Origin of the sequence: Ruegeria profundi (assembly GCF_049800715.1) — a bacterium.
GTDB lineage: Bacteria > Pseudomonadota > Alphaproteobacteria > Rhodobacterales > Rhodobacteraceae > Ruegeria > Ruegeria profundi_A.
The window spans coordinates 113,033-169,520 of record NZ_JBNAFO010000004.1 but is presented as its reverse complement, the minus strand read 5'-3'; the positions used below and the strand labels follow the sequence as shown (position 1 = coordinate 169,520).

The window sequence follows — 56,488 nt, the reverse complement described above, 5'->3', positions numbered from 1 at the left end:
TGTTCAACCTGTTCAGCGGACCGGGCGGGACACTTCAGGGCAATGAACGCACCTATTCCGACTTTGTCAGCGCCGTTCAAAGCGGTGAGGTCAAGAATGTCACGCTGGATGGTGAGCAAATTCGCTACACCACACAAAGCGGCGCGAATTACACCACGATCAAACCCGGTGACGCCGAGGTCACGAAGCTACTGATCGATGAACAGATCCCGGTCGAAGCGGTCAAGCAGCAGCAATCAGGCTTCCAATCGTTCCTGATCACTCTGCTGCCCTTCCTGCTGCTAATCGGCGTTTGGGTCTACTTCATGAACCGGATGCAGGGCGGCGGCAAAGGCGGCGCGATGGGCTTTGGCAAGTCCAAGGCCAAGATGCTGACCGAAAAGCACGGCCGCGTGACCTTTGATGACGTTGCTGGCATCGACGAAGCCAAGGAAGAGCTGGAAGAGATCGTTGAGTTCCTGCGTAACCCGCAGAAATTCTCGCGCCTTGGCGGCAAGATTCCGAAAGGTGCTCTGCTCGTTGGCCCTCCGGGTACCGGTAAGACGCTGCTGGCCCGCGCGATTGCGGGTGAAGCGGGTGTGCCGTTCTTCACCATCTCGGGTTCTGACTTCGTTGAAATGTTCGTCGGCGTCGGTGCGAGCCGTGTTCGTGACATGTTCGAGCAGGCCAAGAAGAACGCGCCTTGTATTGTCTTCATCGACGAAATCGACGCCGTGGGTCGCCATCGTGGTGCCGGCTATGGCGGTGGCAATGATGAACGCGAACAGACCCTCAACCAATTGCTGGTCGAGATGGACGGGTTCGAGGCCAACGAAGGTGTGATCATTCTGGCCGCGACCAACCGTAAAGACGTGCTGGACCCGGCTTTGCTGCGTCCCGGCCGTTTCGACCGGAACGTGACTGTTGGGAACCCCGACATCAAAGGCCGTGAGAAGATCTTGGGCGTTCACGCACGTAAGACGCCTCTGGGCCCTGACGTTGACCTGCGCATCATCGCGCGCGGTACTCCGGGCTTTTCGGGTGCGGATCTGGCAAACCTCGTGAACGAGGCCGCGCTGATGGCCGCGCGTGTAGGCCGTCGCTTTGTCACCATGGAAGACTTCGAGAACGCCAAGGACAAGGTGATGATGGGGGCCGAGCGCCGCTCGATGGTGTTGACCCAGGATCAAAAGGAAAAGACCGCGTATCACGAGGCTGGCCATGCTGTTGTTGGTCTGGAACTGCCGATGTGCGATCCGGTCTACAAGGCGACGATTATCCCGCGCGGCGGCGCGCTGGGTATGGTTGTCTCACTGCCGGAAATGGATCGTCTGAACTATCACCGTGATGAGTGTGAGCAAAAGCTGGCCATGACCATGGCGGGCAAAGCGGCCGAAGTCATCAAATATGGCGAAGACCATGTCTCGAACGGCCCGGCGGGTGACATCATGCAGGCCAGCCAACTGGCGCGCGCCATGGTGATGCGCTGGGGTATGTCGGACAAGGTCGGCAATATCGACTATGCCGAAGCCCATGAGGGGTATTCGGGCAACACCGCCGGGTTCTCGGTCTCGGCCCATACCAAAGAGCTGATCGAGGAAGAGGTGAAGCGCCTGATCCAGCAGGGCTATGAGCGCGCCCACCAGATTCTGACAGACAAGAATGAGGAATGGGAGCGTCTGGCGCAGGGCCTGTTGGAATACGAAACCCTCACCGGTGACGAGATCAAGCGCGTCATGAATGGCGATGCGCCGACCGAAGGCGATGACGAAGGTGACAGCCCGGATCAGGGCAGCGCGCCGAGCGTTACGGCCATTCCCAAGACCAAACCCAAGAAATCTCCGCCCGAAGGTGGGATGGAGCCGGAACCAACCGCATAAAAACGAAAAACCCGAGGTCCAGACCTCGGGTTTTTTCTTTTCATCCGCCGACTGCTGGTCATTATGCGGGCAAATGGATGAAGAAGGAAAACCCCATGCCGTTCCTGCGTGAAACTGAATACTCTGCCGAGGTCGTCTGGTTGGGGCGCGTCCCGGCTGGTCAGTCGCTGCGCGCTCAGCCGGTTGAGGCGTTGGAGTTTGGCTTTGACGGGGTGCAGGGCGAACGGCACGAGGGGCTCAACCGTGCCTCTTGCGTGCGTGTCAGCAATGTCTACCCGAAAGGCACCGAGATTCGGAATGTCCGACAGGTATCGATTCTGTCAGCCGAGGAACTGTCCGAGATCGCCGCCGCGATGGAGATGGACAAGCTTGATCCGTCCTATCTGGGGGCCTCGATCGTGCTGAAGGGCATCCCTGATTTTTCTCATATCCCGCCGTCTTCGCGCCTTCGGTCCGAGGCGGGTTTGACGATCACAGTCGATATGGAAAACGCACCTTGTGTCCTGCCCGGACGTGAGATCGAGGCGGATCACAGCGGCTACGGTGCCGCCTTCAAACCGGCCGCGCAGGGGCGGCGGGGGGTCACTGGCTGGGTCGAACGGCCCGGAGCCCTGCAAATCGGCGATCGTTTGAAGCTGTTTGTTCCCGATCAGCCGCTCTGGCAGCCATAGCGCTCATTCGTTTCCGATTGGAAACGCTTGAAATTGAGCGACGCCGTTTCGCGGCACGAATATGTCGGAATCCTTAGCCACTGCTTGGGTATGCAACTGTATGGGTTTGACAGCACCGACGCGCCGCGTCGGTTTTGCACGGCATTCAATCAGGGACCCTGCCCAATGAGCTACAAATCTGACATCGAAATCGCTCGCGAAGCGAACAAGAAGCCGATTCAGGAAATCGGCGCAAAGATCGGTATCGAATCTGCCGATCTGCTGCCTTACGGCCACGACAAAGCGAAGGTCAGCCAGGACTTCATCAACTCGGTCCAGGACCGCGAAGATGGCAAGCTGATCCTGGTCACCGCGATCAACCCGACCCCTGCGGGTGAAGGCAAGACCACCACCACCGTGGGTCTGGGCGATGGCCTGAACCGCATCGGCAAAAACGCGATGATCTGTATCCGTGAAGCTTCGCTTGGCCCGAACTTCGGCATGAAGGGCGGCGCTGCAGGTGGCGGTTACGCTCAGGTTGTTCCGATGGAAGAAATGAACCTGCACTTCACAGGTGACTTCCACGCGATCACTTCGGCGCACTCGCTGCTGTCGGCGATGATCGACAACCACATCTACTGGGGCAATGAAGCTGAGATCGACGTCCGCCGCGTTGCATGGCGTCGTGTGGTCGACATGAACGATCGTGCTCTGCGTCAGATCACTGCCTCGCTGGGTGGCGTGTCGAACGGCTTCCCGCGTGAAGCAGGCTTTGACATCACCGTTGCGTCCGAGGTTATGGCGATCCTGTGCCTTGCAAACGACCTGAAAGACCTAGAAAAGCGTCTGGGCGACATCATCGTTGCGTACCGCCGTGACAAGACCCCGGTTTACTGCCGCGACATCAAGGCAGAAGGCGCAATGACCGTTCTGCTGAAGGACGCAATGCAGCCGAACCTGGTGCAGACGCTGGAAAACAACCCGGCCTTCGTCCACGGTGGCCCGTTCGCGAATATCGCGCACGGCTGTAACTCGGTCATCGCGACCAAAACCGCGCTGAAAGTTGCTGACTATGTCGTGACCGAAGCGGGCTTTGGTGCCGACCTGGGTGCCGAGAAGTTCATGAACATTAAGTGCCGCAAAGCCGGCATCGCGCCGTCGGCCGTTGTTCTGGTTGCCACCGTGCGCGCCATGAAGATGAATGGCGGCGTTGCCAAAGCCGATCTGGGTGCCGAAAACGTCGACGCGGTTCAGTCTGGCTGTGCCAACCTCGGCCGCCACATCGAGAACGTGAAGTCCTTTGGTGTTCCTGTTGTTGTCGCCATCAACCACTTCGTCACCGACACCGACGCCGAAGTGGAAGCGGTCAAGAGCTACTGCGCCGATCACGGTGTTGAGGCGGTTCTGTCGCGTCACTGGGAACTGGGCTCGGAAGGCTCGGCGCCTCTGGCTGAAAAAGTTGTTGAAATCGTTGAAGGTGGCACCGCGAACTTCGCGCCGATCTACCCTGACGATATGCCTCTGTTCGAGAAAGTCGAAACCATCGCCAAGCGCATCTACCGCGCGGACGAGGTTCTGGCAGACAACAAGATCCGCAACCAGCTGAAGGAATGGGAAGCCGCCGGATATGGCAACCTGCCGGTCTGCATGGCGAAAACCCAGTACTCGTTCTCGACCGACCCGACCCTGCGCGGCGCGCCCACCGGCCACTCTGTTCCGGTACGTGAAGTTCGCCTGTCTGCAGGTGCTGGCTTCATCGTGGTTGTCTGCGGTGAGATCATGACCATGCCGGGTCTGCCGCGCAAACCTGCCGCTGAGACAATCCGTCTCAACGAAGAAGGTCAGATTGAGGGCTTGTTCTAAGCCGATTTTTGAACCATCTCGTGGTCCGGGGATTACACCCCGGGCCATGAGGAGATCACGATGCCCACTCTGACACCGCCGCAAGACTGTGAGACGATGCAGGACTTGCGCGTTCAGATCGACAAGCTGGACCGCCAACTGATCGCGATGTTGGTGACGCGCGCGGGATATATTGATCGCGCCTCGCAGTTGAAGCCAGGCGAGGGCCTTCCGGCCCGAATCCCGGACCGTGTCGAAGAGGTAGTGCAACGTGTGCGCGCAAGCTCGGATCAGTTGGGGATGGACCCGGATCTGGCCGAAAAGCTCTGGCGCATTTTGATTGACTGGTCGATTGCCCGCGAAGAGCGCGTGATTGGCCCTGACTGAACACCCGGGCGCACTGCGCCCGATCCGTTTTTGGAAAGAAGGGATCACAGGATGGTAGCCCAGGTTATCGACGGCAAAGCCTTTGCGGCCAAAGTGCGCGCGCAAGTGGCCGATCAGGTTGCAAAGCTGAAAGAAGAAAACGGCTTCACGCCCGGTCTGGCCGTGGTTCTGGTGGGCGAAGACCCTGCAAGCCAGGTCTATGTGCGCTCAAAGGGTAAGCAGACCGTTGAGGTCGGCATGAACTCCTATGAGCACAAGCTGGACGCCGACACCTCAGAAGAGGACCTTCTGGCGCTGATCGACAAGCTGAACAACGATCCTGCGGTTCACGGTATTCTGGTGCAGCTGCCTCTGCCCAAGCATCTGAACGAAGACCTGGTGATCAACTCGATCGATCCGGCTAAAGACGTTGATGGCTTCCACATATCGAATGTGGGCCTGCTGGGTACCGGTCAGAAGTCGATGGTTCCCTGCACGCCTCTGGGCTGCCTGATGATGCTGCGCGACTACCACGGCTCGTTGTCGGGTATGGATGCGGTTGTGATTGGCCGCTCGAACATCGTGGGCAAGCCTATGGCGCAACTGCTGCTAGGTGACAGCTGTACCGTGACCATCGCACATTCTCGCACCAAGGACCTGCCGGACGTCGTGCGCCGCGCCGACATCGTTGTCGCTGCTGTAGGCCGCCCTGAGATGGTTCCGGGCGATTGGATCAAAGAAGGCGCGACCGTGATCGACGTGGGCATCAACCGCATCGAGCGCGACGGCAAGAACAAGCTGGTCGGAGACGTCGACTACGCCAGCGCCGCTGAGCGTGCGGGCGCGATCACTCCGGTTCCGGGTGGCGTGGGTCCGATGACCATCGCCTGCCTACTGGCCAACACTCTGACTGCGTGCTGCCGCGCCAACGGCCTGCCAGAGCCCGAAGGCCTTACAGCCTGATCCACGACTTCGTCGGACCGCGCTGTGCGGTCCGACCCTGGCGAGACGCGGGCCGGATCAGCGGCCTGCACCTTAACCTATGCATGAATTGTGTTTTACAGGACCTCAATTCATGATATCCGTTATTTCCCAGTCAGTTGCCGAGTAAACATCGTGACCGTCCAAGATGTCCTGACTGGGTCTTGGGCCGCTGTTCTGTAAGTATGAAGTTAAACCTCGCGCTATTGCGTTCTCATTGCACCCCACAGCGGGTGGTCGCAGGCGTTGTTTTCTTACCTTTGCTGGCCTACGTATTTCCCCCTTTTTTGGCTGCGGATTTGCCTTTTTCCCTGCGTTTGCTGTTCTGGGTCGGCGTTATGGTGTTGGCTTTGGCCGCCATTTGGGCCGCGCGGAATGTGATTGAACGACATCAGATATTGGAGCAGCTGCCCGCGCGCGATCTGGCCTATGCGGTTGTGATTCTTGCGATGTTCACTCCGACCCTCTGGCTTTTGGCTTGGTTGCTGTTCACCTGGGGTGGTCATATGGCGCCTGAGATGGCTACTGTTGCCAGTTACGGCATATTGTTTGCCACAGGCCTGTTGCTGGTGCGTCGGGCCGAATGGCACGATGGCAAGGTCGAAGCCGAACCTGAGCTAAAGCCGATGCCACGGCTTGCGCGCCGTTTGCCCGAGAGTTTTCAGGGTGAGTTCTACCGCCTGACCGTGCGCGACCACAATGTGGACGTCGTAACGTCTGAGGGGACCTTTACGATCCGCTCACGCTTTACCGATGCCATAGACGAGATGGAGCCTGTTGCGGGCCATTGCTCGCACCGGTCGCATTGGGTGTGCGATGAGGCTGTAGCGGGTGTTGAACGGTCCGAGGGCAAGATCTTCCTGCGTCTCGTCAATGGCGATCTTGTTCCGGTCAGCCGTAAGTACCGGCCGATGCTGGAAGAGGACGGCCTGATCTGAGGCGCTGCACGACGTCCTTCCGTCTCAGCGAGGCATTGGGATCATCTGCGGTTTAGGGCCCGTTAGGATTGCCAATGCCTTCGGTCCCATCAGACCAGTCAAAACCTGATCCGAGCTGCGCAACCCGCCTGTGTAGGTGCCAAAGGCGGGCAGGATCAGACGATTTGAATCGAACAGAAAAGCCGGGCGTGTAATGCTGCGGCCACGCGCGCGCAGCGTGGCCTTTGGGTGATAGTGACCCGAAATCTCACCTTTTGCCCCGGACTGCGCGATATGGCGAAAGGTGAGCGCGTCGCAGGTCCACTCGGCCAAATGCGCGCCGCCGAGCTCTACCGGGCCGGGGTCGTGATTGCCCTCGATCCAGATCCAGCGACGCCCGGCTTGCAGGGTTGCAATACGCAGCCTCTCGGGGCCGGGCAGCGACAGGCAGGCATCCAGATCATCAAAGCTGTCCCCCAAGCAGATCACGGTCGCGGCGCCCGTACGCTCCAGGTCGTTGGCCAACCTGTCCAACGTGTCCTGACTGTCGTAGGGCGGCAGGATCGCGCCACCGCGCCGGGCCATGCGTTCGGACTTGCCAAGATGTAGGTCGGATACGCACAGCAATTGCCGCTCGGGCCACCACAACGCGCCCGAGGGTAGGGCGCTCAGGTTCTGCCCAGCAAAGGAAAACGCAACCTTGTTCATGGAACGTTCTTCGCGCGTTTTGCGCGCCCGCGCAAGGTGGATCAGAGCGTATCCAGCCCGGCCGCCTGCAGCAGTCGCGCACTTTCCTCCGCCAGCAAGCGTTCTTCGGCGGCCCCTGTGACCGGAACTTTGCCAACTTCAAGGAACAAGGGCGCAGCTAGAGGCGATACGCGGTCCAGCCGAACCAGATCAATGCGGTCGCCAATCCGATCGACCATCGCCTCGATCCGGCCGAAATCGACAAGGCCGCGCATGGCTTCTTCTCGTGTGATCTGCATCAAAAGGTGGTCGGGGTCGTATTTCAGCAGCGTGTCGTAGAGGATATCTGAAGAAAACGTGGCCTGCCGTCCGCTCTTGCGTTGCCCGCCTGTGTTGCGCTCGATCAATCCTGCAATGGTGGCCGAGGCACGAAAGGTGCGCTTCATGACAGCATTCCCAGCCAGCCATGTGTCCAACCCGTCGCGCAGCGCATCGATCCGAAACAGAGGCGTCGGATCGGTCACTGCGTCCAATCCCCAGATCAGGGTCGCGTAGTCGGTCGCAACAAAGCCAAGAGGGGCGAGGCCTGTTTCCTCCATGCGTTTGGTGAGGAGTAGGCCCAAGGTTTGTTGCGCATTGCGTCCGGCGAAGCCGTAGACACAAATATGCTCACGCCCGTCGCTGGGAAAGCTCTCGACCAGCAGGCGGTTGCGTTGGGGCAGGCGAGAGACATGCCGCTGTAACTTCAACCAGTCGGCTGTGTGCTGCGGCAACTGGGGCCAATCGGACTGCGCGAACATGCGCAGGATACGGTCGCTCAACTGCGTTGAGGTGGCGAACTTGGTCCCTGCAAACGTGGCGATCTTGGGTTTCTTGTCGGCACGGCGGCTGACTTCGACCACAAGCTCGCGCAGGCCCTCGTAGCGCACGATTTGACCGCCGATCAGGAAGGTGTCGCCGGGGGTCAAAGTGGCTGCAAAAGCCTCCTCCACCTCGCCCAGTGGCTTACCGCCCCGGCTGCGTCTAAGGCGGACTTTCAGGGTGTCGGTGTCCTGAATTGTGCCCAGGTTCATCCGAATGCGGGCCGCAGCGCGGGGGTCACGTAGCTGCCACAAACCATCGGCGCGTTGCTGTAACCGTTGCCATCGATCATAGGCCCGCAGGGCATAGCCGCCGGTCGCGCAGAATTCGAGACAGTCGTCAAACTCGGGTCGCGTCAATTGTGCAAACGGCCCGGCCGAGGTCATCTCGGCAAACAGTGCATCTGCATTGAATGGCCCCGCAGAGGCTGCGATCAAGATATGTTGGCACAGCACGTCTCGGGGGCCTGCACCGCGCGGCTCTCCGTCCAGATCATGGGCTTTTGCGGCCTCAAGGGCGGCCACGCATTCGACCACCTCAAACCTATTGGCAGGGACCAGCAAGGCTTTGGACGGCGCGTTGTAGCGGTGATTTGCCCGTCCGATTCGCTGCACCAGCCGCTTGACGTTCTTGGGCGCGCCGATCTGGATGACCAGATCAACGTCACCCCAGTCGATGCCTAGGTCGAGAGAGCCGGTGCAGACGATGGCGCGCAGATCACCCCGGACCATCGCTGCTTCGACCCTCTCGCGTTGCTGGCGATCCAGACTGCCGTGATGGATGCCGATGGGCAGGCTGTCCGCGTTTGCAAGCCATAGATTATGAAAGAAAATTTCGGCCTGGGCGCGGGTGTTGTGGAAGATCAGAGTTGTCTTGTGTTGGCGGATTTGGTCCAGCACTGCCAGGATCGCATAGGCCGCGCCTCCGCCCGACCATGGCGGCATCTCGGCAGTTTCCAGCATCGCGATGTCGGGATCAGGGCCGGGATCGGCTTGAATGATCTGACACGGGTCGGGGTGACGGGCCAGAAAGCGGGCAATGGCCTGAGGGTCCTCGACCGTGGCCGACAAGCCCACACGGCGCATGTTCGGGCACAGAGTCTGAAGCCGCGCCAGCGCCAGCATAAGTTGATCCCCGCGCTTGCTTTCGGCCAAAGCGTGGATTTCATCGACGATCACACGCTGCACCCCATCAAACATGCGCGGAGCGTCCTCATATGATGTCAGAAGAGCCAGACTCTCGGGCGTGGTGAGTAGGATATGCGGCGGGTCGGCGCGTTGGCGTTTTTTCCGCGTGGCCGAGGTATCGCCGGTGCGGTCCTCGATGCGGATGGGCAATCCAATCTCGTCCACCGGCGTGCGCAGGTTCCGTTTGATATCTGCTGCAAGGGCCTTGAGGGGCGAGACGTATATAGTATGCAACCCGGCACGTGTACCGTCCGCCAACTCGGCCAATGAGGGCAGAAACCCCGCCATCGTTTTGCCGCCGCCCGTTGGCGCAATCAGTAAAGTGGCCGGGTCTTGCGCCCGATCGAACATGTCCTGCTGATGAGGGTGGATGGTCCAGCCCTTGGTGTTGAACCAAGTGCCGATCCGGGCGGGAATCTGCGTCATGTGCGCAGACTACCCCTGTCACTCCGGAAATGGCACGGCGTTATTTGACGATTTTCTCGTCTTTGACGAACATGTTGGCCCAGGCACGGTCGATCAGGTCGGGGCTCATCTGATAAGGAATGCCCTCGAACTCACAGATCGAGATCATCTGGTCGATCAGGAAGATTGGCTGGTAGTTCGCATAGATGTTGTCGATGGTCGGGTATTTCACCTTCAAAAGATGCACCAACGCGGCCTCATCCAGCGGCATGCCGCGTTTGCGGGCGACCATTGCGAAGATCTTCAGGAAGTTCTCTTGGTTCGGACCATCAATCTTGATCTTGAAGAAGATCCGGCGCAGGGCCGCTTGGTCGAAGATCTCATTCGGGTGGAAGTTGGTCGAGAAGATGACCAGCGTGTCGAAGGGAACCTCGAACTTTTCACCCGATTGCAGGCCGAGGATATCCTTGTTCTCTTCCAGTGGAACAATCCAGCGGTTGACGAGGGCTTGAGGGGGTTCGGCCTGTCGTCCAAGGTCGTCCACGATAAAGATACCGCCGGTCGATTTCAGCTGCAGTGGGGCCTGATAGGTCCGCGCGGTGGGGTTGTAGACCAAGTCCAGCATGCTCAGCGACAATTCACCACCGGTCACAACGGTTGGGCGTTCGCACTGAACATAGCGCGAATCGAACCGCTTGCGGCGGCGCAGGCTGTTGGGGTCGTCAGGCTCCTGCTCAATCGCGGTATGTACGATCGGGTCATAAACGGTGATCACCTGACCGGCATATTCGATAGCGTAGGGGACATAGACATTGTCACCCAATGCATCCCGAATACCGTTCGAGATCGAGGACTTACCATTCCCCGGCGGGCCATACATCAGGATCGAACGGCCTGCGCTGACCGCGGGGCCGAGGTGATCCAGCAGGCTGTCGGGCAAAACCAGATGGCCCATCGCATTGGTCAGTTGGTCTCGCGTGACCTGAATATTGCGGATCGACTGGCGTTTGACCTGCTCGCGATACACATCCAGTGGTACGGGCATCGCACCGAAATACTCCGACTGGCTGAGCGCGTCCAACGCACGGGCCTTGCCGGCGTCGGTCAGCTGATATCCCATCTCATTGCCGCTATTGGCGTTCAGGGTGCCTGTGGCTTCAAGCAATTTTTGGTCACGCGCAATGTCGATCAGTTCCTGCGTGACTGAGCCGGGCAGGCAGATAGCCTCGGCCACTTCGGTCACGGTGCTGGCATTCTTGCGAAAGATCGTCTTCAGCAAAATGTCCCGCATCATCACAAGCGGGAGCTGCATTTCACCCAGGCCCTTCGGGGCAGGGGGCGCCATAACTGCTGAGGTCTGCATATTCATGAGCGGGACTCGTCTGTTCTGATGTCACACCAAAAGCCCCAAAGCGGGCCAGTTGTGTGAAATCTGGCGCAGCTTTGTGGCGGGACCAAGGCAGCGACAAGGCGCGCAGATGATAGTTTACGATCCGAGAACAGTCCCAAGAATCAGATACATGGCAAGCGAACCGGACAGGGCCAGCCCCATCGGGAACTTTTTGCCTTTGTCCCAACTATCCCAATGTGGGGCAATTGTGCGCAGCCTTGTGTGCTTGGCCAAACGGTGGGTCGCTACCGCCCCCAAAGTACAGGCCATCAAAATAGCCATGAGCAGAACCATATCTGCGAACCAGATGAACGGAGCGGCTGCGGCCAGAAATTTGGCATCGCCGGCGCCCATCGCTCCGGCGGCGTTCAGGATGATACCGGCAAGCAGAACCACGAAGATATGCAGGAATTGCCAGACATAGATAGGCAACGCGATATCAAGAGGGCCGATCTGCCCTCCCATCAGCCCCGTCGACCACGGAGGCAGCACAAACAGCCCAACGACGATATAGACCAGAACCAACGCCGCTACGGCGTGGTTCTTGATCTTCATTTCACGCATATCCGTGAACGCGACGTAAAAGCAGATCGGCAGCACAAAGGGCAGAAACCATGCTGCCGCATAGGCCGGTATCGCCATGTGTCAGCTTTCCTCGAGCGCGCGAAGCGAGCGGACGGCTTCATCGAAATGCTGGGGATGTGTCGCAATCGCTTCGCGGAGGAGGTTCTTGCCGGTCGCCGTATCCCCTTGTTTCACAGCGGAAATTGCCATCGTGTTCAACAGCCGGGCGCGCTCAACCTGTGTCATGGGCACCACTGGCAGGCTGTAATTCCCCTGCGCCGACCGGGCCAGAACCAGATTGTTCTTGGCTGTAAACAAGCTCTTGTCCTGGCGGACGGCTTCGGTGAACAGGCGTTCGGCCTCGGCATATTGCCCGCGCGTCAGCTTGGAATAGCCCCAGTTGTTCATCACCCCACCCGGGCGGGTGGTCAGGCCCACAGCCGTTTCATAGAAGTGATCAGCGCGTTTCCATTCTTTGCGAGAATCCGCGACGACGGCTTCAAGCCGGTAGCGCTTGAACGACTCATGAGTCGGTGGGACCGAGTTCAAAACGGTGTGGGCTGTGTTCCAATCCCCATTGCGCACCAGCGCATCCGCGTATTCGACCCGGTCGGCCGCATTGGCACCGTTCATGGTCGTCACGCGTTTCCACGCAGCGGCCGCCTCGGTCGAGCGTTTGGCGCGACCCAGCGAGATCGCAAGCCCGCGCTGCAGGTCGATCCGGTCCGGGTTTTTGGCGGCGGCATTATGGAAATAAGTGACTGCCTCGTTGGGGTCGGCGGCGGTCAGAAGCACGTCGTTCAGGTTGGTTTCGTCAATGACGTTCACTTCCTGAAATGTACGTTCAACCTTTTCCTCTTCGGTTTCTTTTGCACAGGCGGACAGGATCAACCCAGTGACCACGAGTGACGGAATCAAGAATTGTTGGCGCATTTTTGCGTCCTTTTACTGCTCTTGCCTCGGTTACTGGATTTTGCGTAGCGAAAATTGCCCGTCGCCTAGCTGCTCCAGCGTATATTCTTGTTCTTGGTCAGTATTATTAACAGGATTTTCCATTTTTGCGATAGCTAAGCGAAGATTGTCGCGGATTGCGTCACTTTCGCCATTGTCCAAGGCAAACGCCCGTCGAAACACCTGTTCCGCTTCGGGGTATTGTCGCGTTTCCATCAGCAGGACACCCAAATTGTTCCAAGCGATGGGCCAGTCCGTGTCATCCTCGACCGCGCGGCGCAGAAGGGTTTCGGCCTGCCCCAAACGACGCAGCCCCAGATTTGCGGTCCCCAATGAGGTCAGAACCTGCGGCGTCATCCCTTGTTCCAGCGCGGCGCGGGTAAAGCTGTCGAGGGCCAGCTCGTATTCTCCCGCAGCCATCAGGCGGTTTCCAACGGTGATGTTGTCTGCGGCCTGTCCCGTCGGATCTATACCCGGCGCATCGAGGTCATCCGACAGGCTCGCTTCCGTGCAAGAGGCCACCATGGCGAAAACCATGATGGCCTGAAAACTTCGGCGAAGCCTACGTAAGGCACAGCCTTTTTCTGGTTGCATCGAAGCTACTTCACTTTCCGAATTCCGCAATGACACCTGCAGACGGTCCGACCAGAATAACCAGCAGCGGTGGTACCGTCAGCATCATTGTGACCAGAGTCATCTTGGTAGGCAACTTGTTAGCCGCTTCTTCCGCGCGCATCACGCGTTTGTCACGCATTTCACCGGCATAAACCCTCAGGGCTTCGGCGATGGAGGTACCGAATGTGGCGGATTGGATCATTACGGTCACAAACGCCCTGACGTCTTGAACCCCGCAGCGGGTTCCGAAATCACGCAGAACTGTGTCTTTGTCTTTACCGGCTTTCATCTCATATGCCACAACCTCGAATTCCTGAGAAATCTCGGGGTAGGAGCTTTTCATTTCCGACGCCACTCGAACGATAGCCTGATCTAGGGATTGACCAGCTTCGACGCAGACCAGCATCAAGTCCAACGTGTCTGGAAAGGCCGCTGTGATGGCCTGTTTTCTCTCTTCCACGCGGCGTGTAATCCAATATTTGGGGATATAGTAGCCAATTGCGCCGGGGATCAGAACGCGGATCAACAATTGTGTTCCGGTGAATTCCTGACCGCCCGAGAACACCGTTACCCACAGCACTCCGAACAAAATGCCTAATATGCCAAGCGCGAACTGCGCAAAGTGATAGAAACGAACGGCATCTTTCGACTGGTAGCCAGCCTGCCGCATCGTCAATTGAACGGCGGAAAGCTCCTCTTCACTCTTGGGCTCAAGGAAAGTGGCAAATTTCTCGAGCTGTTCATTCCGACCGCCGTTTCGCAGTTGGTCTTTTTTGGTTTTTTTCTCTTTCCGCGGCGGCGTCGTGCTGCGTTGCAGCTTCTTTAGCGGATCTTCCGGCTGGTTTAGCATCAGCAGAACGGCCACGGCAATCAACACGAAACCAAGTACGCCAACCACGATCAGGGGGCCGAACTCACCAAGGTGTTGTGTTAAGACATTGTTGATGGAGGTTAGGAATTCCATTGAACTGACCTCAGACCTTGATGTTGGTAATGATCTTCATGACGATCAGGTTGAGTGTCAGCATGATGCCGACAAAGAAACACAGCGGAATGAACCACGGGTGATCCAGCACTTCGTCATAATAGCCGGGGTCTTTGACCAGAATGAAGATGAGGCATGCTATTGGGAAACCCGACAGGAACTTTCCGGACCACTGCGCCTCGGCGGTGATCGCTTTGACCCTGCGGAACAAGCGGAAACGGGCTCGGATCACCTGTGCTAGGCCGGCCAAAATTTCAGCCAGGTTGCCACCTGACTGTTGCTGAATACCGACTGCGACCGCGAGAAAGCGCAAATCCTGCATGTCCAAGCGCTCGGCCATGTCTTTGAGCGCCTCGCCCACATCTCGACCATAGGCGCATTCATCGGCGATGATGCCCAGTTCGGTCCCAAGGGGATCCTGAACCTCGTTCGCCGCGATCTGGACCGAAGACACAAAAGGGTTGCCGACCCGTAGCGAGCGGACCATCAGCTCAACCGCGTCGGGAAGCTGCTCTTCGATCATGCTCATGCGTTTATTGGCTTTTCTACTGACCCACATGAAAACAGCACCGACGCCGATGGCAATAGAAATAGCTGTGCGCAAGACCGTATCTGTTGCCGTACCAATGCTGAGAGCTACAAAAGCCGCGGCCGAAACAAGACCCATGATCATGATCAGTTGTCTTGGCGTAAACGCGATAGCAGCCTTTTGGGCCTTGTCAGCAAGTAGCGAATACAGAGGGATGCTCTGCGTTTTCATATGCTGCTGCATTTCCTTGCGCAGCTGTTCCAGAACTTGCTCGCGGCCCGCACCCTTGTCGAGCATGTCCAGACGACGGTTGACCCGGCTGTTCAGGCTGATGGATTTGCCGAACGCTACAAGATAGATGCCTTCCACTAGGGCAAGAACGCCCACGAAGATGGCGACATAGATGAGAGCCTCCATAGGCAATTGCATGTCGTAATCTCCTACATTGTGGTTGGGTCGTAGATGGACGAGGGCAGGTCAAAGCCCCACAGGCGGAAGCGCTCGGAATAGTGGCTGCGCACGCCGGTGGCGGTGAAATGACCAATGATTTTGTTATCGGGTGTCAGGCCAACGCGTTGGAAACGAAAGATTTCTTGCATCGAAATCACATCGCCTTCCATCCCGGTAATTTCGGTGATCGAGGTCATGCGACGCGAGCCATCCTGCAAACGACTGGCCTGTACGATCAGGTTCACAGCGCTTGAGATCTGGCTGCGAACCGCCTTGATCGGCATTTCGATCCCCGCCATCGCGATCATGTTCTCGAGACGCGAGATACCATCCCTTGCCGAGTTTGCGTGGATTGTGGTCATCGAGCCGTCGTGGCCGGTGTTCATGGCCTGCAGCATGTCGATCACCTCGGCGCCACGAGTCTCACCCACGATGATGCGGTCGGGACGCATCCGCAGGGCGTTTTTCAGACAGTCGCGGGGGCTGACCTCACCTTTTCCTTCAACGTTTGGTGGACGGCTTTCCATCCGGCCTACATGGGTCTGCTGAAGTTGAAGTTCCGCCGTATCCTCGATGGTCAATATACGTTCAGCGTCGTCAATAAAGCTCGAAAGCGCGTTCAGAGTGGTCGTTTTGCCGGAACCCGTACCGCCCGAGACGATGATATTCAGGCGTGTCGAAACGGCGGCTTGAAGATAGGCGGCCATTTCTTCGGTGAACGCGCCGAAATTGACCAGATCATCAATACCTAGCTTGTCTTTTTTGAACTTACGAATCGAGACCAGCGAGCCATCTACAGCGATCGGAGGGACCATCGCGTTGAAACGCGAGCCATCGGCCAGACGGGCGTCAACATAAGGGTTGGATTCATCGACACGACGACCCACAGCGGACACGATCTTGTCGATGATCCGCATCAGGTGTTTTTCGTCCTTAAACGTAATATCGCTGAGTTCTAGCTTTCCCGCACGTTCGACAAAAATCTGTTGCGGGCCGTTCACCAGAATATCGTTGACCGTTTCATCGCGCAGCAAGGTTTCAAGCGGGCCGAGGCCTGTGACCTCGTCATAAAGCTCTTTGTTCAGCTGAGTGCGATCGTCTCGGTTCAAAACGATGCTTTTAGCTTCCAGAACCTCGCTGGCAATTGCGCTGATCTCGGTGCGAAGCTCGGCCTCACCCGCGTTTTCAAGGGCGGCGAGGTTCAGGTTTTCCAGTAGCTCCCGGTGCAGTTCAATCTTGATCTCACTCAGGCGCTCTTTCCGTTTGCGGTCGCGGTCAGCGCTCGTGACCTCGCCTGCTTTCTTCTGAGCGGGCTTGCGTGCAACTGCCGTTGCTGTTGGAGCTGCAGGAGCCGCCTCGGGCGCTTTGGCCGGCGTTTCGACCGGCTGCGCGTCAGACGCTTTCTTGTATCTGGAAAACATGGCGGCTCTTCCCTTGGGTCTGTGTTACGCGGCCTCGGCGTCGTTGCTGCCGAGGCTGTGGAGCGACTTTGCAAGCTTGGCGATTTCGCGACGCAGCGGGTTTTTGGCGGCTGAACTGGCCAATGGGAGGCCATGATCGCCACTTTGCATCACCGGCTTGCCCCCATCGGGCAATTGCAGGTCGATCGAGATTCCGAGGCTTTCGCCCATACGCTTGATGCGCCCTTTACCGTTCAGATCGGTGAATTTCGGGGCCCGGTTTAGGGCGAAACGCAATTTGTTGAACGGCAGCTCTTCGGCCTGCAAGGCGCGTTTCAGACGCAACGCGTTCTGAGCCGAGCGCATGTCCAGTTCGATCATGGCGAAATAAACATGAGCAGCCTGAAGAACGGTTTCTGACCACAAAACCAATGTCTTGGGCATGTCCACGATCACATAGTCGAAATGCTTGCGCGCCGTATCTATCACGCGCTGGATGTCTTCGGGTGTGATCAGATCCAACGGCACCATGTCGGATGGAGCCGTCAGAACCTGCATCTTTTCTTCATAGCTTTGAAGCGCTTGAGAGAAGACCTCATCGTCCATTGACGCAGTGTCAGACAGCATCTCGAAAACGGTTTCACGGCGGGGCAGGTCTAGATAGGTCGAGACCGTGCCGTATTGCAGATCCAGGTCGATCAGACAGACAGAAGGCGCGTCCTTGTCCGAGATTGTGGCGAGTTCCCAAGCCAGATTTACAGCCAGTGTCGTGGAGCCGACACCGCCCGCCAGACCTTGTACAACGAACAGAGCGCCTTCTTTTGATTCGCCACTGGTCAGATTGGCAGAGGCTGCTTGTGCTGCAACCACGGGATCGGGCTTGTTCATTCGCTCGATAGCTTCGTTCAGTTCGCCTTCAGGAAGCGGGTAGGGGACAAATTCATCCGCGCCTTTGCGCAAAAGCTGGTGTAGCGAGGCGGGGGTCACGTCCTCGGCAATAAGCACCACTTTGATCTTCTTGTCTTTTGCCTGGGTGATGATTTCGCCCATCAACGAGAGGTTGTCTTCATCTTCACCATCAATGGCCAAGGCGACGAATTCCAGTGTTTCCGCTTCGGGTTGGCTGAAAAACGCGAGAGCTTCGGCAAAGCCAAGATCGCCCCAACGCTCACCCAGAATGGTTTCCATGTCTTCGATCAATAGATCAAAGTTCTGGACATCCCGGCTGATCGTGCAGGCCAGAATTCCCGAGTCGTTGTCTTGCGGCGTCGCGCTACTCATATACACAATCCTCGTAGAGAGGGCTTGGCATTTCTTGCGAACGTTTACGCTCGGGTAGATTTGCTGTCGCCCCAATGCGGTCAATTTTGCCCGCAGGTCACCCTATTGTTCACAATGTTGCTTGGAAGTTGGGCGAGAATTTGGCGCAAAAGAACCAATTGTAGGGAAACGGGCGACGATGCCGCCCGTTCAGATGGGATTATCCACCACCGTCGCCGCCTGTGGCTTCGACCTCTTGGATAGCTGATATCGAAGTCGCGCTTTCGACGTATTCGCGGTAGATGATATCAGCGTACTTGCCATCCAGCGTCTGCGGTAAGCGATCCACAAAGCCCGAAACCTCGGTTACCGTCCGGCGATTCCGGCGGTCGCGATTCGTTGTAGCAACTAGTGGGCGCGTTTTGCCGAAAGAAACCACCGCCTCTAGTCGTGACCGCGAGATTCCCTGTTGGGCAAAGAAGGACACAACAGCCTGTGCCCGACGCAAGCCAAGGCTCTTGTTGTAGCTGGCGGAGCCAACTGCGTCCGTGTGGCCATAAACACGAAAACGTGCTTCGGGGAATTGTTTGATCCAATCCGCCTGCTGCAACAGAATTCGCTGGGCCGATGCATCCAGTTGTGAGCTGTTGAAGGCAAAGTTCACCTGGCTAGGCACTTCAGATGCGAACCGACGGCTCAGAATCTGAGCGTATGTCAGTTCACCGTTCATGACCTGCGAGTTATTCAGCGTCGCATTGCCAAAGGTTCCCGCATCAATTTCATACCCGGCTTCGCGTGTACATGCGGTAACTGCGACCGAAAGACCTAAGGTGAGTATCAACGTTTTCATTGGTCCTAACCTCCTCATCAATCCAGAATATAGCCATAGGAACTGCCAAAATCTTGCTTGGCCACTTCCGATGCGCCACCTGCGCCTGCGCGCTCGGTCCGAGCGACGCGACCGTTTATAAACAGGTCAAACTCGCTGGGGGGTTTTACTCGATCTGTCGGCAAAGCAAGTGTTTCCCCACGGGTCGGCGTGACCAGATGCGCAGTGATGATGATAACCAACTCACTCTGTTCACGCTGGTATTGAGCGCTTCGGAACAAGGTGCCCAGAACAGGAACGTCGCCTAACCATGGCACCTGATTGCTCAGATCTGCGAAGTCATCTTGAATGAGGCCCGCGATTGCAAAGCTTTCACCGTCGCGTAGTTCAATGGTAGTTGAGGTCTGGCGGGTAATGAAGCTTGGCACCGAATCGCCGTTGATCGTAAAGTCCGAAGACTCATCAATGCTCGATACCGCTGTACCAAGTTCCAAGTTGATAAGATCACCGTCGACCACGCGCGGAATGAAATCGATTTCAACACCGAACGCACGGTATTCGATGGCGACAACACCGTCATCCTGAGGAACTGGAATCGGGACTTCACCACCGGCGAGGAAGGTCGCTTGCTGACCCGAAAGGGCGGACAAGTTTGGTTCTGCCAGAGTACGTGCCAATCCCTTGGTTTCAAGGGCTTCAATCAGCAGTCGCACTTGCGTTGATCCGGCGCCAAAACCGAACAGAATTGCACCAGTATTGGATTGCGAAATCGGAATGTTGTTCGCCAGAGCATTACTCAACGCACCCTGGGTGTTGAGGGTGTTGAAACCCGCTGTAACGTCACCGCCGCCAAAGCCAAGCGATGTTGACAGGTTTTTCGCAACCGAGCGGTTCATTTCCGCAAAGCGCACCTTCAGCATGACTTGCTGAACGCCGCCAACCGACATCAGGTTTGACACCCGATCCGGGGCATAGCGTTCCGCCAGTTCCAGAGCACGGGCAAGTTTGGCTGAGCCCGAGACTGTCCCGGACAAAACGATTCCATCATTGGCTGTGCGCACTTCGATTTGCTCATTAGGCAGAATCTGCCGCAGGCGTTCTTTGAACTCTGTAATGTCTGGGGCTACGCGCACCCTAACATTGGCCAGAAGCATGCCCGCGCCATCGAACAGAGTAAGCGTCGTCAGACCGGGCGCCTTACCCAAAACATAAATCGTGCGATCTGAAAGCGACGAGATGTCAGCAATGCCGGCATTCGCGATACTCAGTTCGGCAAACGGCTCTTCACTTTCAACAACGATCGCGCGGTTTACAGGTACTTCCAGCGTTTCCACTGTGCCCTTTTTCACCACGCGAAGAGTTTCGGCCCAAGCGGCATCGCCGACTGGGCTTACAACGAGCGACAACCCCAGCAGGGTTGCGCTGATCCAGGAACGTATTTTCATGTGACCTGCCTCTCCGATCACGCCTCGTTTTTATGGGTCTTATGCCCTATAGGCGAAACTCTGCGCGAAAACGGAATTTATTGCAATAATCAAGGGTTTCCGGAAGTTTCCTTATGTGGGCAATTGGCAACATAAGAATGAAAAGAGCCGCGCTTAATGCGCGGCTCAGCAGGTGTAAGGTCCTGAATAGGCGTCAGTTTGTGCAGGCGATTACGTCATCTGCTATGTCACTGCCGCCGCGACGGATTCGAGTTTTACACACCGGTTGTTCTACGCGTTCTGGGACCGGGGCAGCTTCTTCCTCGACAACCCCGAGCAAAGCGCGTTGGTCGATCTCAATAACTTCGGATGACACGGTTTCGTCTTCGATTCCGACAAGGGCAAGCGTAAGTCTGCCAGTGTTCTGCGCCTGAGTGAGTACAGCAACCTGTTCACGTGTGACCGCAACGGTGATCGTACGCGCGATGGTCGTTCCGGTTACATCCGTGCCTGCGATTTGGTCAATGGCGATCAGTTCAACTCGGGGCTGAATCAGGCGAGTGATCTCGCCGTTCGCTTCGGCGGTAGTCCCGCGACGCGAACCGGTCCAGTAGACGTCGACAAAGTCCCCAGGGCGCAAGAAGCCGGAAACGCCCGAAGCCACGTCAACCCGAATCGCGAAAGCGCGCATGCCTTTGTCCAATTGAGACGTTAGACCTGCCCCTTCGCCGGGTTGGGTGACTTTAACTTCCATTAGTGCTTCGTCTTTTTCCATCGTGCGAAGAACAAAACGGTCTTTACCAGCAGTCTCAGGGAATAGAACAGCCAGATCGGTGAAGCTGCCTTCTGGGATCGCGTTTTCTGGCCAATCAACGACGCGCACGTCGTCTTCTACAAGACGCTCTCCGTATTTCAGGGTTCGGTTTGATACAACGACACTTACGGTCGGAATCACTTCGATAGCCGCGTTTTCTGCTGCAGCTGCCTCTAACGCTGCTGCCGCAGCTTGTCGCTCACGGGCGAGTTCGTCCTGATAGGCAGCGATATAGTTCCGCGCCATGTAGACAGCGCCGCCAGCCAGAGCTAGCCCAACAATAAGGACAAGTCCGAATACCGCTCGCATACATCCACCTCATATTTCTGACTGGCTTTGCTTTCAAAAGCCAGAGGATCAAATTTGTTCATTGTATGAGTAATGCCTAATTGTGTCGAAATGTGGGACAAATCAGACTTTTCGTGCAGATTTTTGAGGTCGGGACACGCCTGAATCTGTTTGCAAACAACCATCCCAACAAGACATGCAAAACAAACAAAATCGCCATCCTTTGATGGCGATTGTCTGGCTTAGACCTCTTGCCGTGTTTGGTGCGATCAGTTGCCGCCTGCGGTACCAGCAGTGGTAAAACCGCCACTGCCACCTGCCGATGTGCCGGTGCTGACGACGGAACTGCTAAGAGCCGTGTTCGTGTTCCCGCTCAGGCCAACGGTTGCGGTTGAAATTGCAAAATAAAGAAGTGTTGCGAGGCCTATGATCAACGCGGTCAAAACGACCCAGTCAACGGTGACCGCACCTTCTTCTGAGGTCTTAAATGTTCCAAGTATCTTTTTCATCATACACCTATTAAGGCCGTCGAGTCATGGCTTTGCCTTGCGAGAGATCATTCACAGGTGTCTCGTTCGGCAAGTCTCGCTATTGTAGCTGCGCCGCGATGGCGTGAGTTGGGCGGAAAAGTGATTTTTATGCCGCATTCATTGCAGGTCGTATTTCAAAAGAAGAAATTATGGGAACCGAAACTTAAGAAAAGACGAGCGCCGTGCGATTTGTGATGCCCATTAAAAAAGCGCCGAGCCGATTTCCGACGCGACGCTTTGTTTGCAAAGCTTGGCAACTTTGACTTGATATTAGCTGCCGCCGTTTGTGCCTTCACCGGTGATACCACCTGCGGTACCGTTATTTGTACCAGTGCTGATGGTTGCGCCCGACAGAGCAGTGTTAACGTCTGTTGCGAGGCCAACTGCACCACCCGAAATCTGGGTGTAGGCAACGGTACCCAGGCCAATGACAGCTGCGGTCAGAACAACCCAGTCAACTGTTACTGCGCCGTCTTCGTCTTTGCGGAAGTTCTTGATGAACTTGATCATGTTACGTCCCTCCTAAAGGATCAAAAAAAGTGGTCTAAACCTCGGCGTCTTTCAGAGCTTTCTCTCTCAGTCCGCTCCCGATCGTCTCGGTATGCATCTATGTTTGCCTGTTGTGCGTGGCAGGAATTAGGCCAAACAGGGAAAATTTTGCTCGAGGCTTAACTTTTTAGTCATGAAAGTGATAAATCATTGAAAATAAATGATTAAAAATGTTTTGGGTTTTTTGACTCACCCCCAGAGCGATGCAATTTTGCGGCAAATGAGGCGAAACTGCCCCAATTTGCTTGGTTTTTCTGGCTTTACGCGAAGATTCGGGGTTCAAATCAATCAAAACGAAAACATGAGGCAGGCAAATGAATCTCCGGGACGCAGTAAAATGCGCCGGCGTAATGGCGTTTCTGGTATGCACGCCAGACACCGTACGCGCCGATGAGGTCGAACCGCGTGGTGTCTATAAAAGGATCAAGGCGCCCCAGCCGGGTCAGCGGCCAAAGATCAATATCCAGATTTCTGCTGAAGAACATGCATCCAGACCCTCGGCTCCCAGCACGGGATCAGAGCTTGTGGTCCCCGATATCATCAAACGTGCCAAAGTGCCGCCGTCGACCACGCCCAAAGTTGCGTCCAAGGCGCCGCCGAAAGGCGCTTATAAAGCGTTTTGGGAGAAAATCTCGCCCGAACTGGCACAAGCCGGACCGGGTAGGCTAGATTCGGCGATCAACGCCCTGGCCGCTACAAGCGTCTCGACACCCCGTTTGCAGACCCTGCAGGGTATCGTGAACAACCAAGGGCGCGATATCCTACGCTCGACCATTGGCACCAATGTTTCACCTGCGCTCGTGCTGGCGGTCATCTCGGTGGAATCAGCTGGACGGGCCGACGCGGTCAGCTCGGCCGGGGCGCAGGGGCTGATGCAGCTGATGCCAGCTACGGCCGAGCGGTTTGGCGTGCAGGACAGCTTCCAGCCCTCTCAGAATATCTCGGGTGGGGTCAAATACCTGGATTGGCTGATGGGTGAGTTCGACAACGACCCGATATTGGCGCTTGCCGGGTACAATGCCGGCGAGGGGGCCGTTCGCAAACACAGCGGTGTGCCGCCTTATGCAGAGACTCGGGATTATGTGCCCAAAGTGCTTGCGGCTTTTCAGGTCGCGCGAGCGCTCTGCGCGACGCCGCCTGTCTACGCTTCGGATGGGTGCGTTTTCCAGACGCTGAACTAGGGCCTGCCTGTCACAGCAGGCCCAGATTTTGTTTTAGTTGACGATGTTCGCCTCAGTCGCGGCACGGATCTCGTCTTCGGTCACGCCTTCTGCGATCTCAACGATCTTCAGACCGCCTTCAACCACATCCAGAACCCCGAGGTTGGTGATGATACGATTCACCACCTTCTTACCCGTCAGGGGCAGGGTACATTTTTTCAGCAGTTTAGATTTGCCGTGCTTGTTGGTGTGGTCCATCACCACGATCACGCGGCCGACACCCGCCACAAGATCCATCGCGCCGCCCATGCCTTTGACCAGAACGCCGGGAATCATCCAGTTGGCCAGGTCGCCTTCTTCATCCACTTCCATCGCGCCCAGTACCGCCGCAGCAATCTTACCACCCCGGATCATCGCGAACGAGGTCGCGCTGTCGAAATAGGCGGTGCGTGACAGCTCGGTGATGGTTTGCTTGCCAGCGTTGATCAGGTCAGGATCTTCCTCACCTTCAAACGGGAAGGGGCCCATGCCCAGCATGCCGTTCTCGGATTGCAGAGTGATGTCCTTGTCGCCCACATAGTTTGCCACCAGCGTCGGAATGCCGATGCCGAGGTTTACATACATGCCGTCTTCAAGCTCTTGCGCCGCACGGGCGGCCATCTGGTTCCGATCCCACCCTTTGATGTCCTGGGGCATTATGCTTCCTCCTTCTTACGGGTGGTGCGCTGTTCAATGCGCTTTTCGTGATCGCCCTGAATGATCCGATGCACATAGATGCCCGGCAGGTGGATCGCATCCGGGTCCAATGATCCGCGGGGGACAATCTCTTCGACTTCGGCGATGCAGATCTTGCCGCAGGTCGCGGCAGGCACGTTGAAGTTCCGGGCGGTCTTGCGGAAGATCAGGTTGCCGGTGTCATCGGCCTTCCAGGCTTTGACAATGGCCAGATCGGCAAAGATGCCCTCTTCCAGAATGTAGGTCTCGCCGTTGAAGTCTTTGTGTTCCTTGCCCTCGGCGATCACGGTGCCCACGCCGGTTTTCGTGTAGAACCCGGGGATGCCTGCGCCACCTGCGCGCATCCGTTCGGCCAGAGTGCCCTGTGGATTGAATTCCAGCTCAAGCTCTCCGGCAAGGTACTGACGCATGAATTCCGCGTTTTCGCCGACGTACGAGCTGATCATTTTCTTGACCTGCTTGGTCTGCAGCAGGATGCCGATACCGAAATCGTCGACGCCTGCATTGTTTGACGCAAAGGTCAGATCCTGCGCGCCAGAATCCTTGATCGCCTCGAGCAGCAGTTCCGGGATGCCGCACAGGCCGAAACCGCCCGCCGCGATCATCATGCCATCCGAAAGCACTCCGTCGAGCGCGTCAGAGGCATTGGCATAGATTTTCTTCATGGAAAACTCCCCCAATGACATGGTGATGGGCAGGTTGTGCCGCCGCGTCAGGGGGAAGTCAACGAATCCAAAGGGCTGGTGGTATTTCTACCTATCCAACCCTAGCTTGCCGTTTTCTTAGTTGTTTTCTTGGCAGCGGCCTTCTTCTTTGGGGCAGCCTTCTTCTTTGTTCCCTTCTTTGCGGCGCGTTCATTGACCAATTCGATGGCCATTTCCTGCGTCACATCTTCGGGCTTGATGTCCTTGGGAATGGTGGCGTTGACCTTTTCCCACTTCACATAAGGTCCATAGCGCCCATCAAGAACTTGCATGGCACCACCATCAGGGTGTTCGCCCAGCTCTTTGAGGGGGGCGGCCGCCGCGCGCCGACCACGTCCCGGATTGGCGCGTTTTTCTGCCAGCATCTCGACCGCGCGGTTCATGCCGATCTCGAACACGTCATTGGGGTCTTTGACATTGACGTAGACCGGTTTCGCCTCTTCCGGCAGTTGGTGCATGATATACGGCCCGAAACGCCCGAAGTTCGAGCTGATCATACCGCCTTCGGGGTGTTCACCGATCTGGCGGGGCAGGGACAGCAGGGTCAGGGCCTTCTCAAGGTCCATGTCATCCTTGCTCCAACCACGCGGCAGAGAGGCGCGCGGGGGTTTCTTGTTCTCGGGCGTCGGCTCTCCGCGCTGGACATAGGGACCGAACCGGCCGGATTTCAGCCAGATCTCGTCGCCTGCGTCCTCACCGAGAAGACGTTCATCTCCTTCGGCCCCTTCGCCCGCGATGGGGCGCGTATAGGTGCATTCGGGATAGTTGCCGCAGCCCACGAACCCGCCGGTCCGAGATGTTTTTAGATGCAGTTGCCCCGTCCCACATTTCGGGCAAATGCGCGGGTCCGACCCGTCCTCACGAGGCGGGTACAATTGCGGAGCCAGCGCTTCGTCGAGCTTGTCCAGCACTTCCGAGATTCGCAGCTCAGACGTTTCGCCAATCGCGGCCGAGAAATCGCGCCAGAATTTGCCTAGCAGATCCTTGTAGTCGCGATCGCCGGCGCTGACGTCGTCCAGCTCTTCTTCCAGATTCGCGGTGAACTCATAGCCCACGTATTGGCGGAAGAAGTTCAGCAGAAAGATCGTAACGATCCGGCCCTTTTCCTCGGGGATCAGGCGGTTCTTGTCCTTACGCACATATTCGCGGTCCTGAATCGTGGTCACGATTGAGGCATAAGTGGAAGGACGGCCGATCCCCAGTTCCTCCATCCGCTTGACCAACGTGGCCTCGGTATAGCGCGGAGGCGGTTGAGTGTGGTGTTGCAGCGCCAGAACGGCATCGTTTTCCGACAGGATCGCTTCTTTCGCGGTTTTTGCACCTTCTGTGACCTGAGCCTCGCCGGTCGCCTTTTCGAATTGGCCAATCAGAGAGTCCTTGGCAAACCGCGCCGGATCGCCCTGCATGATCTGAGGCAGGCGCTTTTCATCATCATCTGCCACATCGTCACGGCCCTCTTCGTAAACGCGCATAAAGCCGTCAAACAGCACCACCTGACCGGTCGCGCGCAGGCCGACCTGAGCATCGTCGCTGCCGATTTCAACGGTTGTGCGTTCCAGGCGCGCAGCAGCCATCTGGCAAGCAATCGTGCGCTTCCAGATCAGATCGTAGAGCTTGCGCTGATCTTCATCGGTCACCCTCAGCTCTTTTGCATCGCGCGTCATGTCCGTCGGGCGGATACACTCGTGCGCTTCCTGCGCGTTCTTGGCCTTGTTCTTGTAGATACGCGGGCTGTCCGGCACATATTCGGCGCCAAAACGGTCCGAGATCGCATCGCGCGTGGCGGCGACCGCTTCGGGGGCCATGTCGATGCCGTCAGTTCGCATATAGGTGATGTAGCCTGCCTCATAGAGACGTTGCGCCACTTGCATCGCGTGCCGCGCACCCATGCCGAACTTGCGGCTAGCCTCCTGTTGCAGGGTTGAGGTCATGAAGGGCGCGCTGGGGTTGCGTGCCGCAGGCTTGGCCTCGACCGAGGTGACACTCAGCGCGCGGCTGATGATGGCCTGAACTGCCAGCTCTGCCTGTGTCGCGTCTTTCAGATCGTGTTTGTCCAGCTTTTTGCCAGCATAAGTGACTAGGCGCGCCTCGTAGGTTTGGCCGCGTGGCGTTTCGAACAGGGCCTTGACCGACCAGTATTCGACCGGCTTGAAGGCCTCGATCTCCATCTCGCGTTCAACGATCAGGCGCAGGCAAACCGACTGCACCCGGCCTGCCGATTTCGCGCCGGGCAATTTGCGCCACAGAACCGGCGACAGGTTGAAGCCCACCAGATAGTCCAGCGCGCGGCGGGCCAAATAGGCCTCGACCAGCGGCATGTCGACCTCGCGCGGGTTTTGCATCGCCTGGGTGACGGCCTCTTTGGTGATCGCGTTGAAGGTCACGCGGCTGACTGGGGTATCTTTCTTGATTGAACGCCGCTTGGTCAGCGCTTCCTGCAAGTGCCAACTGATCGCTTCCCCCTCACGATCGGGGTCGGTTGCGAGGATCAGGGCGTTGTCTTCTTTCAGCGCATCGGCGATGGCTTTGACGTGCTTGCGGCTGTCATTGCCGACCTCCCACTTCATCTCGAATTCGTGGTCGGTATCGACCGATCCGTCCTTGGGCGGCAGGTCCCGAACATGGCCGTAGGAGGCCAGAACCGTGTAGTCGGGGCCGAGATATTTATTGATTGTTTTTGCTTTGGCCGGAGATTCTACAACAACTACGGGCATTTAAGGGGAAACCTCGCTCGACGAATAGGGCGCCTGTTATGGTCGTGCAAAATGTGTGGGGCAAGGCCGGAATGTCAATGCGTTCCTTTTGCAGCGTGAAAAATCCCTAGATTTCAGCCCCCTATATGCCTTTGGGGCAGGCGAAGCCTCATAGGGGTGCTGCGTTGCGATAAGTCCATTTCAGCTTGCTAGCGACAAAAGCCCACCGGGTTGACGCTGGATTCGGCCCTCAAGTTCCAGATCTACCAAAGCGGGACCAAGATCGCCGGCCGAAGCTGCGATATCGCGCAGCAGTTGGTCCTCCGCGATGGGCGATGGGCCGAGTCGTTCCAGGATCTGATCGTGTAGCGCCACAGCGCATGTCGGTGTTGGCGGAGCATGGGGTTCACCGCGCGTTTGGACGAGGTTTTCTCCCTTGGGCAGGGCTTCGATCACATCTTCCGCAGATCGGATCAAGGTCGCGCCGTCCCGAATCAACAAATTGCATCCAGAGGCCCGTGCATCGAACGGATGGCCGGGAACGGCGAGAACTTCGCGCCCTTGGTCCAGCGCGTCCCGAGCGGTGATAAGGCTGCCTGATTTGGCCGCGGCCTCAACCACCACGACCGCCTGCGCCAATCCTGAAATGATCCGGTTGCGGCGCGGAAAGTGGCGGGCTTGTGGTGTCAGCCCCATAGGTTGCTCTGAGAGGCGCAGGCCTGTTTCGCCGATCTTATGCGCCAGGTCCGTGTTCTCGGCCGGGTAGATGACATCAACCCCTCCGGCCATCACGGCGATGGTGCCGGTTTCCAGCGAGGCCATATGGGCCGAGGTGTCGATCCCTCGGGCAAGACCAGAGACAATGATATGGCCGAGATCCCCCAGTTCTTTCGCCAGACCACGGGCCATGCGCGCGCCGAGCGAGGAACAATTGCGCGCGCCCACCATCGCGATTGCGGGTTTCTGCAGCATCGTAAGATCGCCAACAGCCCATAGAAGCGGCGGCGCGTCAGATACATCCTGCAGAGCTTTTGGAAAATCAGCGGACCCAAGGCACACAAGCCGCGCTTTGGCGGCTTGTGCGGCCTTGAGTTCCGCCTCAATCACGCCGGGAGGGCAGATTTCATACCCGTTTATTCCGGCAGCGCGTGCCATTTCAGGCAGCGCGGCCAGCGCGTTCTGCGCTGAGCCATGTTCGCTTAGCAGCCGACGAAACGTCGCCGGACCAACCTTGCGTGAGCGCAATAGGCGGAGCCACGAAAACCGATCCTCTTCCGTGGTGGGTGGGAGTGGGGGGTGATTGGAAGAATGCTGCTCTTCGGTCATCCGATGCTCCGCCTGATTGCAGAACTGGTTTACGGGTGTCGGGGTTAACAGCCTGTAAATCGTCGAAAATTAGATGCAATTTTCTTAGTGAGTCCATTGGGGAACGCCGCTAACAATATGAACTATATAAACAAAAACCTCACTAAGATGCGTGGGTTGAATTTCCAATTGACCTCGGCCCCTCTAGCAAAAAGGCGCAGCGTTAACCCTGCGCCTTTCGTACTTCAGGTGATTCCGACTCAGGCGGCGGAGCCTCCGACGGTCAGCCCGTCCATCAGAACCGTCGGCTGGCCGACGCCTACCGGCACCCATTGACCATCCTTGCCGCAGGTTCCCATTCCCGGATCCAGCGCCATGTCGTTGCCCAACCCACGGATGCGGTTCAGCGCAGAGGGTCCATCCCCGATCAGCGTCGCGCCTTTGACCGGAGCGCCGATCTTGCCGTTTTCGACCCGGTAGGCCTCGGTACAGGAAAAGACGAATTTGCCGTTGGTGATGTCGACCTGACCGCCACCGAAACCCACGGCCCAGATCCCGTCCTTGATATCAGCAACCAGAGCGGCCGGGTCGGAATCGCCGCCTAGCATCACCGTATTGGTCATGCGCGGCATCGGTTTATGCGCGTAGCTCTGGCGCCGTCCATTGCCGGTAGGCGCGACGCCCATCAGGCGCGCGTTCTGGCGGTCTTGCATGTACCCAGTCAGGATACCGTCTTCGATCAGCACAGTCCGAGAGCTTGGCGTTCCCTCGTCATCCACTGTGATCGAGCCGCGCCGATCAGAAATCGTGCCATCATCCACTACGGTCACGCCCTTGGAGGCAATCTGCTGCCCCATCAGACCTGCAAAGGCCGAGCTGCCCTTGCGATTGAAATCCCCTTCCAGCCCGTGCCCGATGGCTTCGTGCAGCAGGATACCGGGCCAGCCGGGGCCTAAGGCGACTTCCATCACTCCGGCCGGGGCGGGGACGGCATCTAGGTTGACCAACGCGATCCGCAGGGCCTCTCGCGCCTTGTTCTGCCAGTCGGCGGGGTCGATCAGTCCGCTCAGGCCGACGCGACCTCCTCCACCCGCCGAGCCACTTTCACGGCGGCCATTCTGCTCGACGATGACCGAGACATTCACTCGAGTCATCGGGCGCACGTCGCGCACCAGCACGCCGTCGGGGCGCAGGATCTCGACCTCTTGCACCGCGGCGGCGATCGTGGCGCTGACTTGCACAACGCGAGGGTCCAGATCGCGAGCGAAAGCGTCGATCTCGCGTAGGGTCTCGACTTTGACCGGGAAGCTGGCGGTTTCGATGGGATCTTCATCGGTATAGAGGCGTTTGTTTGTTGCCATAGGGGCCTGGGCCAGGGTGCCCCCTCCGTCGCCGACGGCCAGTCGAGCGGTCTCGGACGCGCGCTTCAACGCGGGAATCGAAACCTCCGTCGAATGTGCATAGCCCGCGACTTCGCCCTGAACGGCGCGCAGCCCGAATCCCTCGGACGCATCGTAGGAGGCGGTCTTCAACCGACCATCGTCAAAGACCAGAGACTCGGATTTCCTCCGTTCGACAAACAGTTCTCCGTCCTCGGCCCCGGCTGTCGCCGATTGCAAAATGGAGAGCGCTTCATCATGCGGAAGAGAGCTTTCAAAAGGGCGAAACGGGGCCTGAGTCATGGGTTGTGACCTTTCCGGTTTGATCCAGATCAAAAATAGCGTCTGTTTGACGCAAGCATTTTGCTTTATCTACCCGCAGGAATATGGTTTTTAACGCGGCCAAAGACAACGGGTGTGGTTTCACCGATTCATACCTTTTCGCCAGAGACGCAAAGATCAAACGATCAGGACAAGACATGAAGAATGCTTTGATGCTTTCCGGGCTTGCTACGGCCCTCTCCAGCCTTCCCGCCATGGCTCAGGAGCTTGAGATAATTGGCAAGCCGGTTGACGGTGGAATGGGCTTTCAACCCGCAGCGACCAGCCTTGCAGACGGGATTCACAGGCTGGACGCGATGATTCTGGTGATTATCACCGTGATCTGCCTGTTTGTTGCTGCGCTGCTGGTTTACTGCATCGTGCGCTACAATCAGCGCGCAAACCCGACACCGGCGCGGTTCTCGCACTATACCCCGGTTGAGATCGCCTGGACTTTGGGTCCGATCCTGATTCTGGTGTTCATCGGCGCCTTCTCTCTTCCGGTTCTGTTCAAGCAGCAGGAAATCCCCGAAGGTGACGTGGTTATCAAAGTGGTCGGCAACCAGTGGTATTGGACCTACGAGTATGTCGATCATGATTTCGCGTTCGACAGCTACCTGCTTGGCCACCCCGCCACGCTTGATGAGGGTGCGCGCCCTGCAGATGCGGATGTGACCCCCTTCGTTCTGGATGACGCTATGCGCGCCAAACTGGCTGATGCGGGCTACAGCGACGATGAATGGCTGCTGGCCACTGATACCGCTGTTGTGGTTCCAGTTGGCAAAGTCATCGTAATGCAGGTTACCGCATCTGATGTGATCCACTCTTGGACGATCCCTTCCTTCGGCGTGAAGCAGGACGGCGTTCCCGGTCGTCTGGCCGAACTGTGGTTCGAAGCTGACAAAGAGGGCGTCTATTTCGGCCAGTGTTCCGAGCTTTGCGGCAAGGACCACGCTTACATGCCGATCACCGTCAAAGTGGTCAGCGAAGAGGCCTACGAACAGTGGCTGAACGGCGCGATCGAAGAATATGCGGGCACGCCGCAAAACTTTCAGGTGGCCTCGAACTGAGCGTAGACTGGGCGTTCGCGCCTTAGAATACTCGTTGGCTGCGCGTTAAACCGCGCAGCTTTCGCCCCAAAAGGACCCGAGATGACCGACGCAAGCATCAATGCCAGCACATCGACCGCCAAGGCATACGCGGATGAGGCCAGCTTTGGCGATTATTTCGCCCTGCTGAAGCCGCGTGTGATGTCTCTGGTCGTGTTTACGGCTCTGGTTGGCTTGCTGGCGGCTCCGGCGTCGGTGCATCCTTTCGTAGGTTTCTGCGCCATCCTGTTTATCGCCATCGGTGGCGGCGCGTCTGGTGCACTGAACATGTGGTGGGATGCGGATATCGACCGGGTGATGAAGCGGACCAAAGGCCGTCCGATTCCCGCCGGTAAAGTACAGGAAGGCGAGGCGCTGTCGCTGGGTTTGGCGCTGTCCGGCCTGTCGGTGATCATGCTGGGCCTTGCGGCCAACTGGTTCGCCGGCGCGTTTCTGGGTTTCACCATTTTCTTCTACGTTGTGGTCTACACGATATGGCTGAAGCGCTCGACGCCGCAGAACATCGTGATTGGCGGCGCGGCAGGGGCGTTCCCTCCGGTGATCGGTTGGGTTGCCGCAACCGGGTCAATGACGCTTGAGCCGTGGCTGATGTTTGCCTTGACCTTCATGTGGACGCCTCCGCATTTTTGGGCATTGGCGCTGTTCATGCGCTCGGACTATGACGATGCGGGCGTGCCCATGTTGACCGTGACCCATGGTCGTCGCGCGACCCGTAAGCATATTCTCGTTTACACCGGCCTTCTGGCTGTTCTTGCCGTTGGCACCGCTTTTTCAGACATCGGTGGGCCTATTTATCTGGCAGTTGCCCTGGTGCTGAACGCCCTGTTCCTGCGCGGCGCATGGCAGATCTCGCGCCGTACCGAAGACGACGCGGAAGCGGACAATTTCAAGGTCGAGCGGAGTTTCTTCAAGCTGTCTCTGCTGTACCTGTTCCTGCATTTTGGCGCGATTCTGGTTGAGGCGCTGCTGAAACCCTACGGCTTGGGAGGGTGGTGATGAGCCTGCGCAAAAGCCATGAAATTCACCAACGTCGTTTCAGCCGAAACCTGGGTGTTGGCCTGACACTTGCGGCCTTCATCGTGATCATCTTCGGCCTCACAATCGTCAAGGTCTCGGGCACCAGCCTGGGTCAACCCGTGCAGGAGTTGCAAAACTGATGGCTCTGTCCGGTCCTCAGAAAACTGTTGTGCAAACCGTGGGTGTGGTTGTCCTGATGGGCAGCCTCGCCTGGGTGGCTGTGCCTTTTTACGACTGGTTCTGCCGTGTTACCGGATTCGGAGGCACCACCGGCGTCGCCGAAGCCGCGCCTGATGATATCCTCGACCGCAAAGTGACGGTCCGTTTCGACGCATCAAAAGCCAAGGACATGGCGTGGGAGTTCAAGCCCGTCGAGCGTGAGATGGAGGTGCGCATCGGTGAAACCGGGCTGGCCTTCTATGAGGCCTACAACCCGACTGATCGCCCGATTGCCGGACAGGCGTCCTACAACGTCGCGCCGTATTCGGCAGGTGGGTATTTCCAGAAGATCGCCTGTTTCTGCTTTGAAGAGCAGGTTTTGCAACCCGGTGAGCGGGTAGAGATGCCGGTCAGCTTCTTTGTTGATCCGGAAATGGTCGAAGACCTTGAAGCGAAATATGTGCATACGATTACTCTGTCGTATACATTCTACGAAATTGACCTGCCCGAGGGCTATGCCGCCCTTGAAACGCAGGAAGACACAAACACGAACTAACGCCTTTAGGTGAGGGACGCTGATGGCACACGCAAAAAACCATGATTATCACATTCTGGCCCCGTCGATCTGGCCGCTGATCGGCGCTGTCGGTGGCTTTGTGATGTTGTTCGGAGCCGTCCTTTGGATGCACGGTGTGACCCCGTGGCTGTTCTGGGCCGGTCTCGTTGCCGTGCTGTACACCATGTTCGCGTGGTGGTCCGAAGTCGTTGTGGAAAGCCGTCAGGGCGACCACACGCCGGTTGTGCGCATCGGTCTGCGCTATGGCTTCATCCTGTTCGTGATGTCCGAGGTGATGTTCTTCTTCGCCTGGTTCTGGTCGTTCTTCAAACATCGCATGTACCCGATGTACGACTATGCGGGCACCGAATACATCCAGCCGGATATCCACGCGGTTGATCCGTTCCACCTGCCGCTGATCAACACTCTGGTCCTGCTGCTGTCGGGCTGTGCGATCACCTGGGCGCACCACGCTCTGGTTCACGACAACGATCGCAAGGCGCTGATCAACGGTCTGGCCATCGGAATCGTGCTGGGTATCCTGTTCACGGCGCTTCAGGCGTTTGAATACTATGAATTGCTGGCCCATGAGGATTGGCAGTTTGGCGGTGACCAGTTCTACTCGAACTTCTTCATGGCAACCGGCTTCCACGGCTTTCACGTAGTGATCGGTACGATTTTCCTGACAGTCTGTCTGATCCGCGCGCTGAAAGGGGACTTCACCCCCGAGAAACACGTCGGTTTCGAGGCCGCAGCCTGGTACTGGCACTTCGTTGACGTGGTCTGGCTGTTTCTGTTCTTCGCAGTCTACATCTGGGGACAGGCGCCGCTGTTCTAAGCGGCTTTGGTATTGAACTGCAAAAGCCGCTCTTCGGGGCGGCTTTTTCGCATTTTCGAGGGCAAGATTGCGCCCCATACAATTGCGTGGTTGCATTCTCGTGCCTGCCCCCCTTAACAAGACGCCGGTTCCTGCAACGAGCGATAGTCCTTCCATGCGCCGCACTCTGTTTCTGCTGATCTTCAGTCTCGCCGGTTTGGGCGTATTGCTGTGGCTTGGTACGTGGCAGGTCCAGCGTCTGGCGTGGAAGCAAGAGATCCTTTCCGAGATTGACAGCCGCATCGCCGCAGAACCAGTTCCGCTGCCGCAACAGGTGTCAGAGGATGAAGACAAATATCTGCCTGTGACGGTCACGGGTGATATGGAGCCGGGCGAGATCCACGTTCTGGTCTCGGTCAAGCAAGTCGGGGCCGGGTATCGCATCATCCAGTCGTTCAGCACCGAGGATCGCACCATTTTGGTGGACCGGGGTTTTGTGCCAACCACGGCCAAGCAGACTGACCGTTTGACCGGCCCGATGGAGGTGACAGGCAATCTGCATTGGCCAGATGAGATCGACAGCTATACGCCTGAGGCCGATATCGACAGCAACATCTGGTTCGCCCGCGACGTGCCCAATCTGGCCGCCGCGCTGGGGACCGAGCCGATCTTGCTGATCGCCCGGTCTCAGACCGATCCGGGCGTGACCCCGCTGCCGGTCGACACGGCTGGGATTCCCAATGATCACCTGCAATATGCAATCACATGGTTTGGACTGGCCCTCGTCTGGGCCGCGATGACCGGATACTTCCTGTGGCGCAATCGCGCCCCTTCTGAGAGTGACCCGCAATGAAATACATCTCGACCCGTGGCCAAGCGCCTGAACTGAGCTTTGAAGAGGCGATGCTGACCGGGCTGGCCCGTGACGGTGGCCTGTACCTGCCGGCCGAAATCCCTACGCTCAGCCATGACGAGATCGCCGCCATGGCTGGTCAGTCTTACGAGGAGATCGCGTTTCGCGTGATGTGGCCCTATGTCAGCGGTTCCTTCGCAGAGGATGAGTTCAAACAGATCATCGCCCGCGCCTATGAAGGCTTCGGTCACGACGCCCGAGCGCCGCTAAAGCAACTGAACGAAAACCACTTCCTTTTGGAGCTGTTCCACGGGCCCACTCTGGCCTTCAAGGATTTTGCCATGCAGCTGATTGGTCAGCTGTTCCAGGTGGCCCTGAAACGCCGCAACGACCGTGTGACCATCGTTGGCGCGACCAGTGGCGATACCGGCTCGGCCGCGATTGAGGCATTCCGGGGGCTGGATGCGGTGGATGTTTTCATCCTCTATCCGCATGGACGGGTGTCCGAGGTGCAGCGCCGCCAGATGACGACGCCAGCGGATAGCAACGTTCATGCGCTCGCCGTGGATGGTGATTTTGACGATTGCCAGGCTGCACTGAAGGATATGTTCAACGATTTCGATTTCCGGGATGAGGTCAAACTGGCCGGCGTGAACTCGATCAACTTTGCCCGCGTTCTTGCGCAGATCGTCTACTACTTCTCGGCCGCTGTCAGCCTTGGCGCGCCGCATCGCAAGGTAAGCTTCACCGTACCGACCGGCAATTTCGGCGACATCTTCGCAGGCAATCTGGCCAAACGCATGGGTCTGCCCATCGACCGGCTGGTCGTGGCGACCAATCAGAACGACATCCTGCACCGCTGCCTGTCGGGCGAGGGCTATTTCAAGGGTGAGACCATCCCCTCGATCAGCCCGTCGATGGACATTCAGGTCAGCTCAAACTTCGAACGCGCCCTTTACTATGCCTATGGCGAGGATGGCAGCGCGGTCGCTCAGTTGATGGATGAGCTGAAATCTGGTGGTTTCAACGTCAGCCAAGGCGCGATGGAGGCCTTGCGCGAGAGCTTTGATTCGGGCCGCGTGTCCGAAGATGAAACGCTTGAGACGATCAAACATACTCTGGCCCATAGTGCCGAGCTGGTCTGCCCGCATTCGGCCATCGGCATCAAAGTGGCTGAGGACCACCGCGCAGCAGATGTGCCGATGATCACTCTGGCCACCGCGCACCCGGCGAAATTCCCGGCTGCGGTCGAGAAGGCGAGCGGGGAACATCCGCCTCTTCCATCCCGCATGTCTGATCTGTATGAACGTCCGGAACGGGTGACGCGGATTGCCAATGATCTGGGTGCCCTCGAGGATCATATCAGAAGGCATATCGCTGAGTGACAGTCAGACAAGACCAGCTGAAGAACGGCTTTCGTATCGTCAGTGAACATATGCCGGGGCTGCAATCGGCAGCCATCGGCATCTGGGTGACCGCCGGCGGGCGGCATGAGCGGATCGAACAGAACGGGATCGCGCATTTCCTTGAACATATGGCGTTCAAGGGAACCGAGCGGCGTTCTTCGCTGCAAATCGCAGAGGCGATTGAGGATGTAGGTGGCTATATCAACGCCTATACCTCGCGCGAAGTGACGGCCTATTACGCGCGCGTCCTGAAAGACGACGTGGCGCTGGCGATGGATGTGATCGGCGACATCGTTCTGAACCCGGTTTTCGATCCGCGTGAGATCGAAGTTGAACGTGGCGTGATCCTCCAGGAAATAGGTCAGGCCTATGACACGCCGGACGACGTGATTTTCGACTGGCTGCAGGAACAAAGCTATCACGACCAGCCGCTGGGTCGCACCATTCTTGGGCCGACCGAGCGGGTCAGCTCTTTCTCGCGAGAGGATCTTTCAGGATTCGTGGCCGAACATTATGGTCCCGAACAAATGATCCTGTCGGCAGCGGGCGCTGTCGATCACGAAGCCCTGATGAAAATGGCCGAAGAGATGTTCGGCCATCTGCAGCCGCGCAAAGGTCTGGTCCCCGAAGCTGCCCGCTTTACCGGCGGGGAGGCGCGGCAAGAAAAGGATCTGGAGCAGGCGCATTTTGCTCTGGCGCTGGAAAGCCCCGGCTATCGCGATGACGGGATCTATACCGCGCAGATCTATTCGACGGCATTGGGCGGTGGCATGTCTTCGCGCCTGTTCCAGGAAGTGCGTGAGTCGCGCGGGCTCTGCTACACGATCTTTGCGCAGACCGGGGCCTACGCGGATACCGGCACGACCACGATCTACGCGGGGACGTCTGCCGATCAGGTCGCAGAGCTGGCAACCATCACGATAGACGAGATGAAGCGCGCTGCCGAAGACATGAGCGAAGAAGAGGTCGCTCGTGCCCGTGCGCAGATGAAAGCCGGGATGCTGATGGGGCTGGAAAGCCCCTCAAACCGGGCTGAGCGTTTGGCGCGTCTGGTGCAGATCTGGGGACGGGTACCTTCACTTGAGGATACCGTCGCCAAAATTGATGCGGTCAGTACCGAGGATGTCCGGGCCTTCGCCGAACGCATGGCCGTTCAGGCCCCGGCCGCCTTGGCACTATACGGTCCGGTCTCGGGCGCGCCATCCTTGGTAGAACTGCAGGAGAGGCGTGCGGCGTGATGCTGTTAGGCAGGCGCAAGCTGAAACTTGAAACCGCGCGGCTGAGGCTGCGCCCGCCTGTGCATTCCGACTTCAACGAATGGGCCGCTCTGCGCCGCGCCTCAGAGGAGTACCTTACCCCTTGGGAGCCGATCTGGGCGCAGGATCATTTAAGCCGCAAGTCTTTCACCAACCGGGTCTACTGGGCGCAGCGCTCAGTCGCTAGCGGAACCGCAATACCGTTGTTTCTGTTCCGCCGTTCAGATGATGTGCTGGTGGGGGCGATCACACTGGACAACATCCGCCGCGGTCCTGCGCAGGCTGGAACCCTGGGCTATTGGACCGGGCAGAGCTTTGCGCGCAACGGCTATATGCGCGAGGCCATCGGAGCGGTCGTTCATCACGCCTTCACCCGTCTGGACCTGAGCCGGATTGAGGCGGCCTGTTTGCCCGAAAATAAGCCCTCTCGCGGGCTGCTGGAAAGCTCGGGTTTCAAATACGAGGGTGTGGCTCAGTCCTATCTGCAGATCAACGGGCGGTGGCGGACGCATGTTCTTTACGCCAGCTTGCGTTCGGACCGGCGGGGCAGGACGGACGCAGGGTAGGGGCTCTGCCCCCGTCGCGGCAAGCCGCGCCTCCCCCGGGATATTTTTGGCCAGATGAACAAGGGGCATGACTTGGCGGAGGGATGCGCTACACTCATCCTATGCGCTGGATTGTGGCTGTATTGATATTTCTCTCGGGTGCGGCTGCGGCGCAGGAGCGGCGGCCGAGCCATTGCATTGCCATCGCCGAGGCAGCACCAGGGATTGAATATCTGCACAAAGCCGCGTGGCAGGACCCGGTACCGGAGTTTTCGGTGCGGATCAGCTATGTCGCGCATGCCTCCTTTCTGATCCAGACTGCGGGTGGGCTGAACGCGGTCACGGATTTCACCGGGTTCATCGGCAGCGCTGATCTGATCCCCGATGTCGTGACGATGAACCATGCACACAGCACCCATTGGACGGCGCATCCGGACCCGGCCATTCCGCATGTGCTGCCGGGTTGGGGTGAGTTCGGGCAGGGGATCGACCATCATCTGGATCTGGGCGAGATGCTGGTGCGCAATGTCTCGACCGATATCCGGTCGTCTTATGGTGGGGTTGAGGAGAAGGGGAACTCGATTTTCGTGTTCGAGGTCGAAGGGCTGTGCATCGGTCATTTGGGACATTTGCATCACGTGCCCTCGGACGAACAGTTTGCCGCACTGGGGCGTCTGGATGTTGTGATGGCGGCGGTCGATGGTGGGACAACCATGCCTCTGCCCGAGATGATCTCAGTCCTCAAGCGACTTAAAAGCTCGGTGATTATTCCCATGCATTGGTTCTCCGGTTTCTCGCTGGATCGCTTTCTCGTCGATATTCGCAATGACTTCCCGGTTGTACGCGAAGGTGTGTCAGAGCTGACCATCTCGCTGCGCAGTTTGCCGGATCGGCCCACAGTTGTCGTGCTAGAGCCGCAATATCTGATCGATCTAGAATAAGGCTTGCCGGTCGCGCGCATGTTGGGCAAGGAAGGCGTATGGATTTGAACCCCGCAGATGCCAAGCTTGCTGACGCCATTCGCGCTGAATTGGGCGATGATGTGTTGCGTCCGGTTTCTGAACGTTACCTGGAAGAGCCGCGCAACCGATTTGCGGGCGAAATTGGGCTGTTAGCCCTGCCGCGTAACGCGCAGGACGTGGCGGCGCTAGTACGGCTTGCCTCGGATGTGCGCGTGCCGGTTGTGCCCTATGGCGGCGGCACGGGCTTGGTCGGCGGTCAGGTCATGACCTCTGGTCCGGCACCTTTGTTGATCTCGCTGGAGCGTATGACCGCCATTCGCGCGGTTTATCCAACTGAAAACGTGTTGATTGCCGAGGCCGGGGCCGTTCTTGAGGACGTGCATGCCGCAGCAGAGGCGGCGGACAGGCTGTTTCCCCTGTCTCTGGCCGCGCAGGGATCGTGTCGGATCGGTGGCAATCTGGCGACCAATGCCGGGGGCGTCAATGTGCTGCGATATGGCAATGCGCGTGATCTGTGCCTTGGGCTTGAGGCGGTGTTGCCCAGCGGTGAAATTTGGCATGGCCTGAGCCGGTTGAGAAAAGACAACACGGGCTATGATCTGCGCAATCTGTTGATCGGGTCCGAGGGGACCCTTGGGATTATCACCGCAGCTTCGCTGAAGCTGTTTCCACGTCCGGCTGAGGTTGGAACGGCGATGTTTCAGGTGACCTCGCCCGAGGCCGCGATCGACCTGCTGGCCCTTACGCGCGATTTGGTGGGCGAGACGGTCAGTTCGTTTGAACTGATCCACCGGCAGGGGTTGGATTTCCTGACCGAGGTGTTGCCCGATGTGCGCCAGCCATTCGATACTCCACCCGATTGGAGCGTACTGATCGAACTTGGATTGGCAGCCGGGCAGACCGCGTCTGAGCGTTTGGAGGCAATATTCGCCGCTGCGGAGCCTCGGGGCCTTGTCAAAGATGGCGTGATTGCCCAGAGCGAGGCGCAGCGCCGCGCGCTGTGGGCTGTTCGTGAGCGTATCCCTGAGGCCAACCGCCTGATCGGGTCCGTTTCGAGCCATGATATATCTGTCCCGATCTCGACCATCCCCGAATTCATTCGGCAAGGTGCCGAGGTGATCGGCGCGTTAAGTCCGTTCCGTATCAACTGTTTCGGGCATTTGGGCGATGGCAACCTGCACTACAACGTCTTCCCGCCCAAGGGTCAGAACCGCGATGCCTTTGATGGCCACCGAAAAGCGGTGAAGAGCGCGGTTCACGATCTCGTTCATGCGTTTGACGGCTCAGTCAGCGCGGAACACGGGGTAGGGAGGTTGAAGGTTGAGGACCTGGAGCGCTATGGCGATCCGGTCAAATTACAGGCTATGCGAGGGATCAAAGCTGCGTTGGACCCGAAAGGGATCATGAACCCCGGAGTCATCTTGACGGCGTAGAAACGGCCCGGACGATCCGGACCGTGTCTGATTGCTTTACGACGCGGGCAGAATGACCTTGTCGATCACGTGGATCACGCCGTTCGATGTCTCGATATCGGCCTGAACGACGTTGGCATCATTGACCATCACGCCCGAATCCAGATCAATCGTGATATCGCCGCCCTGCACCGTGGCCGCGGTCATGTCATCGGACAGATCGCCCGACATCACTTTGCCCGGAACTACATGATAGGTCAGCACGGCAACCAACTGGTCTTTGTTTTCGGGCTTCAGCAGGTCGGCCACTGTCCCTTCGGGCAGGGCTGCGAAGGCTTCATCCGTCGGGGCGAACACGGTGAACGGACCTTCGCCTTTCAGCGTGTCTACCAGTTCGGCGGCCTGAACGGCGGCGACGAGGGTTTCGAAGCTACCGGCTGAGACAGCGGTATCGACGATGTCTTTGCCATGACCGTCTGCCATTGCGGATGTGCCCAACAGGATCGTTGCGACGCTGGCGACTGCGAGTTTGCGGAACATTTTGAGGTCTCCCAAATTAGAAATGCTTCAAGCAGCATCAATCGGGGTACGGCGCTCAACTCGTTAGGATCACGTCTTAAGCGCAAAGAATTGGCTTGAACAGTTGCTAAACAGCGCTAAGCCAACGCTGTTTCAAATTTCAATACACTAATATGTGAGTTTTTTTCGGCTCACAGACCTTCGAATTCACATAGGACATGAACATCCATGCCCATATCCTCTAGCACTTTGCGCCCGCCCAGCTCAGGCAGATCCACAATAAACGCGCAAGAGATGATCTCACCCCCCAGCCGCTCAATCAGTTTGATGCCAGCGCCCGCGGTGCCGCCGGTGGCCAGCAGATCATCGACGACCAGAACCTTTTCGCCTGCTTGGATGGCGTCATCGTGGATTTCGACGATCGCCTCGCCATATTCCAACTTGTAGTCCTGGCTGATCGTGGTGCCGGGCAGCTTACCCTTTTTGCGGATGGGAACGAAACCGACGCTCAATTGATGCGCAATAGCGCCACCCAGAATGAAGCCGCGCGCCTCAAGCCCGACGACTTTGTCGATCCGCTCGCCCGCATAGGGGTGCAGCATCTGGTCGATGGCCATGCGAAACCCACGCGGATCGGCAAACAGGGTGGTGACGTCCCGAAACATGATCCCTTCATGAGGGAAATCGACGATGGTTCGGATGTAATCCTTGACCGAGTTGTTTCTGGACATGAGGCACCCCTTTGGCATCAGAACACGCGGGGGTGTTTGGCCCATTGGGGTCAACCTTGCAAGGATAGAATGGCATCTGCGCCTATCTGCGCCGGTTCGGGACGGCCTTTGATAGCCCGTAATACCGGTACAGCGTGGCGGGCAGCCACGACAGGTGAGGTTTGCGCCAATTGCGCTGGTCTCTCAAAAGAAATGCCTGAGCCGCATGAAGGTTCATTGCCAAAATCCTTTTTTTGTTGTTAGGTGCCCGATATCTACATACTATATGCTATGTATATACATTGCATCGCGGAGAGAATCAAGTAGTTTGCGGGATTAAGGCGCGTGGCGAAGAAAGACGGTAAGGGTTCTACCAAGAAAAACAGTCAGTTGGTGTTGCGTCTGGACAAGGACGAACGTGATGCCTTTGTCGAATTGTGCAAAGAGCTGGACACGTCAGCTGCACGCGAAATCCGCCGCTTTATCCGCGGGTTCATGAAAGAAAACGCAGACGACTAGGCGGGCCGCCGCAGAACAGCCGTCGCAACGCCCATTCCGATCAGAGCCAGACCTCCGAACCGTGTCATCGCGTTGATCACGCCAGCGCGCCCGATCATGAGTCGCAGTCGATCGGCCAGAAGCGCGTAAGCCAGCGCGTTCAGCCAGGCGAGGCCCACGAAGGTCGCAATCAGGATCGCGAATTGAGGGCCCAGGGGTTCGGCTGGGCGCAGGAACTGCGGGACGAAGGCGATGAAAAATGCGATTGATTTTGGGTTTAGGGCGGTAACTGCTGCCGCATGTCCGAAAACCCCGCGCGCGGTAACATCACGCCCTGTTTCAACCGGGTTCAACCCACCCGATGGCGCGCTGCGCAACAGTTTGATGCCCAACCAGACCAGATAGGCGGCCCCGATCCACTTCAACACAGAAAACAACGTGGCAGAGGCCAGAACTAAAGCGCCCAAACCCAGCAGAGACGCTGTCATCGCGACAAGATCACCAACGGCAACCCCGGTGGCCGAGGCAACCGCCACGCTGCGCCCTTTTGATAGCGCATAGCTGAGAACCAGCAGCACGGTCGGTCCGGGGATCAGCAGCAACGCGGTCGATGCGGCCACGAAAGCCAGCCAGAGTTCTAAAGACATGGGTCATCCTGTTCCTGTTCGCCTCGCAGCAAGCCCTCACACGGGGCAGTCGTCAAGCGGTTTCAGCCTCGCCCAGTAATTCTAAAGGCTGGATTAAGCCTGATACATCTCTCTTGAATCCCGCGCATCGATGCCCAGTCTGATAAGACGGATGAATGGAGGCCCCGATGGAGCAGACTCAAAACCTGACGCATGACCACACAGCGCGGCTGAGAAAAGGCGCGTTTGTCCTGATTGCGGTGATCGCGGCGCTCTATGTGTTGGCCGTGGTTTATATGTATGTGAATCAGCGCGATCTGCTGTTCAAACCATCCGGCGTGTTGCCTGAACCCAGCGCGGTCGGTTTGGCGGATGTCGAGGGCCTGTCGCTGCCCATGCCGGATGGCACCGACCTGGCGGTCTGGTCCGCGCCTGCAGTGGCTGAGGGTGCGCCGACCGTTCTGTTTTTCCATGGGCAAAGCGGCAATCTTGGGGACCGCGCCGACCGGCTGCGCGAAATCCTGAACAGTGGCTTCGGTCTGCTTGCGCCAAGTTATCGAGGGTTCCCCGGCAGCGATGGCACACCGTCCGAGGCCGCTTTCGTCGCTGACGGTCTGGCCCTTTATGACCAGTTAAGCGCACAGGGCCAATCGGTTGTGCTCCATGGTCAGAGCCTCGGAACTGGCGTCGCGGCTGCTGTTGCCGCACAGCGCCCTGACGCGGAACTGCTGGTCTTGGAAGCACCCTTTACCGCAACCGTCGACGTCGCGGCCGAGCGCTACCCTTGGCTGCCTGTCTCACTGCTCATGCACGACAAGTTCGCCACCCGTGACATCATCGGCCAGATTGAGGCGCCGACGCTGATCTTCCACGGCACCGAGGATATCGTGGTCCCGCCGCATCACGGAACAGCGCTTGCCGAAGGGGGCGAAGCGCAATTGTTTATGATCGAGGGCGGCACCCACAATGATCTCTGGTCGCATGGTTTGTGGCAGACCGTGAAGGACAATCTGCCACCGCAGTAGGGCTACAGAACCCGGCTCGCCACCGCGTCCAGCTTTGCCAGCACGGTCAGGTCGCGGTCTTCCGGAGCCGTCAGGATTGCGTGGTCCAGGGCCCGGTCGCACCCATGCGGGCAGGGCGTGCGGATCGGGCCCAGCAAGGCTGGCAGCCCTTTGACCAATGCCCGACCCTTTTCTGCGTTCCCGGTGAGTGTTGCGATGATCGAGGTTACGTCGACCTCGCCATGATCAGGGTGCCAGCTGTCATAGTCGGTGACCATCGCGACCGAGGCATAGCAAAGCTCGGCCTCGCGGGCGAGTTTCGCCTCGGGCATATTGGTCATGCCGATCACATCGCAGCCCCACTGTTCGCGGTACATCTTGGACTCAGCCAGGGTCGAAAACTGCGGCCCCTCCATCGCCAGATAGGTGCCGCCGTGATGCACGGTGATGCCAGCGGCTATTCCTGCTTCTTCACAGGCATTCGACAGGCGTGGGCAGGTCGGATGGGCAACACTGACATGGGCGACGCAGCCGGTTCCAAAAAAACTTTTCTCGCGTGCAAATGTCCGGTCGATGAACTGATCTACGATTACGAAATCACCTGGCGCCATATGCTCTCGGAAAGATCCGCAGGCAGAGACCGAGATCACATCCGTCACACCCAGCCGCTTTAACGCGTCGATATTGGCGCGATAAGGCACTTCGGTTGGTGAATGGATGTGTCCACGCCCATGGCGCGGCAGGAACACCATGTCGACCCCGTCCAATGAGCCGGTCAGCACCTCATCGGAGGGCGCCCCCCATGGCGTATCGACCCGGACCCACTCCGCATTTTCCAGCCCGTCGATGTCGTAAATGCCTGATCCGCCGATGACGGCGATTTTTGTTTGGGTCACATTAGGTCTCCACTGCTCAATCCATGCGGGAAAACTCTGCGGGTCGCAGGCGAAATTGGCAAGTGGTCTCAGCCATTTGCACCATTTCGTAGCGAGTTGTGTTGTCAAGCTATGCGGTTGACGCATATCAGGGTCCCGCTGGTCGCGGTATCTCTTGGGTGCTTTGACAGGTAAAAGGCCCTCTTTCGCGCGAACATAAAGACCCACAGGACCGTCCCATGCCCCGAGCCATGCTGGCAAGCTTTGCCAACCGTATTGCCAAGCCCGATCTCCGTTGGGTGCCCGATGAGGGCCTGACCGTGTCGCGCCTGCGGATTGAGCTGCTGTCAGGTCTGACCGTCGCTCTGGCTCTGGTGCCCGAGGCCGTGGCCTTTGCCTTTGTCGCGGGCGTACATCCTCTGGTCGGTCTCTACGCGGCCTTCATGGTCGGCCTGATCACTGCGCTGATCGGAGGTCGCCCCGGCATGATTTCGGGCGCAACGGGCGCGTTGGCGGTCGTGATGGTGGCGCTGGTCGCGCAGCACGGGGTCGAGTACTTGTTCGCAACCGTGGTTTTGATGGGAATTTTGCAGGTGATTGCCGGTGCGATGCATTGGGGGCGTTTCATTCGCCTTGTGCCGCATCCGGTGATGCTGGGGTTTGTGAACGGACTGGCGATTGTTATCTTCCTGGCGCAGATGGGCCAGTTCAAAGTCCCCGGAACCATGGAAAACACCGGCCACGGGATGAGCGGAGGCGAGTGGCTCTCGGGCGTACAGCTCTATACCATGTTGGGCCTCGTCGCGCTGACCATGGCGGTTATTTGGGTCATGCCGCGGATCACGCGTATCATTCCGGCCCCTCTGGCGGGTATTCTGGTCGTTGCAGCGCTGGTGATCGGCTTTGGTCTGGATGTGCCGCGTGTCGGTGATCTGGCCTCGATCGAGGGCGGCTTGCCTGCGTTCCACATCCCGATGGTGCCGCTGAACTTCGAAACGCTTGAGATCATCTTGCCCTACGCGGTCATTCTGGCCGCCATTGGCCTGATTGAGTCCCTGCTGACTCTGAACCTCGTGGGTGAGATCACCAACAAACGCGGCGGAGCCTCGCAGGAATGCATCGCGCAGGGTGTCGCGAACGTCGCCACCGGCTTCTTCGGAGGCATGGGTGGCTGCGCCATGATCGGCCAGTCGATGATCAACGTGAAATCTGGCGGTCGTACCCGGATCGCGGGTATCGCGGCTGCCCTGTTCCTGCTGATCTTCATCCTGTTCGCCTCGCCGCTGATCGAGCAAATCCCGCTGGCTGCGCTGGTTGGCGTGATGTTCATGGTGGTGATTGGGACCTTCGCCTGGAACTCATTCAAGATCATGCGCAAGGTGCCTTTGATGGACGCCTTCGTGATTGTTCTGGTGACTGTCGTTACTGTGATGGAAGACCTTGCGGTTGCGGTTGTCGTCGGCGTGATCGTTTCGGCCCTGGCCTACGCCTGGAACAACGCCAAACGTATCCATGCTGTCACCCGCGACTCTGAGACGGAAAAGGGCGCGAAAGTCTATGAAATTCAGGGGCCGTTGTTCTTTGGCTCGTCAGACGGATTTGTCGAACTGTTCGACGTTCCGAACGATCCCGACGTGGTCATTGTGGATTTCGCCGAAAGCCGCGTGGTCGATCAATCCGCCCTGCAGGCCATCGAAAACGTCGCTGCAAAATACGAGGCTGCGGGCAAACGTGTGATGCTGCGCCATCTTAGCCACGACTGCCACAAGCTGCTGAACAAAGCGGGCCACTTGATGGTCGATAGCGACGATGACCCGGATTACGGCTTGGCTGTGGACTACTCGGTCCGTACCGGCATCCTGGGCGGCCACTGAATCATTTGCGAGGCTCTGCCTCGCGCTCCGAGGTATTCTTTGGCCAGATGAATGAAGGATCCCTCTGCTTCATCTGGCTAGAAATATCTCGGGGGAGTCGCCCGCAGGGCGGTGGGGGCAGCGCCCCCTAAGGACAGGCCTCAATCATCAGGCCTATTCAATGAGAACAACTCGGTGACAACTGCATAGTCTCGGTAGCCAAGCCGCGCCAAAGGCTGGAAGGTTGTCACGTCGAATTTGCCATCCTTCAGGCAATCGTCACGCAGATGGACCCCGGTCACTTCGCCAAAGACAACGCGGTTTGCCTCACCGGGTAGGGTCGTGATCTCGGTCAGCTTGCACTCCAGCGCAGCAGGCGCATCTGCAACGCGTGAGCAAGCGATGGTTTCGCACTCGACCGCCGTCAGGCCGGCATGGGCAAATTCGTCGGTTTCCTTTGGCAGTCCGGCTGAACTGGCGTTCATCGCATCCCGGTGGGCAAAGGCTACGATGTTCACGCAGAATACGCCCGTTGCCTCAATATTGGCGATGCTGTCCTTGCCGCCGTCCTGGTCGTGCTTGGTTCCGGTTGTGGCAAACATCACCTGTGGCGGGGTGTAGGCAACCCCGTTGAAGAATGAGTAGGGGGCCAGGTTGTTGATCCCATTTGCGTCGCGCGACGAAATCCATCCGATGGGGCGCGGGGTGATGATGGCGTTGAACGGGTTGTGCGGCAGGCCGTGGCCGTCTTCGGGGCGATAGAACATATGGTCTCCAAGCGTTTGCCCAAGGCGTAACGAAGTGCTAGGGCGATTGCCAGCTAGGAAAAGAGGGCAGGCGTGCAGCACTTCGCGATCAGGCCGGAAGAGCCGCAGGATTGGTGGGAGGTCGAGGCCCTCTATGATCTGTGCTTTGCGCCGGGGCGTGAGGCGCTTTCCTCTTATCGTTTGCGCGATAATGTAGCGCCGGTGGCCGGTTTGTCATTGGTTGCGCGCGATGGGCAGGGAATTCTGGCCGGAGCGATCCGGTTCTGGCCTGTTCATGTCGGTGATCACGACGCCTTGCTGTTGGGACCTGTCGCGGTTCATCCAACGCATCAGGGCGAGGGACTTGGCGGCTACCTCATCCATTCCGGCGTCGAAACGGGGCGGGAAAAGGGTTGGGACCGGGTCATGCTGGTCGGCGACGCGCCGTATTACGCCCGTTTTGGGTTCACGCCGTTGACGGGGGTTGAGATGCCTCCGCCAACCAACCCCGAGCGTGTTTTGGGAATGGCTCTGAGCCCCGGAAAGTGGGACAATATCACCGGAGCCGTAACCCGCTGGACGCGCTGAGCTATTGAAACACCGCGCTGAAATACCGATCTTTTGAGGAACGGAGGGTTCGGATGCAGGATGTTATACTGATCGACAGTGTCGACGCGGACGCGGAATTGGATCGCTTGGCGAAACACTACCGCTCGGCCGGTGGGGCGGGTGTCAAACTGCTCAACGCTTTGGGCGGGTCGGCGGAATCCGTGCTGGACCAACTGCCCGAACCCCTGCGCGACGGCTTGACCGGAGCAACCGAAAAAGCCCTTTGGATGGCGATGCAGGCAGCACAAGGATCACGGCAGGTCATGCCGGACCAGGCTCCTTGGGTGAACACTGCCGTGACAACGGCGATGGGCGCTGCGGGCGGATTGGGTGGCCTGTCTACCGCCTTGGTCGAGTTGCCGGCGACCACGGCCATGCTGTTGCGCTCAATCCAGGGCGCGGCAGCACGCGAAGGCTTTGATCCGGCTGAAGAAAACGTGAAATTCGACTGTGTTCGGGTGTTGGCTGCTGCGGGTCCCTTGTCACACGATGACGGAGCGGACTTGGGGTTCTTTTCCGTGCGACTGACGCTGACAGGCCCTGCGATGCACAAACTGATTGCGGCTGTGGCGCCAAAGCTCTCGGTTGTGTTGGGGCAGAAACTGGCGGCGCAATCCGTACCGGTTCTGGGAGCGCTTGCGGGGGGTGGGACGAACTACATCTACACCCGGTATTACCAGCAGATCGCGCATGTTCACTTTGGTTTGCGCCGGTTGGCGATGGACGCGGATATCTCGCACGATGTTCTGGTTCGCAGGCTCAGTGCGCGTATGTAGCGGTTAAATTTGGTCGCTGCCGCATCATGTGGTATACTAAGTTTAACAAGCCGCGATACAAAAGCTTAATAGAAAACGCGGTATACGGGCACTGATCTGATGCGAAAGTGAGTGTGGCGCGATGAAAGTTTCTCGGGCGTCCAGTCTAGACCTCAATGTGGGGCAGGTTCCGGTCCTGCCTCAGGCAGCCGCGTTGTGCTATCGGCTGTTGCGGGGTCGTCCTGAGGTTCTGTTGATAACCTCCCGCAAAGCGCAGCGCTGGATCATCCCGAAGGGTTGGTTGATTGATGGGTTAAGTGCCTCGGAAACCGCGGCTCAGGAGGCGTGGGAAGAGGCGGGCGTGATTGGCACATGTGTGCCGGTCAAGCTTGGCCAGTTCTCGATGGCCAAAACCTGTGCCAAGCGTGGACCGGTTCTTTGCGCGGTGGATGTCTACCCGCTGCATGTGGATCAGGTTCAGAGTCGTTTTCCTGAGACAGGGCAACGGAAACGCAAATGGTGTACGCTTCAAAAGGCCGCATCGAAAGTCAACTCGCCCGATCTTGCCGATATTTTGCGCAAATTTGCGCCCCGAATACACTAAACTTAATATTGAGAGACTTGATATTGGAGTTTCGGTCGGTATCTATTCGCCAACCGACATTTTGGACGGACCATGATTCAATACGCGTTGAAGTGCAGCAAGGGCCATAGTTTCGACAGCTGGTTCCAATCTGCCGAAGCATACGACAAGCTGGCAGCCTCGGGCATGGTGACATGCGCGGTATGTGGATGTGCGCATGTTGAAAAGGCGATCATGACTCCGCGTGTCCGGCCTGCGCGGGATGCCAAGAAGACGGCGCAAATGCCAAAACCGTCATCGGATGATATCAACGTGACCAGCACCCCTACTGAAGTTGAACGTGTCTTGGCCGAACTACGCCGCAAGGTCGAAGAAAACTCGGACTATGTGGGCCATGACTTCGCCTCGGAGGCGCGCAAGATGCATCTGGGCGAAGCACCCGAGCGCTCGATCTATGGCGAAGTGAAACCGGATGAGGCGAAATCCCTGATCGAAGACGGGGTACCGGTTGCGCCACTTCCCTTTATTCCCAGCAGAAAGACAAACTGACCCATGCATGTCGTGATTACCGGAGCCAATCGGGGAATTGGATGGGCTCTGGCAGAGCGGTATCGCGCGCAGGGTCATGGCGTCATGGGAACTGCGCGTGATGGCAGCGCCGAGGTTCAGTTGGACGTAGCCGATCCGGCGCAGCAGGCGGCGATGGCAGACCAGCTTAAAGGGCAGCCGGTCGACCTGTTGATTTGCAATGCGGGCGTTTATTTGGACAAAGGTCACAGCATTGATGACTACCCCGCCGAGATGTGGGCGCAGAGTTTTGCGGCCAATGTCACTGGCGTTTTCCTGACTGTGCAGTCATTGCTGCCCAATCTGCGCGCGGCTGGCGGACGGATTGCGATCATGTCGTCTCAGATGGCCTCGCACACCCGCGCGCCGGGCGGCAGCTATATCTACCGCGCCTCCAAGGCGGCGGCGTTGAATTTGGGGCGTAATCTGGCGGCCGACTTAAAGGCGGATGGGATTGCAGTGGGCATTTATCACCCCGGTTGGGTGAAGACCGACATGGGTGGCTCAGCGGCGGACATCCATGTGGATCAGGCCGTCGCTGGCCTGATGGAGCGTTTCGATGCGCTGTCGCTGGACAACACAGGTTGTTTCGAAACCTACGACGGGAAGCCTCACGCCTACTGAGTGTTCAGCGCGGCCTTGGGCAGTTCATATACTTCGCCGGGTTCGATGAAAATCACCATGATGTCGCCCCGAACTTCATGGTTGATCGGTGAGGGCGAGCTGCTGGAATCCGGAATGCCATCGGTGAAGTAAATTCTGCGAACATCACCACCGGGCAACATCACGGCCAATGTTGCGGTGCCATCATCACGGCGGCGCAGCTCGGCGTTGCAGCTTTGCAGCGGATCACCGGCTCTGCCGGCGCAGGGAACCGTACCCAGCGCGTTCTGTCCATCGGTGCCAGCCACGCTGGCCTGCTGGGACAGGGCTGGGGATGCGATCACGGCAAGGACGGTTGCGAAACGAAGCATGAATAACCTCTTGGAATTGCTTTGGCGCTAGGCTGACATTGCGTTTTCGGAAAGTAAAGCGGCCCCTTGACGCAATATCTGTTATGCAGCGCCCCTTGCTCTTGGTGTCCCCCTCGCATATGAGGCTCGGGACTTTAAATCCAAGGCGCGGAGACACTTGCCCCCATGCCCGTACTCGTGATGAAATTCGGTGGCACATCGGTTGCCAATCTTGACCGCATCCGCCGCGCGGCAAAGCGCATCGGCGTTGAGGTGGCAAAGGGCTATGACGTCATCGTCATCGTTTCGGCCATGTCCGGCAAAACCAACGAATTGGTGGGGTGGGTGAACGAGACCTCGCCACTGTTCGACGCCCGCGAATACGATGCTGTGGTGTCATCGGGCGAAAACGTCACCGCAGGTCTGATGGCGCTGACGTTGCAGGAGATGGAAATTCCGGCGCGCAGCTGGCAGGGCTGGCAAGTGCCTCTACTGACCAATGGTGCACATTCCTCGGCCCGGATCGAGGAAATTCCGACGGACAACCTGAACCAAAAGTTCGGCGAAGGCATGAGAGTGGCCGTGGTTGCCGGTTTCCAGGGCATCAGCCCCGAAGGCCGGATCACGACTCTGGGCCGTGGTGGCTCGGACACGACCGCTGTGGCCTTTGCTGCCGCGTTCGAGGCTGAGCGCTGCGACATCTACACGGATGTCGATGGCGTCTACACGACCGACCCGCGTATCTGCGAAAAGGCGCGCAAGCTGGACCGGATTTCGTTCGAGGAAATGCTCGAACTGGCGTCACTGGGCGCGAAAGTGCTGCAAACCCGCTCGGTTGAGCTAGCGATGCGCTATAAGGTGAAACTGCGCGTTCTTTCAAGTTTCGAAGAACAATCCGACGAGGCCGGTACGCTGGTCTGCGACGAGGAGGATATCATGGAATCCAATGTTGTGGCCGGTGTGGCCTATTCCCGTGACGAAGCCAAGATGACCGTCGTTTCCGTGGCCGACCGCCCCGGCATCGCCTCGATCATCTTCACCGCGCTCAGCGATGAGGGCGTGAATGTGGATATGATCGTCCAGAACATCTCGGATGAGGGGCGCACGGATATGACCTTCTCGTGCCCAACCGATCAGGTTGCGCGCGCCGAAAAAGCGCTGCTGGCGATCAAGGATGCGGGTGAGCTGAACTATGCCGAGCTGGTGGCCGACGAAGACGTCTGCAAGGTTTCGGTTGTGGGCATCGGCATGCGCTCGCAATCGGGTGTTGCGGCCAAGATGTTCAAGGTTCTCTCGGATGAGGGGATCAACATCAAGGTCATTACAACCTCCGAGATCAAAATTTCCGTCCTTGTCGACAGGAAATACATGGAACTTGCTGTTCAGGCACTGCATGATGCCTTTGAACTGGACAAGGCGGCCTAAGCTCATCGGCCAAAGGTTTCGCCTGACGCACTAATTGGGTTGGGCCATGGCGGACGGTACGGAAACAGAATCCCGCAAGCTGCTGGTTCGGCTGCGCGAGGAAATGGCGAGCGAGGCGGCCGGTCAGGAGCGTCTCGACCGCATCACGCAGTTGATTGCCGATAGCATTCGTTGCGAGGTCTGCTCGATCTACCTGTTCCGTGACGAAGAAACCCTTGAGCTTTGCGCGACCGAGGGCCTATCGCCCGAAGCCGTCCACCAGACACGGATGCGTCTGGGCGAAGGTCTCGTGGGCCGGGTGGCCAAATCTGGCAAGGTGGTGAATACGGCGGATGCGCCTGCGGCCAAAGGGTTTCGGTTCATGCCGGAAACGGGCGAAGAGCGTTTTTCCTCATTCCTCGGGGTGCCGGTACAGCGGCTGGGTCAGAAACTGGGCGTTCTAGTGGTGCAGTCCCGCGACGCGCGTGAATTCTCGGCCGATGAAATCTACGCGCTGGAAGTGGTCGCAATGGTTCTGGCTGAGATGGCCGAACTGGGCGCGTTCGTTGGCGAAGGCGCGGCCCTGTCCCCTTTGCACCAGCAATCAGTGCAATTGACCGGCGGTCCGGCGCAGGAAGGGTCTGCCGAGGGGCATGTCTGGCTGCACGAGCCGCGCGTTGTTGTGACCAACCCGATTGCCGAAGACCCGCACCGTGAAAGCGAGCGTTTGAACGAGGCGGTCGAGGAGCTGCGCGTCGGCGTCGACAAGATGCTCGAAATCTCTCAGAACGGCGACAAAGAGCAGCTGAAAGTTCTGGAAGCCTACCGCATGTTCGCCAATTCCAAGGGCTGGATGCGGCGGATGGAGGAAGACATCGCCCTTGGCCTCAGCGCCGAGGCCGCGGTCGAGAAAGAGCAATCACAGGCCCGCGCCCGTATGGGGCAGGTGACCGATCCTTATCTGCGGGAGCGGCTGGCGGATCTGGATGACCTCAGCAATCGCTTGCTGCGTATCCTGACGGGGCAGGGCAAGACCGACAGCGCCGATCTGCCGCCCGATCCGATCCTCATCGCCCGCAACATCGGTCCAGGGGACCTGTTGGAATATGGCCGGTCCCTGAAAGGGATCGTGCTCGAGGAGGGTTCGGTCGGCAGCCACGCCACGATTGTTGCCCGCGCATTGGCGATCCCCTTGGTCGTGCATGTCGGGCGGATCACGACCGAAGCTCTGAACGGCGACCACATTCTGGTCGATGGGGACAATGGCGTCGTCCATCTGCGCCCCGAAGACTCTGTGGTCAGCGCGTTTCGCGACAAGATCGCGATGCAGGCCAAAGCGCAGGAGCGCTATGCCTCGATCCGGGAAACGCCAACTGTTACGCAGGATGGCGCTCGGATCAACATGGCGATGAATGCGGGCCTGATGGCCGATCTGCCCTCGCTCGGGAACTCGGGCGCGGAAGGGGTTGGCTTGTTCCGGACCGAGCTGCAATTCCTGATCCGCAATCAGATGCCGAAACGGTCTGAGCTGGTGACCCAATACCAGCGGGTTCTGGACGCGGCCGGAGAAAAGCGCGTTGTGTTCCGGACCCTCGATATCGGCTCCGACAAGGTTCTGCCCTATATGAAGCACGTGGCGGAACCGAACCCGGCGCTGGGCTGGCGTGCGATCCGCGTTGGTCTGGATAAGCGCGGCGTGATGCGGATGCAGTTGCAGGCTCTGATCCGGGCCGCCAATGGCCGCCCGCTGACCATCATGTTCCCCTTCGTCGCGCAGGCCGAGGAGTTCCGCGAGGCCCGATGGGAGGTCAACAAAACCATCGAGCGTGAAAAGCGTCTTGGCCATATCCTGCCGGAAACGCTCGAAGTGGGGGCGATGCTGGAAACGCCCTCGCTGGCGTTCTCACCGCAAAAGTTCTTTGATGAGGTGGATTTCATCTCGATCGGGGGCAACGACCTGAAACAGTTCTTCTTTGCCGCCGACCGTGAAAACGAGCTGGTGCGCCGTCGATATGACACGTTGAACGTCAGTTTCCTCAGCTTCATCGAACGCATCGTAGAACGCTGCAACATCTCGGATACGCCGCTGAGTTTCTGTGGCGAGGACGCCGGTCGCCCGGTTGAGGCGCTGTGTCTGGCTGCGATGGGGATCCGCACCTTGTCCATGCGTCCGGCTTCGATCGGCCCGGTCAAAAGCCTTTTGCTGAGATCAAACCTGCAGGACGTCCGCAAGATCATCGCGGATGCACGTCATCGTGGTGAGCAATCCGTGCGCCCGGCGGTAATGGAGTGGTTGCGGTCGCAATCGTGAAGCATCAGTCGGCCTATTGGGGATTCCGGGCTTGATTTTTATTTCAAGGTTCCGTATCCAACCGTGGAAATGTTAGCGATAACATTCAGGGTCGCACCAGCGACCCACATCGCGACTGAGGTTCTGCTTCTTGGGGCAGGAAGCATAAAAGGAAGCTGATCATGGTTTCACGCGTCATCCCGGTAGACCCGTTCGACCTCGTGCTGTTTGGCGCGACGGGCGATCTGGCGCAGCGCAAGATCTTGCCAGGGCTGTATCACCGGTTTGAAATGGGCCAGATGCCGGAGGATGCGCGGATCATCGGAACCGCCAGGTCCGACATGGACAGTGACGGGTTTCGTGACCAATTGCGCGCGTCGATGGATAAATTCGCGCCGAGCTACGACAAGGACACTCTGGATCGCTTTTTGACCCATGTTGACTATGTGCCAGTGGATGCGCTGGGCGATGCGGGCTGGGCCGATCTGGCCAAAGCCTTGCGCCCGGATGTGGTGCGGGCTTTCTATCTGTCTGTTGGGCCCAGCCTGTTCTCAGGCATTGCGCAGCGTCTGAACGATCACGGGCTTGCCACGCCTGATAGCCGGATCGTGGTGGAAAAGCCCTTCGGTCATGATCTGGCCTCAGCCAAGGCGTTAAACGAGGGGCTGCGCGCCTGTTTCGAAGAGCATCAAATCTACCGGATCGACCACTACCTGGGTAAGGAAACCGTGCAGAACCTGATGGCGCTGCGCTTTGCCAATTCCCTTTTCGAGCCGCTTTGGAACGCGACCCATGTCGATCACGTGCAGATCACCGTGGCCGAGACTGTCGGGGTCGAGGGGCGTGGTGCTTACTACGACCAGTCTGGCGCGATGAGGGATATGATCCAGAACCATCTGGTGCAGCTTCTCTGCCTGACCGCGATGGAGCCGCCTTCGAAATTCGCGCCAAACGCGGTACGAGATGAAAAGGTCAAGGTGATCGAAGCGCTGGAGCCGGTCGAGCCGAAGGATATCGCGCGCGGTCAGTATCGCACAGACAAGGGCGGCGACGGTTACCTCGATCATGTCGGGGATCCCGCCAGCCGCACCGAAAGTTTCATTGCTTTGAAGGCGCATATCGGCAACTGGCGCTGGGCGGGCGTGCCGTTCTACCTGCGCACCGGCAAACGCCTGAGGGCGCGCGAGTCCGAAATTGCAGTGTTTTTCCGCGACCCACCGCATACGATTTTCCCCAACGTGGGGCCTCTGCACGGCAATGTTCTGGTGATCCGTCTGCAGCCGGACGAGGGCATCACTCTGCGCACCACGATCAAGGAACCGGGGCAGGGCGGGTTCCGTCTGTCCGACGTGGCGCTCGATATGAGCTTTGCCGATGCGCTGGGCGATGGTGCGCAATCGCCTGACGCCTATGAACGCCTGATCATGGACGTGATCCGCGGCGACCAAACCCTGTTCATGCGCGGGGATGAGGCCGAGGCCGCCTGGGCCTGGGTTGATCCCATTATTCGCGGCTGGGAAGAGCGCGGCGACAAGCCTGCAAAATACGATCAGAGCAGTTCAGGGCCAGAAGAAGCATTGATGCTGATGCATCGCGATGGACGCCGCTGGCGTCAGATCGGAGGGTAATCATGGTCAATACAGTTATTTCGGACGTCACCAAACGTATCATCGACCGCAGCGCCGACCTGCGCGGCCCGCATCTTGAGCGCATGGAACAGGCCAAATCCAAGGGCCCCGCCCGTGCGCATCTGTCCTGCAGCGGTCAGGCGCAT

The 56,488-nt window shown here is 58.2% G+C and carries 56 protein-coding genes (2 of these 56 cut by a window edge); 30 read left to right on the top strand and 26 right to left on the bottom strand.

Annotation, left to right across the window (positions count from 1 at the left end; genetic code table 11):
* The 6 genes from ftsH to ACP15L_RS08735 all read left to right on the top strand — a co-directional run.
* Nucleotides 1–1,859, top strand: partial view of an ATP-dependent zinc metalloprotease FtsH gene (gene ftsH / locus ACP15L_RS08760; RefSeq protein WP_170377815.1) — the 3' portion only. Its footprint begins 58 nt before the window's first position; the window shows 1,859 of its 1,917 coding nt (coding positions 59–1,917); its start codon lies off the left edge, out of view; its stop codon occupies nt 1,857–1,859.
* 95 nt (nt 1,860–1,954) lie between these two features.
* Nucleotides 1,955–2,530: an MOSC domain-containing protein gene (locus tag ACP15L_RS08755; protein ID WP_425083990.1), complete on the top strand. Its 576-nt coding sequence runs from the start codon at nt 1,955–1,957 to the stop codon at nt 2,528–2,530.
* Between the two features lie 165 nt (nt 2,531–2,695).
* Nucleotides 2,696–4,372, top strand: a complete 1,677-nt coding sequence (locus tag ACP15L_RS08750) for a formate--tetrahydrofolate ligase (RefSeq protein ID WP_170471992.1) — start codon at nt 2,696–2,698, stop codon at nt 4,370–4,372.
* A gap of 60 nt (nt 4,373–4,432) precedes the next feature.
* Nucleotides 4,433–4,738: a chorismate mutase gene (locus ACP15L_RS08745; protein ID WP_425083877.1), complete on the top strand. Its 306-nt coding sequence runs from the start codon at nt 4,433–4,435 to the stop codon at nt 4,736–4,738.
* A 51-nt stretch (nt 4,739–4,789) separates the two neighbouring features.
* The gene (gene folD, locus ACP15L_RS08740; protein WP_425083876.1) at nt 4,790–5,680 is read left to right on the top strand and encodes a bifunctional methylenetetrahydrofolate dehydrogenase/methenyltetrahydrofolate cyclohydrolase FolD; all 891 of its coding nucleotides are present in this window, start codon (nt 4,790–4,792) and stop codon (nt 5,678–5,680) included.
* A 317-nt stretch (nt 5,681–5,997) separates the two neighbouring features.
* Nucleotides 5,998–6,636, top strand: coding sequence for a LytTR family DNA-binding domain-containing protein (locus ACP15L_RS08735; protein WP_425083875.1), 639 nt, complete (start codon nt 5,998–6,000; stop codon nt 6,634–6,636).
* A gap of 24 nt (nt 6,637–6,660) precedes the next feature.
* Here the strand turns inward: ACP15L_RS08735 and pdeM are convergent, their stop codons facing one another.
* The 15 genes from pdeM to ACP15L_RS08660 all read right to left on the bottom strand — a co-directional run bounded on the left by pdeM (nt 6,661) and on the right by ACP15L_RS08660 (nt 22,294).
* Entirely contained in the window at nt 6,661–7,323 is a 663-nt protein-coding gene (pdeM, locus tag ACP15L_RS08730) for a ligase-associated DNA damage response endonuclease PdeM (protein WP_425083874.1), read from the bottom strand.
* A 41-nt stretch (nt 7,324–7,364) separates the two neighbouring features.
* Entirely contained in the window at nt 7,365–9,776 is a 2,412-nt protein-coding gene (locus ACP15L_RS08725) for a ligase-associated DNA damage response DEXH box helicase (RefSeq protein ID WP_425083873.1), read from the bottom strand.
* Between the two features lie 40 nt (nt 9,777–9,816).
* Nucleotides 9,817–11,124: an ATPase gene (locus ACP15L_RS08720; RefSeq protein ID WP_170377831.1), complete on the bottom strand. Its 1,308-nt coding sequence runs from the start codon at nt 11,122–11,124 to the stop codon at nt 9,817–9,819.
* A gap of 117 nt (nt 11,125–11,241) precedes the next feature.
* Entirely contained in the window at nt 11,242–11,787 is a 546-nt protein-coding gene (locus ACP15L_RS08715; protein WP_425083872.1) for a prepilin peptidase, read from the bottom strand.
* Between the two features lie 3 nt (nt 11,788–11,790).
* Nucleotides 11,791–12,642, bottom strand: a complete 852-nt coding sequence (locus ACP15L_RS08710) for a tetratricopeptide repeat protein (RefSeq protein WP_170471977.1) — start codon at nt 12,640–12,642, stop codon at nt 11,791–11,793.
* 30 nt (nt 12,643–12,672) lie between these two features.
* Nucleotides 12,673–13,254, bottom strand: a complete 582-nt coding sequence (locus ACP15L_RS08705) for a tetratricopeptide repeat protein (RefSeq protein WP_425083871.1) — start codon at nt 13,252–13,254, stop codon at nt 12,673–12,675.
* 10 nt (nt 13,255–13,264) lie between these two features.
* Complete coding sequence (locus ACP15L_RS08700; protein ID WP_425083870.1) at nt 13,265–14,239, bottom strand: type II secretion system F family protein; 975 nt, start codon at nt 14,237–14,239, stop codon at nt 13,265–13,267.
* A 10-nt stretch (nt 14,240–14,249) separates the two neighbouring features.
* Nucleotides 14,250–15,218, bottom strand: a complete 969-nt coding sequence (locus tag ACP15L_RS08695; protein WP_425083869.1) for a type II secretion system F family protein — start codon at nt 15,216–15,218, stop codon at nt 14,250–14,252.
* Nucleotides 15,219–15,229: 11 nt separating this feature from the next.
* Nucleotides 15,230–16,660, bottom strand: a complete 1,431-nt coding sequence (locus tag ACP15L_RS08690; RefSeq protein ID WP_425083868.1) for a CpaF family protein — start codon at nt 16,658–16,660, stop codon at nt 15,230–15,232.
* Nucleotides 16,661–16,684: 24 nt separating this feature from the next.
* Entirely contained in the window at nt 16,685–17,920 is a 1,236-nt protein-coding gene (locus ACP15L_RS08685) for an AAA family ATPase (RefSeq protein ID WP_425083867.1), read from the bottom strand.
* A gap of 199 nt (nt 17,921–18,119) precedes the next feature.
* Complete coding sequence (locus ACP15L_RS08680) at nt 18,120–18,749, bottom strand: OmpA family protein (protein WP_425083866.1); 630 nt, start codon at nt 18,747–18,749, stop codon at nt 18,120–18,122.
* Nucleotides 18,750–18,766: 17 nt separating this feature from the next.
* Nucleotides 18,767–20,173 (bottom strand): type II and III secretion system protein family protein, encoded by a 1,407-nt coding sequence (locus ACP15L_RS08675; protein WP_170691138.1) that lies wholly within the window; start codon nt 20,171–20,173, stop codon nt 18,767–18,769.
* A 193-nt stretch (nt 20,174–20,366) separates the two neighbouring features.
* Nucleotides 20,367–21,275, bottom strand: coding sequence for a Flp pilus assembly protein CpaB (gene cpaB, locus ACP15L_RS08670; RefSeq protein ID WP_425083865.1), 909 nt, complete (start codon nt 21,273–21,275; stop codon nt 20,367–20,369).
* A 248-nt stretch (nt 21,276–21,523) separates the two neighbouring features.
* Complete coding sequence (locus ACP15L_RS08665) at nt 21,524–21,763, bottom strand: pilus assembly protein (RefSeq protein WP_170378134.1); 240 nt, start codon at nt 21,761–21,763, stop codon at nt 21,524–21,526.
* A 291-nt stretch (nt 21,764–22,054) separates the two neighbouring features.
* On the bottom strand, nt 22,055–22,294 hold the full coding sequence (locus ACP15L_RS08660; RefSeq protein WP_425083864.1) for a Flp family type IVb pilin: 240 nt from the start codon (nt 22,292–22,294) through the stop codon (nt 22,055–22,057).
* Between the two features lie 353 nt (nt 22,295–22,647).
* Here ACP15L_RS08660 and ACP15L_RS08655 point away from each other — a divergent pair, with 353 nt between their 5' ends.
* Nucleotides 22,648–23,514, top strand: coding sequence for a lytic transglycosylase domain-containing protein (locus ACP15L_RS08655; RefSeq protein WP_425083863.1), 867 nt, complete (start codon nt 22,648–22,650; stop codon nt 23,512–23,514).
* A gap of 33 nt (nt 23,515–23,547) precedes the next feature.
* On the opposite strand, the gene ACP15L_RS08650 is transcribed toward ACP15L_RS08655, so the two are convergent.
* From ACP15L_RS08650 to tldD, 5 genes are all read right to left on the bottom strand, one after another.
* Nucleotides 23,548–24,189, bottom strand: a complete 642-nt coding sequence (locus ACP15L_RS08650) for a CoA transferase subunit B (RefSeq protein ID WP_170477469.1) — start codon at nt 24,187–24,189, stop codon at nt 23,548–23,550.
* Nucleotides 24,189–24,893 (bottom strand): CoA transferase subunit A, encoded by a 705-nt coding sequence (locus ACP15L_RS08645; protein ID WP_419740954.1) that lies wholly within the window; start codon nt 24,891–24,893, stop codon nt 24,189–24,191. The genes ACP15L_RS08650 and ACP15L_RS08645 overlap by 1 nt, the downstream gene beginning before the upstream one ends.
* 101 nt (nt 24,894–24,994) lie before the next feature.
* Nucleotides 24,995–27,646: a type I DNA topoisomerase gene (gene topA / locus ACP15L_RS08640; protein ID WP_425083862.1), complete on the bottom strand. Its 2,652-nt coding sequence runs from the start codon at nt 27,644–27,646 to the stop codon at nt 24,995–24,997.
* A 180-nt stretch (nt 27,647–27,826) separates the two neighbouring features.
* On the bottom strand, nt 27,827–28,951 hold the full coding sequence (gene dprA, locus ACP15L_RS08635) for a DNA-processing protein DprA (RefSeq protein WP_425083861.1): 1,125 nt from the start codon (nt 28,949–28,951) through the stop codon (nt 27,827–27,829).
* A 239-nt stretch (nt 28,952–29,190) separates the two neighbouring features.
* Nucleotides 29,191–30,612, bottom strand: coding sequence for a metalloprotease TldD (gene tldD, locus ACP15L_RS08630; protein WP_425083860.1), 1,422 nt, complete (start codon nt 30,610–30,612; stop codon nt 29,191–29,193).
* A 176-nt stretch (nt 30,613–30,788) separates the two neighbouring features.
* Here tldD and coxB point away from each other — a divergent pair, with 176 nt between their 5' ends.
* The 11 genes from coxB to ACP15L_RS08575 all read left to right on the top strand — a co-directional run bounded on the left by coxB (nt 30,789) and on the right by ACP15L_RS08575 (nt 40,743).
* Nucleotides 30,789–31,700 carry a cytochrome c oxidase subunit II gene (coxB, locus tag ACP15L_RS08625; RefSeq protein WP_170471948.1) on the top strand — a complete coding sequence of 304 codons (912 nt, stop codon included), beginning with the start codon at nt 30,789–30,791 and terminating at the stop codon, nt 31,698–31,700.
* Nucleotides 31,701–31,781: 81 nt separating this feature from the next.
* Entirely contained in the window at nt 31,782–32,735 is a 954-nt protein-coding gene (cyoE, locus tag ACP15L_RS08620; protein ID WP_425083859.1) for a heme o synthase, read from the top strand.
* On the top strand, nt 32,735–32,896 hold the full coding sequence (locus ACP15L_RS08615) for a hypothetical protein (RefSeq protein ID WP_425083858.1): 162 nt from the start codon (nt 32,735–32,737) through the stop codon (nt 32,894–32,896). Before cyoE ends, ACP15L_RS08615 begins: the two co-directional genes overlap by 1 nt.
* A complete protein-coding gene (locus ACP15L_RS08610; protein ID WP_425083857.1) occupies nt 32,896–33,471 on the top strand; it encodes a cytochrome c oxidase assembly protein in 576 nt (191 codons plus the stop codon). The genes ACP15L_RS08615 and ACP15L_RS08610 overlap by 1 nt, the downstream gene beginning before the upstream one ends.
* A 22-nt stretch (nt 33,472–33,493) precedes the next feature.
* Nucleotides 33,494–34,309, top strand: coding sequence for a cytochrome c oxidase subunit 3 (locus tag ACP15L_RS08605; protein WP_170377876.1), 816 nt, complete (start codon nt 33,494–33,496; stop codon nt 34,307–34,309).
* Nucleotides 34,310–34,463: 154 nt separating this feature from the next.
* On the top strand, nt 34,464–35,141 hold the full coding sequence (locus ACP15L_RS08600) for an SURF1 family protein (RefSeq protein WP_425083856.1): 678 nt from the start codon (nt 34,464–34,466) through the stop codon (nt 35,139–35,141).
* Nucleotides 35,138–36,526, top strand: a complete 1,389-nt coding sequence (gene thrC, locus ACP15L_RS08595) for a threonine synthase (RefSeq protein WP_425083855.1) — start codon at nt 35,138–35,140, stop codon at nt 36,524–36,526. The genes ACP15L_RS08600 and thrC overlap by 4 nt, the downstream gene beginning before the upstream one ends.
* A complete protein-coding gene (locus ACP15L_RS08590; protein ID WP_425083854.1) occupies nt 36,523–37,785 on the top strand; it encodes a M16 family metallopeptidase in 1,263 nt (420 codons plus the stop codon). The genes thrC and ACP15L_RS08590 overlap by 4 nt, the downstream gene beginning before the upstream one ends.
* Nucleotides 37,785–38,369 (top strand): GNAT family N-acetyltransferase, encoded by a 585-nt coding sequence (locus ACP15L_RS08585; protein ID WP_170378135.1) that lies wholly within the window; start codon nt 37,785–37,787, stop codon nt 38,367–38,369. Before ACP15L_RS08590 ends, ACP15L_RS08585 begins: the two co-directional genes overlap by 1 nt.
* A gap of 83 nt (nt 38,370–38,452) precedes the next feature.
* Entirely contained in the window at nt 38,453–39,289 is an 837-nt protein-coding gene (locus ACP15L_RS08580) for an MBL fold metallo-hydrolase (RefSeq protein WP_425083853.1), read from the top strand.
* Nucleotides 39,290–39,327: 38 nt separating this feature from the next.
* Complete coding sequence (locus ACP15L_RS08575) at nt 39,328–40,743, top strand: FAD-binding oxidoreductase (RefSeq protein ID WP_425083852.1); 1,416 nt, start codon at nt 39,328–39,330, stop codon at nt 40,741–40,743.
* A 36-nt stretch (nt 40,744–40,779) separates the two neighbouring features.
* On the opposite strand, the gene ACP15L_RS08570 is transcribed toward ACP15L_RS08575, so the two are convergent.
* Nucleotides 40,780–41,262, bottom strand: coding sequence for a fasciclin domain-containing protein (locus tag ACP15L_RS08570; protein WP_170377886.1), 483 nt, complete (start codon nt 41,260–41,262; stop codon nt 40,780–40,782).
* A gap of 170 nt (nt 41,263–41,432) precedes the next feature.
* Nucleotides 41,433–41,972, bottom strand: a complete 540-nt coding sequence (locus ACP15L_RS08565; protein WP_170477435.1) for an adenine phosphoribosyltransferase — start codon at nt 41,970–41,972, stop codon at nt 41,433–41,435.
* 324 nt (nt 41,973–42,296) lie between these two features.
* Here ACP15L_RS08565 and ACP15L_RS08560 point away from each other — a divergent pair, with 324 nt between their 5' ends.
* Nucleotides 42,297–42,470, top strand: a complete 174-nt coding sequence (locus ACP15L_RS08560; RefSeq protein WP_170659968.1) for a hypothetical protein — start codon at nt 42,297–42,299, stop codon at nt 42,468–42,470.
* On the opposite strand, the gene ACP15L_RS08555 is transcribed toward ACP15L_RS08560, so the two are convergent.
* On the bottom strand, nt 42,467–43,096 hold the full coding sequence (locus tag ACP15L_RS08555; protein WP_170377892.1) for a LysE family translocator: 630 nt from the start codon (nt 43,094–43,096) through the stop codon (nt 42,467–42,469). The two genes, ACP15L_RS08560 and ACP15L_RS08555, sit on opposite strands and share 4 nt — an antisense overlap.
* Before the next feature lie 167 nt (nt 43,097–43,263).
* On the opposite strand from ACP15L_RS08555, the gene ACP15L_RS08550 reads away from it, so the two are divergent.
* A complete protein-coding gene (locus ACP15L_RS08550) occupies nt 43,264–44,100 on the top strand; it encodes an alpha/beta hydrolase (protein WP_425083851.1) in 837 nt (278 codons plus the stop codon).
* Between the two features lie 2 nt (nt 44,101–44,102).
* On the opposite strand, the gene ACP15L_RS08545 is transcribed toward ACP15L_RS08550, so the two are convergent.
* A complete protein-coding gene (locus ACP15L_RS08545) occupies nt 44,103–44,975 on the bottom strand; it encodes an S-methyl-5'-thioadenosine phosphorylase (protein WP_425083850.1) in 873 nt (290 codons plus the stop codon).
* 218 nt (nt 44,976–45,193) lie between these two features.
* On the opposite strand from ACP15L_RS08545, the gene ACP15L_RS08540 reads away from it, so the two are divergent.
* Complete coding sequence (locus tag ACP15L_RS08540; protein ID WP_170377898.1) at nt 45,194–46,828, top strand: SulP family inorganic anion transporter; 1,635 nt, start codon at nt 45,194–45,196, stop codon at nt 46,826–46,828.
* A 140-nt stretch (nt 46,829–46,968) separates the two neighbouring features.
* Here the strand turns inward: ACP15L_RS08540 and ACP15L_RS08535 are convergent, their stop codons facing one another.
* Nucleotides 46,969–47,574, bottom strand: coding sequence for a flavin reductase family protein (locus ACP15L_RS08535; protein ID WP_170377900.1), 606 nt, complete (start codon nt 47,572–47,574; stop codon nt 46,969–46,971).
* A gap of 72 nt (nt 47,575–47,646) precedes the next feature.
* Here ACP15L_RS08535 and ACP15L_RS08530 point away from each other — a divergent pair, with 72 nt between their 5' ends.
* The 5 genes from ACP15L_RS08530 to ACP15L_RS08510 all read left to right on the top strand — a co-directional run bounded on the left by ACP15L_RS08530 (nt 47,647) and on the right by ACP15L_RS08510 (nt 50,691).
* Entirely contained in the window at nt 47,647–48,141 is a 495-nt protein-coding gene (locus ACP15L_RS08530) for a GNAT family N-acetyltransferase (RefSeq protein WP_425083849.1), read from the top strand.
* Nucleotides 48,142–48,194: 53 nt separating this feature from the next.
* Nucleotides 48,195–48,938 carry an EcsC family protein gene (locus ACP15L_RS08525; protein WP_425083848.1) on the top strand — a complete coding sequence of 248 codons (744 nt, stop codon included), beginning with the start codon at nt 48,195–48,197 and terminating at the stop codon, nt 48,936–48,938.
* A 121-nt stretch (nt 48,939–49,059) separates the two neighbouring features.
* A complete protein-coding gene (locus tag ACP15L_RS08520) occupies nt 49,060–49,521 on the top strand; it encodes an NUDIX hydrolase (RefSeq protein ID WP_170377904.1) in 462 nt (153 codons plus the stop codon).
* 72 nt (nt 49,522–49,593) lie between these two features.
* On the top strand, nt 49,594–50,049 hold the full coding sequence (locus ACP15L_RS08515) for a DUF1178 family protein (protein ID WP_170377905.1): 456 nt from the start codon (nt 49,594–49,596) through the stop codon (nt 50,047–50,049).
* 3 nt (nt 50,050–50,052) lie between these two features.
* The gene (locus tag ACP15L_RS08510; protein ID WP_170691171.1) at nt 50,053–50,691 is read left to right on the top strand and encodes an SDR family oxidoreductase; all 639 of its coding nucleotides are present in this window, start codon (nt 50,053–50,055) and stop codon (nt 50,689–50,691) included.
* On the opposite strand, the gene ACP15L_RS08505 is transcribed toward ACP15L_RS08510, so the two are convergent.
* Nucleotides 50,685–51,041 carry a hypothetical protein gene (locus tag ACP15L_RS08505; protein WP_170377907.1) on the bottom strand — a complete coding sequence of 119 codons (357 nt, stop codon included), beginning with the start codon at nt 51,039–51,041 and terminating at the stop codon, nt 50,685–50,687. The two genes, ACP15L_RS08510 and ACP15L_RS08505, sit on opposite strands and share 7 nt — an antisense overlap.
* Nucleotides 51,042–51,206: 165 nt before the next feature.
* Between ACP15L_RS08505 and ACP15L_RS08500 the strand changes: the two genes are divergently transcribed.
* From ACP15L_RS08500 to edd, 4 genes are all read left to right on the top strand, one after another.
* A complete protein-coding gene (locus ACP15L_RS08500; RefSeq protein WP_170377908.1) occupies nt 51,207–52,445 on the top strand; it encodes an aspartate kinase in 1,239 nt (412 codons plus the stop codon).
* Between the two features lie 46 nt (nt 52,446–52,491).
* Nucleotides 52,492–54,735 carry a phosphoenolpyruvate--protein phosphotransferase gene (ptsP, locus tag ACP15L_RS08495; protein WP_425083847.1) on the top strand — a complete coding sequence of 748 codons (2,244 nt, stop codon included), beginning with the start codon at nt 52,492–52,494 and terminating at the stop codon, nt 54,733–54,735.
* Nucleotides 54,736–54,896: 161 nt separating this feature from the next.
* Nucleotides 54,897–56,342, top strand: coding sequence for a glucose-6-phosphate dehydrogenase (zwf, locus tag ACP15L_RS08490; RefSeq protein WP_425083846.1), 1,446 nt, complete (start codon nt 54,897–54,899; stop codon nt 56,340–56,342).
* A gap of 2 nt (nt 56,343–56,344) precedes the next feature.
* On the top strand, nt 56,345–56,488 hold the start of the coding sequence (gene edd / locus ACP15L_RS08485; RefSeq protein WP_425083845.1) for a phosphogluconate dehydratase. Its footprint extends 1,662 nt past the window's final position; only the first 144 of its 1,806 coding nucleotides appear in the window; its start codon is at nt 56,345–56,347; its stop codon lies off the right edge, out of view.

What these genes read in the sequence shown, in the direction of transcription:
- ACP15L_RS08695 (WP_425083869.1), bottom strand. Translation starts at nt 15,218, where the DNA reads ATGCAATTGCCTATGGAGGCTCTCATCTATGTCGCCATCTTCGTGGGC.
- topA (WP_425083862.1), bottom strand. Translation starts at nt 27,646, where the DNA reads ATGCCCGTAGTTGTTGTAGAATCTCCGGCCAAAGCAAAAACAATCAAT.
- ACP15L_RS08750 (WP_170471992.1), top strand. Translation starts at nt 2,696, where the DNA reads ATGAGCTACAAATCTGACATCGAAATCGCTCGCGAAGCGAACAAGAAG.
- ACP15L_RS08715 (WP_425083872.1), bottom strand. Translation starts at nt 11,787, where the DNA reads ATGGCGATACCGGCCTATGCGGCAGCATGGTTTCTGCCCTTTGTGCTG.
- ACP15L_RS08575 (WP_425083852.1), top strand. Translation starts at nt 39,328, where the DNA reads ATGGATTTGAACCCCGCAGATGCCAAGCTTGCTGACGCCATTCGCGCT.
- ACP15L_RS08755 (WP_425083990.1), top strand. Translation starts at nt 1,955, where the DNA reads ATGCCGTTCCTGCGTGAAACTGAATACTCTGCCGAGGTCGTCTGGTTG.
- ACP15L_RS08700 (WP_425083870.1), bottom strand. Translation starts at nt 14,239, where the DNA reads ATGGAATTCCTAACCTCCATCAACAATGTCTTAACACAACACCTTGGT.
- ACP15L_RS08705 (WP_425083871.1), bottom strand. Translation starts at nt 13,254, where the DNA reads ATGCAACCAGAAAAAGGCTGTGCCTTACGTAGGCTTCGCCGAAGTTTT.
- ACP15L_RS08725 (WP_425083873.1), bottom strand. Translation starts at nt 9,776, where the DNA reads ATGACGCAGATTCCCGCCCGGATCGGCACTTGGTTCAACACCAAGGGC.
- ACP15L_RS08525 (WP_425083848.1), top strand. Translation starts at nt 48,195, where the DNA reads ATGCAGGATGTTATACTGATCGACAGTGTCGACGCGGACGCGGAATTG.
- cyoE (WP_425083859.1), top strand. Translation starts at nt 31,782, where the DNA reads ATGACCGACGCAAGCATCAATGCCAGCACATCGACCGCCAAGGCATAC.
- ACP15L_RS08510 (WP_170691171.1), top strand. Translation starts at nt 50,053, where the DNA reads ATGCATGTCGTGATTACCGGAGCCAATCGGGGAATTGGATGGGCTCTG.
- ACP15L_RS08645 (WP_419740954.1), bottom strand. Translation starts at nt 24,893, where the DNA reads ATGAAGAAAATCTATGCCAATGCCTCTGACGCGCTCGACGGAGTGCTT.
- ACP15L_RS08650 (WP_170477469.1), bottom strand. Translation starts at nt 24,189, where the DNA reads ATGCCCCAGGACATCAAAGGGTGGGATCGGAACCAGATGGCCGCCCGT.
- ACP15L_RS08580 (WP_425083853.1), top strand. Translation starts at nt 38,453, where the DNA reads ATGCGCTACACTCATCCTATGCGCTGGATTGTGGCTGTATTGATATTT.
- pdeM (WP_425083874.1), bottom strand. Translation starts at nt 7,323, where the DNA reads ATGAACAAGGTTGCGTTTTCCTTTGCTGGGCAGAACCTGAGCGCCCTA.
- ACP15L_RS08600 (WP_425083856.1), top strand. Translation starts at nt 34,464, where the DNA reads ATGCGCCGCACTCTGTTTCTGCTGATCTTCAGTCTCGCCGGTTTGGGC.
- ACP15L_RS08535 (WP_170377900.1), bottom strand. Translation starts at nt 47,574, where the DNA reads ATGTTCTATCGCCCCGAAGACGGCCACGGCCTGCCGCACAACCCGTTC.
- ACP15L_RS08680 (WP_425083866.1), bottom strand. Translation starts at nt 18,749, where the DNA reads ATGAAAACGTTGATACTCACCTTAGGTCTTTCGGTCGCAGTTACCGCA.
- ptsP (WP_425083847.1), top strand. Translation starts at nt 52,492, where the DNA reads ATGGCGGACGGTACGGAAACAGAATCCCGCAAGCTGCTGGTTCGGCTG.
- dprA (WP_425083861.1), bottom strand. Translation starts at nt 28,951, where the DNA reads ATGACCGAAGAGCAGCATTCTTCCAATCACCCCCCACTCCCACCCACC.
- ACP15L_RS08665 (WP_170378134.1), bottom strand. Translation starts at nt 21,763, where the DNA reads ATGAAAAAGATACTTGGAACATTTAAGACCTCAGAAGAAGGTGCGGTC.
- ACP15L_RS08555 (WP_170377892.1), bottom strand. Translation starts at nt 43,096, where the DNA reads ATGTCTTTAGAACTCTGGCTGGCTTTCGTGGCCGCATCGACCGCGTTG.
- ACP15L_RS08550 (WP_425083851.1), top strand. Translation starts at nt 43,264, where the DNA reads ATGGAGCAGACTCAAAACCTGACGCATGACCACACAGCGCGGCTGAGA.
- ACP15L_RS08505 (WP_170377907.1), bottom strand. Translation starts at nt 51,041, where the DNA reads ATGCTTCGTTTCGCAACCGTCCTTGCCGTGATCGCATCCCCAGCCCTG.
- ACP15L_RS08675 (WP_170691138.1), bottom strand. Translation starts at nt 20,173, where the DNA reads ATGAAAATACGTTCCTGGATCAGCGCAACCCTGCTGGGGTTGTCGCTC.
- ACP15L_RS08570 (WP_170377886.1), bottom strand. Translation starts at nt 41,262, where the DNA reads ATGTTCCGCAAACTCGCAGTCGCCAGCGTCGCAACGATCCTGTTGGGC.
- ACP15L_RS08515 (WP_170377905.1), top strand. Translation starts at nt 49,594, where the DNA reads ATGATTCAATACGCGTTGAAGTGCAGCAAGGGCCATAGTTTCGACAGC.
- folD (WP_425083876.1), top strand. Translation starts at nt 4,790, where the DNA reads ATGGTAGCCCAGGTTATCGACGGCAAAGCCTTTGCGGCCAAAGTGCGC.
- ACP15L_RS08540 (WP_170377898.1), top strand. Translation starts at nt 45,194, where the DNA reads ATGCCCCGAGCCATGCTGGCAAGCTTTGCCAACCGTATTGCCAAGCCC.
- tldD (WP_425083860.1), bottom strand. Translation starts at nt 30,612, where the DNA reads ATGACTCAGGCCCCGTTTCGCCCTTTTGAAAGCTCTCTTCCGCATGAT.
- zwf (WP_425083846.1), top strand. Translation starts at nt 54,897, where the DNA reads ATGGTTTCACGCGTCATCCCGGTAGACCCGTTCGACCTCGTGCTGTTT.
- ACP15L_RS08565 (WP_170477435.1), bottom strand. Translation starts at nt 41,972, where the DNA reads ATGTCCAGAAACAACTCGGTCAAGGATTACATCCGAACCATCGTCGAT.
- ACP15L_RS08610 (WP_425083857.1), top strand. Translation starts at nt 32,896, where the DNA reads ATGGCTCTGTCCGGTCCTCAGAAAACTGTTGTGCAAACCGTGGGTGTG.
- ACP15L_RS08585 (WP_170378135.1), top strand. Translation starts at nt 37,785, where the DNA reads ATGCTGTTAGGCAGGCGCAAGCTGAAACTTGAAACCGCGCGGCTGAGG.
- ACP15L_RS08660 (WP_425083864.1), bottom strand. Translation starts at nt 22,294, where the DNA reads ATGATCAAGTTCATCAAGAACTTCCGCAAAGACGAAGACGGCGCAGTA.
- cpaB (WP_425083865.1), bottom strand. Translation starts at nt 21,275, where the DNA reads ATGCGAGCGGTATTCGGACTTGTCCTTATTGTTGGGCTAGCTCTGGCT.
- coxB (WP_170471948.1), top strand. Translation starts at nt 30,789, where the DNA reads ATGAAGAATGCTTTGATGCTTTCCGGGCTTGCTACGGCCCTCTCCAGC.
- ACP15L_RS08520 (WP_170377904.1), top strand. Translation starts at nt 49,060, where the DNA reads ATGAAAGTTTCTCGGGCGTCCAGTCTAGACCTCAATGTGGGGCAGGTT.
- ACP15L_RS08720 (WP_170377831.1), bottom strand. Translation starts at nt 11,124, where the DNA reads ATGAATATGCAGACCTCAGCAGTTATGGCGCCCCCTGCCCCGAAGGGC.
- ACP15L_RS08690 (WP_425083868.1), bottom strand. Translation starts at nt 16,660, where the DNA reads ATGTTTTCCAGATACAAGAAAGCGTCTGACGCGCAGCCGGTCGAAACG.
- ACP15L_RS08655 (WP_425083863.1), top strand. Translation starts at nt 22,648, where the DNA reads ATGAATCTCCGGGACGCAGTAAAATGCGCCGGCGTAATGGCGTTTCTG.
- ACP15L_RS08685 (WP_425083867.1), bottom strand. Translation starts at nt 17,920, where the DNA reads ATGAGTAGCGCGACGCCGCAAGACAACGACTCGGGAATTCTGGCCTGC.
- ACP15L_RS08500 (WP_170377908.1), top strand. Translation starts at nt 51,207, where the DNA reads ATGCCCGTACTCGTGATGAAATTCGGTGGCACATCGGTTGCCAATCTT.
- ACP15L_RS08615 (WP_425083858.1), top strand. Translation starts at nt 32,735, where the DNA reads ATGAGCCTGCGCAAAAGCCATGAAATTCACCAACGTCGTTTCAGCCGA.
- ACP15L_RS08745 (WP_425083877.1), top strand. Translation starts at nt 4,433, where the DNA reads ATGCCCACTCTGACACCGCCGCAAGACTGTGAGACGATGCAGGACTTG.
- ACP15L_RS08710 (WP_170471977.1), bottom strand. Translation starts at nt 12,642, where the DNA reads ATGCGCCAACAATTCTTGATTCCGTCACTCGTGGTCACTGGGTTGATC.
- thrC (WP_425083855.1), top strand. Translation starts at nt 35,138, where the DNA reads ATGAAATACATCTCGACCCGTGGCCAAGCGCCTGAACTGAGCTTTGAA.
- ACP15L_RS08605 (WP_170377876.1), top strand. Translation starts at nt 33,494, where the DNA reads ATGGCACACGCAAAAAACCATGATTATCACATTCTGGCCCCGTCGATC.